Origin of the sequence: Streptomyces sp. NPDC004647 (assembly GCF_040609575.1) — a bacterium.
GTDB lineage: Bacteria > Actinomycetota > Actinomycetes > Streptomycetales > Streptomycetaceae > Streptomyces.
Genome location: NZ_JBEXKU010000011.1, coordinates 1 through 57,671 on the forward strand (window position 1 = coordinate 1; position 57,671 = coordinate 57,671).

43 protein-coding genes, 1 tRNA gene and 2 pseudogenes (1 of these 46 running past the window's edge) are annotated in these 57,671 nt (G+C 70.7%); 26 read left to right on the forward strand and 20 right to left on the reverse strand.

Annotated features, from left to right (window positions below; all coding sequences use genetic code 11):
• Positions 1–179: 179 nt before the first annotated feature.
• From ABZW18_RS07015 to ABZW18_RS07110, 20 genes and pseudogenes are all read left to right on the forward strand, one after another.
• On the forward strand, positions 180–329 hold the full coding sequence (locus ABZW18_RS07015) for a hypothetical protein (RefSeq protein ID WP_356183206.1): 150 nt from the start codon (positions 180–182) through the stop codon (positions 327–329).
• Positions 330–380: 51 nt separating this feature from the next.
• Entirely contained in the window at positions 381–1,667 is a 1,287-nt protein-coding gene (locus ABZW18_RS07020; RefSeq protein WP_356183208.1) for a Pvc16 family protein, read from the forward strand.
• Between the two features lie 32 nt (positions 1,668–1,699).
• A complete protein-coding gene (locus ABZW18_RS07025; RefSeq protein WP_356183441.1) occupies positions 1,700–3,964 on the forward strand; it encodes an ATP-binding protein in 2,265 nt (754 codons plus the stop codon).
• A 47-nt stretch (positions 3,965–4,011) separates the two neighbouring features.
• The gene (locus ABZW18_RS07030) at positions 4,012–4,329 is read left to right on the forward strand and encodes a hypothetical protein (protein WP_356183210.1); all 318 of its coding nucleotides are present in this window, start codon (positions 4,012–4,014) and stop codon (positions 4,327–4,329) included.
• Entirely contained in the window at positions 4,326–10,763 is a 6,438-nt protein-coding gene (locus ABZW18_RS07035; protein ID WP_356183212.1) for a DUF4157 domain-containing protein, read from the forward strand. The genes ABZW18_RS07030 and ABZW18_RS07035 overlap by 4 nt, the downstream gene beginning before the upstream one ends.
• Positions 10,760–11,848 (forward strand): hypothetical protein, encoded by a 1,089-nt coding sequence (locus tag ABZW18_RS07040; RefSeq protein WP_356183214.1) that lies wholly within the window; start codon positions 10,760–10,762, stop codon positions 11,846–11,848. Before ABZW18_RS07035 ends, ABZW18_RS07040 begins: the two co-directional genes overlap by 4 nt.
• Positions 11,849–11,907: 59 nt before the next feature.
• Positions 11,908–12,099 (forward strand): annotated as a pseudogene (locus ABZW18_RS07045) (hypothetical protein); the annotation flags it as partial.
• A 417-nt stretch (positions 12,100–12,516) separates the two neighbouring features.
• The gene (locus tag ABZW18_RS07050) at positions 12,517–13,290 is read left to right on the forward strand and encodes a hypothetical protein (protein ID WP_356183217.1); all 774 of its coding nucleotides are present in this window, start codon (positions 12,517–12,519) and stop codon (positions 13,288–13,290) included.
• Between the two features lie 76 nt (positions 13,291–13,366).
• Entirely contained in the window at positions 13,367–14,074 is a 708-nt protein-coding gene (locus ABZW18_RS07055; RefSeq protein ID WP_356183219.1) for a hypothetical protein, read from the forward strand.
• Positions 14,071–14,757, forward strand: a complete 687-nt coding sequence (locus ABZW18_RS07060; RefSeq protein WP_356183222.1) for a hypothetical protein — start codon at positions 14,071–14,073, stop codon at positions 14,755–14,757. Before ABZW18_RS07055 ends, ABZW18_RS07060 begins: the two co-directional genes overlap by 4 nt.
• A gap of 6 nt (positions 14,758–14,763) precedes the next feature.
• Positions 14,764–15,183, forward strand: coding sequence for a hypothetical protein (locus ABZW18_RS07065; protein WP_356183225.1), 420 nt, complete (start codon positions 14,764–14,766; stop codon positions 15,181–15,183).
• Positions 15,176–16,315: a hypothetical protein gene (locus ABZW18_RS07070; protein ID WP_356183228.1), complete on the forward strand. Its 1,140-nt coding sequence runs from the start codon at positions 15,176–15,178 to the stop codon at positions 16,313–16,315. Before ABZW18_RS07065 ends, ABZW18_RS07070 begins: the two co-directional genes overlap by 8 nt.
• A gap of 163 nt (positions 16,316–16,478) precedes the next feature.
• Positions 16,479–17,006, forward strand: coding sequence for a phage baseplate assembly protein V (locus ABZW18_RS07075; RefSeq protein ID WP_356183231.1), 528 nt, complete (start codon positions 16,479–16,481; stop codon positions 17,004–17,006).
• A 21-nt stretch (positions 17,007–17,027) separates the two neighbouring features.
• Complete coding sequence (locus ABZW18_RS07080) at positions 17,028–17,369, forward strand: hypothetical protein (protein WP_356183234.1); 342 nt, start codon at positions 17,028–17,030, stop codon at positions 17,367–17,369.
• Positions 17,370–17,386: 17 nt separating this feature from the next.
• Positions 17,387–17,770 (forward strand): GPW/gp25 family protein, encoded by a 384-nt coding sequence (locus ABZW18_RS07085; RefSeq protein ID WP_356183444.1) that lies wholly within the window; start codon positions 17,387–17,389, stop codon positions 17,768–17,770.
• Positions 17,767–20,994 carry a putative baseplate assembly protein gene (locus ABZW18_RS07090; RefSeq protein WP_356183236.1) on the forward strand — a complete coding sequence of 1,076 codons (3,228 nt, stop codon included), beginning with the start codon at positions 17,767–17,769 and terminating at the stop codon, positions 20,992–20,994. Before ABZW18_RS07085 ends, ABZW18_RS07090 begins: the two co-directional genes overlap by 4 nt.
• Complete coding sequence (locus tag ABZW18_RS07095) at positions 20,991–24,806, forward strand: putative baseplate assembly protein (RefSeq protein WP_356183239.1); 3,816 nt, start codon at positions 20,991–20,993, stop codon at positions 24,804–24,806. The genes ABZW18_RS07090 and ABZW18_RS07095 overlap by 4 nt, the downstream gene beginning before the upstream one ends.
• Positions 24,807–24,888: 82 nt before the next feature.
• Positions 24,889–27,048 (forward strand): hypothetical protein, encoded by a 2,160-nt coding sequence (locus ABZW18_RS07100; protein ID WP_356183241.1) that lies wholly within the window; start codon positions 24,889–24,891, stop codon positions 27,046–27,048.
• A 55-nt stretch (positions 27,049–27,103) separates the two neighbouring features.
• Positions 27,104–28,651, forward strand: a complete 1,548-nt coding sequence (locus ABZW18_RS07105; protein ID WP_356183243.1) for a DUF6519 domain-containing protein — start codon at positions 27,104–27,106, stop codon at positions 28,649–28,651.
• A gap of 39 nt (positions 28,652–28,690) precedes the next feature.
• Complete coding sequence (locus ABZW18_RS07110; RefSeq protein ID WP_356183246.1) at positions 28,691–29,578, forward strand: peptidoglycan-binding protein; 888 nt, start codon at positions 28,691–28,693, stop codon at positions 29,576–29,578.
• Positions 29,579–29,691: 113 nt separating this feature from the next.
• Here the strand turns inward: ABZW18_RS07110 and ABZW18_RS07115 are convergent, their stop codons facing one another.
• Entirely contained in the window at positions 29,692–31,431 is a 1,740-nt protein-coding gene (locus ABZW18_RS07115; protein ID WP_356183249.1) for a ricin-type beta-trefoil lectin domain protein, read from the reverse strand.
• A gap of 385 nt (positions 31,432–31,816) precedes the next feature.
• Here ABZW18_RS07115 and ABZW18_RS07120 point away from each other — a divergent pair, with 385 nt between their 5' ends.
• Positions 31,817–32,893 carry a DUF2332 domain-containing protein gene (locus ABZW18_RS07120; protein WP_356183252.1) on the forward strand — a complete coding sequence of 359 codons (1,077 nt, stop codon included), beginning with the start codon at positions 31,817–31,819 and terminating at the stop codon, positions 32,891–32,893.
• A 7-nt stretch (positions 32,894–32,900) separates the two neighbouring features.
• Here the strand turns inward: ABZW18_RS07120 and ABZW18_RS07125 are convergent, their stop codons facing one another.
• The 4 genes from ABZW18_RS07125 to ABZW18_RS07140 all read right to left on the reverse strand — a co-directional run bounded on the left by ABZW18_RS07125 (position 32,901) and on the right by ABZW18_RS07140 (position 34,390).
• Positions 32,901–33,473: a YceI family protein gene (locus tag ABZW18_RS07125; RefSeq protein WP_356183255.1), complete on the reverse strand. Its 573-nt coding sequence runs from the start codon at positions 33,471–33,473 to the stop codon at positions 32,901–32,903.
• Between the two features lie 66 nt (positions 33,474–33,539).
• A complete protein-coding gene (locus ABZW18_RS07130; protein WP_356183258.1) occupies positions 33,540–33,707 on the reverse strand; it encodes a hypothetical protein in 168 nt (55 codons plus the stop codon).
• A gap of 28 nt (positions 33,708–33,735) precedes the next feature.
• Entirely contained in the window at positions 33,736–34,092 is a 357-nt protein-coding gene (locus ABZW18_RS07135; RefSeq protein ID WP_356183261.1) for a PRC-barrel domain-containing protein, read from the reverse strand.
• A gap of 210 nt (positions 34,093–34,302) precedes the next feature.
• Positions 34,303–34,390 (reverse strand) — tRNA-Leu (locus ABZW18_RS07140).
• 180 nt (positions 34,391–34,570) lie between these two features.
• Between ABZW18_RS07140 and ABZW18_RS07145 the strand changes: the two genes are divergently transcribed.
• On the forward strand, positions 34,571–35,899 hold the full coding sequence (locus ABZW18_RS07145) for a DUF2254 domain-containing protein (protein WP_356183264.1): 1,329 nt from the start codon (positions 34,571–34,573) through the stop codon (positions 35,897–35,899).
• A gap of 69 nt (positions 35,900–35,968) precedes the next feature.
• Here ABZW18_RS07145 and ABZW18_RS07150 read toward each other — a convergent pair whose 3' ends face one another.
• The 4 genes from ABZW18_RS07150 to ABZW18_RS07165 all read right to left on the reverse strand — a co-directional run bounded on the left by ABZW18_RS07150 (position 35,969) and on the right by ABZW18_RS07165 (position 40,686).
• The gene (locus ABZW18_RS07150) at positions 35,969–37,513 is read right to left on the reverse strand and encodes an aldehyde dehydrogenase family protein (RefSeq protein ID WP_356183267.1); all 1,545 of its coding nucleotides are present in this window, start codon (positions 37,511–37,513) and stop codon (positions 35,969–35,971) included.
• A gap of 351 nt (positions 37,514–37,864) precedes the next feature.
• A complete protein-coding gene (locus tag ABZW18_RS07155) occupies positions 37,865–38,353 on the reverse strand; it encodes a hypothetical protein (protein WP_356183270.1) in 489 nt (162 codons plus the stop codon).
• Between the two features lie 214 nt (positions 38,354–38,567).
• Positions 38,568–39,200 (reverse strand): 2'-5' RNA ligase family protein, encoded by a 633-nt coding sequence (locus tag ABZW18_RS07160; protein WP_356183273.1) that lies wholly within the window; start codon positions 39,198–39,200, stop codon positions 38,568–38,570.
• Between the two features lie 13 nt (positions 39,201–39,213).
• The gene (locus tag ABZW18_RS07165) at positions 39,214–40,686 is read right to left on the reverse strand and encodes a helix-turn-helix transcriptional regulator (RefSeq protein ID WP_356183276.1); all 1,473 of its coding nucleotides are present in this window, start codon (positions 40,684–40,686) and stop codon (positions 39,214–39,216) included.
• A gap of 237 nt (positions 40,687–40,923) precedes the next feature.
• Between ABZW18_RS07165 and ABZW18_RS07170 the strand changes: the two genes are divergently transcribed.
• From ABZW18_RS07170 to ABZW18_RS07185, 4 genes are all read left to right on the forward strand, one after another.
• Entirely contained in the window at positions 40,924–41,421 is a 498-nt protein-coding gene (locus ABZW18_RS07170; protein WP_356183278.1) for a hypothetical protein, read from the forward strand.
• Positions 41,418–41,693, forward strand: coding sequence for a hypothetical protein (locus ABZW18_RS07175; RefSeq protein ID WP_356183281.1), 276 nt, complete (start codon positions 41,418–41,420; stop codon positions 41,691–41,693). Before ABZW18_RS07170 ends, ABZW18_RS07175 begins: the two co-directional genes overlap by 4 nt.
• Complete coding sequence (locus ABZW18_RS07180) at positions 41,690–41,893, forward strand: hypothetical protein (protein WP_356183284.1); 204 nt, start codon at positions 41,690–41,692, stop codon at positions 41,891–41,893. Before ABZW18_RS07175 ends, ABZW18_RS07180 begins: the two co-directional genes overlap by 4 nt.
• A gap of 135 nt (positions 41,894–42,028) precedes the next feature.
• A complete protein-coding gene (locus ABZW18_RS07185; RefSeq protein WP_356183287.1) occupies positions 42,029–42,238 on the forward strand; it encodes a DUF397 domain-containing protein in 210 nt (69 codons plus the stop codon).
• Positions 42,239–42,614: 376 nt separating this feature from the next.
• Here ABZW18_RS07185 and ABZW18_RS07190 read toward each other — a convergent pair whose 3' ends face one another.
• The 11 genes and pseudogenes from ABZW18_RS07190 to ABZW18_RS07240 form a co-directional block, all read right to left on the reverse strand.
• Positions 42,615–43,673 carry a sugar phosphate isomerase/epimerase gene (locus tag ABZW18_RS07190; RefSeq protein ID WP_356183289.1) on the reverse strand — a complete coding sequence of 353 codons (1,059 nt, stop codon included), beginning with the start codon at positions 43,671–43,673 and terminating at the stop codon, positions 42,615–42,617.
• Positions 43,674–43,913: 240 nt separating this feature from the next.
• Positions 43,914–45,293: a nucleotide pyrophosphatase/phosphodiesterase family protein gene (locus ABZW18_RS07195; protein ID WP_356183291.1), complete on the reverse strand. Its 1,380-nt coding sequence runs from the start codon at positions 45,291–45,293 to the stop codon at positions 43,914–43,916.
• A complete protein-coding gene (eboE, locus tag ABZW18_RS07200) occupies positions 45,290–46,468 on the reverse strand; it encodes a metabolite traffic protein EboE (protein ID WP_356183294.1) in 1,179 nt (392 codons plus the stop codon). The genes ABZW18_RS07195 and eboE overlap by 4 nt, the downstream gene beginning before the upstream one ends.
• 315 nt (positions 46,469–46,783) lie before the next feature.
• Positions 46,784–47,629: pseudogene (locus ABZW18_RS07205) on the reverse strand (TatD family hydrolase); the annotation flags it as partial.
• The gene (locus ABZW18_RS07210; protein WP_356183297.1) at positions 47,629–48,522 is read right to left on the reverse strand and encodes an EboA domain-containing protein; all 894 of its coding nucleotides are present in this window, start codon (positions 48,520–48,522) and stop codon (positions 47,629–47,631) included. The gene ABZW18_RS07210 and the pseudogene ABZW18_RS07205, both read right to left, overlap by 1 nt.
• Positions 48,516–49,523 (reverse strand): sugar phosphate isomerase/epimerase family protein, encoded by a 1,008-nt coding sequence (locus tag ABZW18_RS07215; RefSeq protein ID WP_356183300.1) that lies wholly within the window; start codon positions 49,521–49,523, stop codon positions 48,516–48,518. The genes ABZW18_RS07210 and ABZW18_RS07215 overlap by 7 nt, the downstream gene beginning before the upstream one ends.
• Positions 49,520–50,452, reverse strand: a complete 933-nt coding sequence (locus tag ABZW18_RS07220) for an SCO3242 family prenyltransferase (protein ID WP_356183446.1) — start codon at positions 50,450–50,452, stop codon at positions 49,520–49,522. Before ABZW18_RS07220 ends, ABZW18_RS07215 begins: the two co-directional genes overlap by 4 nt.
• Before the next feature lie 440 nt (positions 50,453–50,892).
• Complete coding sequence (locus ABZW18_RS07225; RefSeq protein ID WP_356183448.1) at positions 50,893–52,005, reverse strand: inositol-3-phosphate synthase; 1,113 nt, start codon at positions 52,003–52,005, stop codon at positions 50,893–50,895.
• A gap of 508 nt (positions 52,006–52,513) precedes the next feature.
• A complete protein-coding gene (locus ABZW18_RS07230) occupies positions 52,514–53,950 on the reverse strand; it encodes a ThuA domain-containing protein (protein ID WP_356183303.1) in 1,437 nt (478 codons plus the stop codon).
• A gap of 86 nt (positions 53,951–54,036) precedes the next feature.
• Positions 54,037–56,607: a PQQ-dependent sugar dehydrogenase gene (locus ABZW18_RS07235; RefSeq protein ID WP_356183306.1), complete on the reverse strand. Its 2,571-nt coding sequence runs from the start codon at positions 56,605–56,607 to the stop codon at positions 54,037–54,039.
• Positions 56,608–56,843: 236 nt separating this feature from the next.
• Positions 56,844–57,671 carry the 3' portion of a sugar phosphate isomerase/epimerase family protein gene (locus ABZW18_RS07240; RefSeq protein WP_356183309.1) on the reverse strand. The gene runs 180 nt beyond the window's last position, so 828 of the gene's 1,008 nt are visible here — the last part of the coding sequence; its start codon lies beyond the right edge, outside the window; it ends in the stop codon at positions 56,844–56,846.

Genomic DNA, 57,671 nt, shown 5'->3' on the forward strand with positions numbered 1-57,671 from the left:
CCACTCACTAACCAACCCGCCCTCTCTCCCAACCCCCCCCCCCCCCCCCCCGGGGGGGGGGCCCCCCCCCCCCGCCTGCCGCCGCGGCGGCACGGCCCCGAACCGCCGACGCGGCCACGGCCCGTGGCGCGGCCCGGGGCGCGGCGGGACGGCGCGGTTCCCGACCGGCGGAGCGCGTGGTGCACGTACAGATCGGGCGGCTCGAGGTCAGCGCGGCTCCGCCGCCCGGCTCGGGGCGCCCGGCCGCGGCCCGACCCGAGCACACGGGGCGGCGCGCGCCCGCGCTGAGCCTGGAGGACTACCTGACGCGCGGCGAGAAGAGGGGCTGACGCCATGAACGGAATGAGCGCTACCAACGGTACGTACGGGGGAGCGGATTCATGAGCAACGCACTCGCCATCGCGACGGTCACCCAGGCCCTGGCCCTGCTGATCGCCAACAATCTGCAGCCCGAGATCGACATCGCGGTCTCCGTCGAAACCCGCAAGCCTCCGGCCGAGCCGCCCACCGAGCCGACGATCACCGTCTTCCTCTACCAGGTCACACCGAACGCGTCCCAGCGCCACCACGACCTTCCGACGCGGGCCTCGGACGGCACGCTCCTCAAACGACCGGCCGCGGCGCTGGATCTGAACTTTGTGATCAGTGCGTACGGGGATGAGACCGAACTGGTCGGCCAGCGGCTGATCGGCTGCGTAGTGCGCACTCTGCACGAAATCCCCGTCCTACCACGGGAGTTGATCGAGGAGGCCGCGGAGCGTCCGTATCTGGCCGGGAGCGACTTGGCCGATGCGGTGCAGAAGGTGCGCTTCACCCCGGCACAGATGGACATCGACGAGACCTCGAAGCTCTGGGGGATGCTGCACCAGACGCCGTACGCGCTGTCGGTCGCCTACCAGGCGTCGCTGGTTCTGATCGAGGGCCGCGACAAGCCGGTGCCGGCGAAGCCGGTTGAGCGGCGCACGGTCCGGGCCATCCCGTTCGGCGCTCCGGGCGCGCCGCAGCCGCCGACGACTGGGGCCGGGGCGGGGGCCGGGGGCGAAGCCGGGGCCGGAGGCGAGGCCGGGGCGGGGGGCGAGACCGGGGCGGGGGGCGAGACCGGGGCAGTGCCTGCGGAATCCGCGGCGCGGTCGGGCCGCTCCGCGCCGACACACGATCGCGCCGCGGATTCCGGCGGCGCGGTCACAAGTGATTCCTCGGGACGAGCCACCGCCCGTGCCGGCAGCGGTGGACGAGGCGCATCGGCCCGTACGGGCGCGGGCCCGGCAACCGCCAAGGATGCGGGCGCCGGCGCGGGCGCGAAGGCCACCGGCGGCCGGTCCGGCAGCAGCTCCTCGGCGCGGCAGGCCGAGCCCACGACCGAGAGCGCGAAGCCGACGGCCTCCGGGGGCGGTCGTACCGCGGGGGCCGTCGGGGCCGAGATGAAGCTCGGGGACGTAGCGAAGGCCGGAGACGAAACGGAGGTCGGAGCCGAGGCCACCGTTGGTGCCACGGACCCCACGGACGCCACGGGGTCCGTGAAGAAGCGTTCGGGGTCGAAGTCCGCGGACGGCGAGCCGAAGGCCGCGCCCGCCCGTACGCGCAAGGCGCCCGGCACGGCAGCTCGCGGCACGTCCCGGCGGGGCGGCGGACGGTCCGGCACGTCCGCGGACGACAAGGAGAGCTGAGGCCGGTGCGGAACACGGGGGCGGGTGAGGGCATGGACACGTTCGACGGGATCGGACCGGGCGCGGCGGACGCCGGCTCGGACGGCCCGGCGCTGGCCACGGCCGTGAGGTCGGTACTCGCACGCGTCGACGCCCACGCGGGGCGCGTCCCGAACCGCATACGTTCCACGAGCGCGCGGTCCACCGACGCACGGCCGGGCGACCCGAAGTCCACGGACGCAGCGCACAGCGGTACCGGCTCCACCGGATCCGCGCCCCACGGCGCCGGTGCCGCCGAGCCCGCAGGCATGCTCGCCGCCTCCCCCGAGGGCAACGAACCGTCCACGCCCGACGCCGAGTTCGGCTCCACCGCCGACGGCGAGACGGGGGCCGCCGCGCTGACGAGCGCCCGTGCCGACGACGGCGGAGGGACCGCGTCCGGAACAGCACGTTCCGGGCACTCCCGCGAACGGCGGCGCGTCCACCCCGAACTCGCCTCGCCCCGCGGAGAGATAACCGGTCCGGCCACCCTCGACGCGCTCGTGGCCTGCTTCGACCTCACCCCCTTCGAGCGCCAGGTCGTTCTGCTCGCCGCCGCCGCGGAGTTGGATCCCACCGCCGCCAGCCGCTGCGCCGCGGCGAGCGGCGACCCGGACCGGGCACACCCCACCTTCTCGCTCGCCCTCGCCGCGCTGACCGATCCGCACTGGAGCGCGCTCACGCCCGTCGGCCCGCTGCGCCGCTGGCGGTTGATCGAGCTGGACGACGAGACCCGGCTGACGACCTCACGGCTGCGGATCGACGAGCGCATCCTGCACTTCCTCGTCGGCTCGCCGTATCTCGATGCCCGGCTGCACGGGCTGCTGCGCCGCGCGCGAGTCCCGGACACCCTCCCGGCGTCGTACGACGTCGCCGCAGGCCAAGTGGCCGCGGCCTGGGCGGACGCCGCTTCGGACACCGCGCTCCGCGTCGAGCTGGTCGGCGCCGACCTGCGCACCCGTACCGACATCGCCGCCGCGGCCGCCCGCCGCTCCGGGCTCGGCCTGTGCGCGATGGCCGCCACCGATGTGCCCACCGACCCCGCCGAGCGGGACCGGCTCGCCCGCCTCTGGCAGCGCGAGGCGATCCTCCTCCCTGCCGCGCTCCTTCTGGAGGTCGGTGACATGGACCGCGAACAGTCCGCCGCCACCGATGCGTTCATCGAGGGCACCGCCGTCCCTCTGGTCGTCTCCAGCCAGGACCCGCGGCAGTCGGCCGGGGCCCGCGGCGAGCGGATCACCGTGCCCGCCCTCGACACGGACGAGCAACTGGGCCTGTGGGCGGACGCCTTCGAGGGCGTACCGGAGATCTCGGAGGAGAACCTTCGGGACCTCGTGGCGCAGTTCTCGCTGCCGCCGCATGTCATCCGGTCCGCCGCCGCGGCGGTACGCCGGGACCTGCCCGGGGAGGACCGGCTGGACGCCACCGGGCTCGCCTGGCGGGCCGGTCTCTCCGAGGCCCGGATGGGCATGGACGAGCTGGGGCGGCGGATCGAACCCCGGGCGGGGTGGGGCGATCTGGTGCTGTCGGAGCGGCAGTTGCGGATCCTGCGCGAGATCGTCGCGCACGTACGGCAGCGGGGCACCGTCTACCAGGAGTGGGGCTTCGCGCAGACCCTGCGGAGCGGTCTCGGCGTCACCGCGCTCTTCGCGGGCGGCTCGGGCACCGGCAAGACCCTCGCCGCCGAGGTGATGGCGAGGGAACTGGGCCTGGACCTGTTCATCATCGATCTGTCGCAGGTGGTCAGCAAGTACATCGGTGAGACCGAGAAGAATCTGCGCAAGGTCTTCGACGCGGCCGAACGCGGCGGGGCGCTGCTCCTCTTCGACGAGGCGGACGCCCTCTTCGGCAAGCGCAGCGAGGTCAAGGACAGCCACGACCGGTACGCCAACCTCGAGGTCAGCTATCTGCTGATGCGGATGGAGGCCTACCGGGGGCTGGCCGTCCTCACCACCAATATGAAGAAGGCCCTGGACTCGGCCTTCATGCGCCGTATCCGCTTCGTCGTCGACTTCCCCTTCCCCGGGGAGAGCGAGCGCGCCGAGATCTGGCGCCGGGTGCTGCCCACGCAGGCGCCCACCAAGGGCATCGATCCGGAGCTGCTGGCCCAGCTGACGGTGGCGGGCGGCTCCATCCGCAATATCGCGCTGTCGGGCGCCTTCCTCGCCGCGGAGGAGGGCGACCGGCTCCAGATGCGGCACATGCTGGCGGCCGCGCGCACCGAATACCTGAAGCTGGAACGCTCCTTGACGCCCTCGGAGGTCCACGGATGGGTCTGAACGAGGAACGCACGCGGGCTCGTACCCAGGCAGGTACGCAGGCACGTATGCAGCCACAGGAGCACACGGTGCGGGTGGACATCGGCGAGCTGGTGCTGGACGGCTTCGAACGGGTCGACCCGGACCGGGTCTCGGCCGCCTTCCAGCGGGAACTGGCCCGGCTCGTACGGGAGCGGGGCGTACCGCTGGCAGCGGACGGCGAGGGCCGGGCCCTGGAGGCTCTGTCCGGGCTGCCCGCACTGCCCGCCACCACTTCGCCCGGTCGCATCGGCGAGGCGCTGGCGCGCGCGGTGCACGCCGGGCTGTCGGGGGGCGGCGAGGCCGACCGGCCATCGGCGGGACCGGGGCGAGGAGGGCCGCGATGAGCGCACATGCCACGTCGCAGGACACGCAGTCCGCCAACGACAAGCGGCGCAAGCGCAAGGAGCGCGCCAAGTCCCCGGTGCCGGAGCCGAAGAACATCGTCAGCGGCGCCGGTCAGCCGCTGGACCTGAGCGTGCGGCGCGAGCTGGAGGAGCAGCTCGGCCACGACTTCAGCCGGGTGCGGCTGCACACCGACCGGGACGCGGGGCAGCTCACGGAGATGCTGGGCGCGGACGCGGTCGCGGTCGGCCAGGACATCTTCTTCCGGGAGGGGACGTACCGGCCCGGCACGGCGGACGGGCAGCGGCTGCTGGCCCACGAGCTCCTGCACACGGTCCAGAACCCGGACGGGCTGGGCGCACTGCGGGTGGGGCGCGACGTGGGCGCGGTGAGCCTGCCGCAGCAGTCGATCGAGCGCGAGGCGGAGTCGGCGGCGCAGGAGTTGGTCTCGGGGGAGACGGCCGCCCGGGAACCGGCCACCGAGGTCCAGGAGGGCCGGGCCACGCCCGGCTGGCTGCGGTACACCACCGTGGACGCGGACCGTAACCGGATGGAGCAGATCGATCCGGCGACCCTCGTGGACCGGCTGGCGAACTCGGTCGTGCGCTCGCTGCGCGGCGACCCGGAGGACCGGTCGAAGCGCACCCGTAGGCAACTGGCGAGGCTGCCGGACGAGTTGCAGGACGCCGTCCTCGAACGCCTGGAGACCAGGCTCCTCAGCCCGGAGCACGAGCGGGTGCTCGACCTCGTCGACGACATCGAGGCCGACGACGACCTGGAGCGGAGCTCGCTCGAAGCCCCGGCCGTCGAGACGGATCCGGCCGAGGAGCTGCGGTTCGAGCGCGAGAGCGAGCGGCGGACGGCCGAAGAGCGGCGGGAAGAGCAGCAGAAGCCCGCAGTGGCGCCGGGACCGGAGAAGGACGAGGCCGGCGCGGGTGGTGCCGCCGGCAGTACCCCGCAGAACGGGGGCACCCCGGAGAGCGGGAGTACCCCGGAGGGCGGGAGCGCCCCGCAGGGCGGCACGCAGGAGCAGAAGCCGGGCGCCGACGCCGTGGGCAGCAGCGGGAGTTCGCCGTCCGGGGGGCAGCGGTCGGAGGCGCCGTCCGCCGCGCACCAGCAGCAGTCGTCCTCGGCTGCGCCCGCGGGAGGGCAGCCCTCGGGCCAGAGTGCGTCCGGGGGCGGGAAGTCCGGGGATGGGAAGTCCGGGGGCGAGCAGCAGGGCGGTGAGAAGACCGCGGGCGCCGAGAAGGGCACGGAGGATGAAGACCAGCAGGGCGCCCCGGCCGAGAGCAAGGAGGAGTCCGCGGCCAAGAACCGTCCGGGCGCGGTCGATCCGCTCGTGGCGGGACAGCAGCTGAAGCAGGAGGACAAGCGGGGGCAGGAGAAGCCCACGGGTTCACCGACGGCGTCCGCTAAGGACACCCAGCTGCCGGGCGCGTTCAGCACGCTCGACGGCGCACGGAACCAGGATCTCGACGGTCCGGAGGAGAAGGCCGACGAGGACCCGTTCGGTTCCGGCGGCGAGTCGGAGGTCAAGGTCGGGGGCGAGGAGAAGAGCGCCTGGGACGTCAAGCTCCAGCCGGAGGACTTCCTTCCCGAGCAGGACCCCGATGTGTCGGCCGTACCGACCGCGGACGAGCTGGACCCGTCCTCGTCCTCCGCTGTTTCGGCCCCGTCGTTCCCCGCTCCCCCGGTCACCAAGGCCGACCGGGTGCAGGCCGAGCGGGATGCGGAGGACGCCGAGGACGCGGAGGTGGAGGCCGAGTCCGAGGAGGACGGCGCCGCCTCCCCCGCCGATATGGAGCTGTCGGCCGAGGCGGACGAAGGTGGTCAGGCAGGCGGGCAGCTCAGCAGCCTCGCCCTGGAGCAGGCCGCCGAGGCGCGTACGGGACCGGGCGCCACGTCGAGGGACCCGAAGACCGGCACCGATCCGAAGGCCGGGCCCGTAGCCGCACAGACGACGGTCCAGGAACAGCCGGGCAAGTCCGAGGGCGGCAGCGACGCCAAGGAACAGGCGGCCAAGGAGGAGAAGGGCACTCCGGCCGCCGGAGGCGACAAGTCGGGGGCCGCGCCGGAGAAGGCCTCTCAGCAGGCGGTGGGCGGCCAGTCGGCGGCGCCGGAGCCCGCGGCCAAGGAGGAGCAGAAGAAGACGGACTCGGCTCCGGCGGGCAAGAGCGAACCGACGGCGGACTCGAAGGCCCCCTCGCCCGCACGGGACACCCATGTCTCGGGCGGGTCCAACGCGGATACGCCCGGCGGGGCGAGCAGCAACGCGGCCAGCGGCGCACAGAGCGATTCGTCGAACGGGAGTCCGGCGCAGAGCGAGCAGAGTTCCCCTACGGAGGCCCCAGCGGCGACTGCGCCCGCCGCTCCGCAACCCACGAAGGCCCCCGAGGCACCGGCCGCCGCGCCAGCCCCGAAGGCGGCACCGGCGCCCAAGGCCGCGGCGCCCAAGTCGGCTCCCGCAGCCAAGGGAACGCGCGGTGGGGGCGGCGGCGGAAGGGGTGGCGGCGGAGGGGGCGGCAGCAGGGCGGCCGGCCCGGCCAAGGGCAAGAAGGACTCCGGACCGGCGCCGAACCTCTCGAAGGTGTCCCCGGAAGCGGGCCTGTCCACCGCCTCAAGTCTCAAGCCCCACAAGGCACTTCAGGCCATGACCGGTGTGAGCGGCTCGGTGGACCGCACCGTCGGCGACGAGCACCAGGAGCTCGCCGCCGCGCCTCCCTCGATGCAGCGCCCGGCGGGCGCGCCGCAGACCCTCCAGGGCAAGCCGAAGGCCGACGCACCGGCCCAGTACTCACAGGATCCTGCGCAGAAGTCCGAGGCCCCCGAGCAGGAGAAGGCCGAGGTCAAGGGAGCCAAGGAGCCCGAGGGGCAGATCGAGGCGGAGAAGGCGGAAGAGCCGGGCGGCTGGGACACCTTCAAGATGGCCCTGGGCTTCGGCCTCGGCTGGATCGCGAACAAGCTCGGCTTCGAGGTGGACGCGCAGGAGCTGGCGGCCAAGTTCGCCGGGCTGCCGACCAAGGACGAGGCGCTCAAGCAGGCCCAGGCCGGCAACGCGCCGGGCGTGGAGATGCAGGGCGCCGCCGAGCAGACAGCCGGCGAACAGGGCTCCGCTGTCGACACCAAGGGCCAGGAGGCCGTCGCGACGGGCCAGGACGACGCCGCCCGCCCGATGGGCGAGAACCAGGTCTACCCCAATGCTCCCAAGGAGCAGATGACGGCGAAGGTTCCGGGCCAGCAGGGCGGCAAGGGCGGCGGTGCCCCCGGGGGCGGCGCGACGACGGGAGCCGTACCTCCCGAGGCCGCTTCGGAAGTGGCGGAGCACGAGCGCGGGCCGCAGTTCAAGGCCGCGTTCAGCGACGGCCAGAAGAGCATGTCCGAGGGTCGGCAGACCAAGGACAAGGACTTCCGCGACTCCCAGCAGAAGCACAAGCAGCAGGTCGACGCCGAGATCGCGACCAACACCAAGAGCCAGACGGGCGAACGCGAAAAAGCCCTGACCGAGGTCACCTCGCAGCGTTCCGACTGGCGCAAGGAGCAGGACGGGGAACTGAAGACTCTCGGTACCAAGAAGACCGAGAGGCACGACAAGGTCCGCAAGGACGTCAAGGACAAGGAAGAGAAGGCCGACAAGGACGTAACCAAGGAGAAGGACGACGGCGACAAGAAGATCCGGGACGAGAACACCAAGGCCGAGGACGACGCCAAGAAGAAGCGCGACGACAGTGTCAACGAGTCGGGCAACTGGATCAGCAAGGCCTTCGACTGGATCAAACAGAAGGTCATCGAGATCAAGAACGCGATCGTCAGCGTCATCAAGAAGGCGCGTGACGCGGTCGTCGGCTTCATCAAGAATTTCAAGGAAACGGTCGAGCGCTGGATCAACGAGGCCCGTAAGTTCATCGTCGACGCGATCAAGAATCTCATCAATGATCTGATCGAATTCGCCAAGAACATGGTGCGGGCCATCATCGAACTGGCCAACCGCATCCGGAAGTTCATCACTTCACTGATCGCGACCGCGATCGCCTTCGTCAACAAGCTCGCCACCCTGCTGAAGCAGATCATCACCGATCTGCTGAACGCCATCGGCAAGCTGCTCAGCAGCATCCTGGACCTCCTCAAGAAGATGCTTCAGGCCGCGGTCGAGGCCGTCGTGAGCGCGGTGAAGGCGGTCCTGGACTTCGCCTCCAAGCTTCTGAGCGCGCTCGGCGAGTGGATGCTCATCGCGGTCGACTTCCTCTCCGACCCGGGCGGCTGGCTGGGCGGCGCCAAGAACTCGGCGGTGGACGGGGCGAAGAACCACCTGTTCCGGGAGGTCTCCTCGGCCGTCAAGCAGTGGTTCAAGGACAAGATCCAGGAGATCATCGGCGTCCCGAAGGCCGTCCTGGACAAGCTGATCAACGGTGGCTACGCCCTGGACAAGATCATCAAAGAGGCGTGGGACGCCGTAGTCCCCCAACTCCCGCTGATCATCGGCGAACTGGTCATGACCAAGATCGTCGCCAAGCTGATCCCGGGTGCGGGATGGGTGATGGCGGTCATCGACGCCATCCGTACGGCCTGGGGCGCGCTGAGCGAGATCCTGCGCGCGCTGGGCATGGTCCTGGACTGGCTCAAGGCGGTCCGCAGCGGCGGCGCGGGCATCCTGTTCGCCAAGGCGGTCGCGGCGGGCGTCGTCGCGCTCCTCGAGCTTCTGTACGAGGCGCTGCTGAGCGGTATCGGCAAGTACGTCGCGAAGGTGGGCAGGCGCCTCAAGGGCGTCGCCGCCAGGCTCGGCGGGGGCAAGGGCAAGGACGACAAGGACGGCGGCGGTAAGGGGTCGGCCGGCGAGGGTTCGGACGGCAAGGGCGGCAACAAGAGGGCGGACGAGAAGGGCCCGAACCAGGAGAACGCCCCGAAGTCCCCGGGCGCACCGGGCTTCCGCCCGATGGCCACGAGGCCGAGGCCCGGCACGAAGCCCGACCTCACCAAGCCCACGGGCACGAGGCCGGGCCCGGGCAAGACAACCGCCGGACCCGGCAAGCCGAAGGACGGCCCGGGCGACGGCAAGAGGCCCGTGCCCACGGGCAAGGACAAGAACGGCAAGCCGAAGGACAAGGACGACGAGAAGCCGGACACCCGTCCGACGCCGGCCCCGAAGCCCAAACCGAAGCCGGAACCCAAACCGAAGCCCAAGCCCGAGCCGAAGCCCAAGCCTGAACCGGACACGAAGCCCAAGCCGAAGGACACCACGCCGGATAAGACGAAGGACGGCGACAAGGACCCCCAGAAGGACAAGGACGGGGACCCCAACAAGCCGAAGGACCAAGACCCGACCAAGCCCATGGCGGGCAAGGACGGCGACAAGGACGCGCCCGGCAAACCGAAGAAGGACAAGGAGGGTGACGGCAGGAAGACCAAACCCAAGGAGGACAAAGACGCTCCGCCCAAAGCGAAGCCGAAGCCGGACAAGAAGGGCCCCGTCGGGCCCAAGCCCCGGCCCGACAAGAGCGGCCCCGGCAGGCCCAAGTCCAAGCGGGACAAAGACAGGACGAAGAAGGAAGAGAACTCGCAGAAGTCGAAGGAAGACCGACTGGACAAGATCATCGCCCGCATCCGGCCGCGCATCAAGTCGAAAACAGAGCACGGGATGCCCGACCGGTCATTCCGGGCGATGCTCACCGAAATGCGCAACTGGTATCGCCTGAGCAAGCTCGACGGAACCGGTCTCCCCGACATAACGATCCGCGCAACTTTGAATCCCGGCCCCAAAGACGTCGAAACCGTCCATCAGCAACGCGACGCAGAGACAGAGGGCCGCGTCGACTATGACGAACCCCAGAAGGAGAAGGGGTACAAGAACGAATTCAAGGCCAAAAAAACAGCACCCGAATCCTTCACCGGCAATTTCAGCGATTTCCCGAATTGGAAATGGGTCAGTTACGCTCCACTACAGACCAACGTCTGGCATCCGGCTAACATCCACCTCAACCGTCCGACAAGAGTACCCCGCCCCAAAGGGAAATATCACGTAGAGCCCGGGAAGGGCACAGGCGGAGGAGTGCCGGCACACAAAGAAAGGTGGCAGAAATACATAGCGCAAGAGAAGGACAAAGAAAAGCGGGAGATCAAGAAGAACGGCAGGCCCACCGACCGGACCGTCCCAAGAAACAACAGGCACGATGAAAACTGGGCGAAGGCAGTTATTGAGAAAAGGTACTGGGGAATGGATTGGCGGGACCTCTACCTTCTCGGTAAGGGTGGCACGCCCAGAAGCGCGGTCGGCTGGCAAGAGCATCACATTAATCCCGTCAACTGGGGAGGTACCAATGACGTACAGAACATGATCTTCATCATCCACGAAGATCATCACCCCATCACCACATGGTTCGAGTCGACCAAGGACCAGATCCTCGGCCAACTGAAGAAGGAAGAAGAGAGCCGGAAATCGTGAGTGGCACTGAGGAACTCCTCCACCGGGCACGACCAGGCGGACAGAGCGCCGCCGCCGCCATCCGGCGCCTGCTCGGCCTGGGGTCCAATGCCCTCGGCCAGGTCGTTACAGCATTCGAGATGGACCCTTTTAACAGTCCGGGACTGGCCGAGGTGATCCGTCGGAACCGAAGCCCGGAAGCAGTCGCCGTCCACCTCAGAAATCTGGAATCCGACTCCATCGAACTCTCCAGATATTCCATGGAAGCAGTAGGCGCATCAGGCGATCCGGCGGCAATGCTACGCCTCGTCCAGATCCTCACGGACGAGGAAGAGTTCGAGACTCAGCGAGCAATGGCAGCCTCCGCGCTCGGAGCTCATGCCGACAGCAACGTGCTGGCTGCGCTCAGAGAGACTGTCGACCGTCAAGCTGCACGGATCGCTGACGATGAAGATCCTCAGTTCCTTTTGATCGAGGCAGTCGTAACACTGGCCAAACACGGTGACCATTCACGTGCACCCCTCTTGCTCGAAATTACGTCAAATCCCGACTCTGTAGCACAGGAGGAAGCCGTTCAGGCTCTTGAGGTGGCCATCGCCGACGGCATGATCGAGACGCTCGCCACCATCTCGCGCGACCCGTCTCCTATCCTTGCCGTGCTGGCCGCGAAACCCCTCTTCCTCCTGGGCGACCTGAAAAGCTGCGAAAAACTGCAGGCGATGGCCCAATCTGATGACTACGACGTGAGCCAGACCGCCATGTCTTATTTGTGGAGACTTCTGGGAACAGAGCCCAGAGATTCGCACGAACTGAATGTGGCGCGGCGCGAGTGGGCTGCCGTTGTGTCAGATATGGCCAGGGGAATCTGCTACAGGACCGGCCATCCTATCAACATCGGACAGTTGGTCGAGACATTGATGAGCAGCGAGGACATGTGGCTCCGAGAACAGCTTACTGATGAACTGCAGAACAGGACGGGATTCGATGTGCAGGGAGCGATCCTGTGGGAGGAGGAGCAGGAGTTTGCGCACCGGGTAAACGAAAGGCGATTTACAGAAGGGGCTCTTTACAGATGGGGGTATCGCCAGGACATCCCGTCCGCCTGAGCTGTGAGCGAATATCTTCGCAATTTCCGAACCATGCCGCGAACAAGGGGAGTTAACCTGTGACCCGCTACGCCGACATACCCAAGCCCATCCGTTCCGGGATCGTCATCGTCGATCCCGAGCGCGGAACCCCGCAGCGCATCATCGTGCTGCAGTTCAATCCCGACACCCTCGAGCTTTCGCTCTCGCTCCAAGCCGCCGGAGGCGGGGGTGACAGCGGTGGGGGTGGGAGTGGAGGGGATCGCAACGAGGGGCCTCGGCAGGCCAAGAAGCCGCTTCATGCAGGCAGTCATGGAAGAGAGAAATAAGGCTCTGCCTGGCACCAAGGCATTCGACGACATCGACGAAATGCGTGACAAGTTGACCAAATTCAGGTCGAAGGCCGGGAAGGGGCTCTATCTTTGAATTCCTGTATCGCATCGGCCGGTTCCGGAGCTTCAAGCGGACCGCGGGCGACAATGACGCAGCAGTGGCTGACTACAAAGAACTCCTCAGCGCCTACCTCGGATCGTTGGACTCTTTCGCCTTGAAGGAGTCGGATAACTGGTGGTTAATGGTTTTCGATCGGGTTCTCTGACCACAGGAGCAGACATCAGAATCAGAAGGAGCGTCCTCGCATGACCCGCTAGCCGACGCGAAGACCATCTGGCGAGGAAGGGAAATGATCGATGGCTTTTGACTCCTACCACTGGCAAGAGGCTCCGATTGATGATCCGGAATTCGTCGGCGCCCGCTTTAAGCTTGCCTCTGGCGAAGGAGACGAGAACGACTTCCTCACGCTACTCCGCAGCGACTGCACTGTTGCCGTCGGAGTGGCCATGGACCACTACCATCAAGCCGAATCAATGACTCGGTTCGGTGACGAAAATCCCTACGCTCCTCATGAGGATGAAGTCTTGGCGAAGGCCAGGTCGGTCCTCAACGGACCTGCCTGCCGAAAAAGCGAAACGGGAGCATACGAGGATGGGGCGAACCATTCCAGCGCCCTCTATGTGATGGGCGATCTGGCGGACCCCGAGGATCCCAAGGATCGCGAAGCCATCGCATCCGCAGTTCGAAAGGCATCGACACGCGCCTCGCTCGAGGCCGCAACAGGGACCGCGGGCATGCTGCTGACGGAGTCGGATCCTCTCGACGAGAATCTGCTGGATGCCTTGGCGGAGGTAATTCTCGATGAGTCCCGGGACATCTGGGATCGCGTGCGGGGCATCGTCGCTCTCGGAAATGTCACGGACCGGCGGGCCGGCGACGTACTCGCGCGTGCCGCCGACCAGAAGAGCGAAAAGATCCGTCAGGAAGTAGCAATCATCCTCTCGAACCGCCATATGTCCACCCATAGAGCCGTCGTCGAAGAAATCGCTGAGGATTGGCCCGACGACACGGAGTACCCGCAATCAATTGTCCTTGATGCACTGCGAGCTGCGAAGGGGGAAGAGACGTGACCTCAGTCAGGACCGTCCTCCCTGCCATTCATGGGAGAAGGGACGACTCATGACCCTTTTCCCGAGGAAGGTCATCATGGCGACTCTAACCGCGAACGAACAGCGGCACGCGGCATCACTAAAAGCCATCGAAGAGAGTCCCTTTCTCGATGCCAGGTGCGGAAGTTGCAAGGAACTCGGAGAGTCACTCGAAGAACTCCTGCCCCTTTACGAGCACAACGAAGACTGGGATGAGGTTCAGCTGGATGAGGACCTCATGACATGTTCTCTACGATTCACAAACCTCGGCGCCCAGTGGTCGGCCTCCAGCGGCCTGCCCGAGATGTATGGAGAGTATCGGGTTCTCCATTTCTACGATGTATTGGACCAACCCGAAGGCCCGCCAGCGATGTCAGGAGCAACTGAATTTCAGCGCCAGTTCCTGTCGGAAATTCGCCTTTTCGACAACACACCCCGCTCTGGAGCGGGAATGATGTCATTCATTCGCTTGCAGCCCAACGTCACGCCACTGGAGATCTGGTTCCAGGACATTGCGGACATCGGCGGCGACCCGTATCCGCCCGGCTATCTGAAGATGGACATCACCTATTGCCAGTATCTCGACGCCTTGCTTCTCACGAAAGGCACCTACGGCTGGCAGTACTTGTACACGGATATCTCGCTGCGTGGCGGTGATTTCCAGAGCAAGGTCAATTACCTTCGGGGAATGTTGGAAGCCTTTCCCGAAATATTCCCGGAGCACGACTACACACCGCTGCGTGAACGTCTGGAGGCCCGGCTGTGACCCGCTACGCGGATATACCGAAGCCCATCCGCTCCGGGATCGTCATCGTCGATCCCGAGCGCGGAACCCCGCAGCGCATCATCGTGCTGCAGTTCAATCCCGACACCCTCGAGCGCTCACTCTCACCTCAAGCCGCGGGAGGCGGTGGTGGTGACAGCGGTGGGGGTGGGAGTGGAGGGGATCGTAACGAGGCGTTGCGGCTCAAGGGGCCCGCGCAGGAGACGTGGAAGTTCACCGCCGAGATCGACGCGACCGATCAGTTCGAGGTCGCATCGCCCGACGGGATCCACCCCCAACTGGCGATGCTCGAAATGCTGGTGCAGCCCACCACCGCCCAGCTCCGCGAAGCCACGCGCCTCAGCAAGAAGGGCACGATCGAGATCAGCCCGATCGAGATGCCGCTGACCCTCTTCACCTGGGGAAGCAAGCGCGTCATGCCGGTCCGGCTCACCGAGCTCTCGATCAACGAGTCGGCCTTCGACGTGAACCTCAACCCGATCAGAGCGTCGCTCAGCGTCGGGATGAAGGTGCTGACGGTCAGCGATCTGCCCGTCGGCCACCGCGGGGCCGAGCTGTATCTCGCGCATCTCGCGCAGAAGGAGCGGCTGGCCGGGGCCGGGGCCGCCGGGCGGCTCGGGTCCCTGGGGCTCACAGGCGCCGACATCGGAATGGGGAGGGCGTAACAGACCATGATCGAGCCGTACGAGAACGCGCTGGACGCGATTCCCGGGTCGCATCCGTATCCGCGGACAAGCCGGTACCACGATGCCGAGATCGGGGTGCACCGGTCGGCCGACGGGACCGAAGTCCGTTACACCAAGCGGCGGTTGCTGCCGCCGCTCGGCGACGGCCTCACCGACGAGGACACCGCTCCGCACATCGTCAACAGCGGTGAGCGCCCCGACCACCTCGCCCAGCGCTATTTCGGCGATCCGACCCAGTGGTGGCAGATCGCCGACGCCAACCCCGTGCTGGATCCGCACGAGTTGACCGACGAGCCGGGGCAGGAGATCGAGATTCCGCTGCCCGGCGGCTTCCCCGGCTCCGGTTCCGGAGCCGGAACCGGAACCGGAACCGGAACCGGAACCGGAGCGGGTCGATATGCCTGATCAGCCGATCGGGAGCGGCCCCGTACACCTCACCCTGCACATGGGCCCCAAACTCACCCGCCCCGTGCCCGCCGAAGTCACCGAGGCGCTCCTCTCCGCGCAGATCACCAGCACCGCCGGAGAGCGCAGCGGTTTCCAGCTGGCGTTCGATCTCACCAAGAAGGGGGCGATCATCCAACGGCTGCTGCCCGAGGGCTTCTTCGATCCGAAGACCCGCGTGATCGTCACCGCGGCGGTCAAGGGCACCCCGTTCGTGCTGCTCGACGGGCTGATCGTGCGCCAGGAGGTCGGGGCCAGCAACCAGCCCGGCCAGTCGACGCTCACCGTCACCGGTGAGGACCTGACGCTCCTCATGGACCTGGAGGAGCGGACCGACCGCTACCCGAACCTCGCACCCTCCCAGCGCGTCGCCCGCATCCTGCAGAAGTACGCGGACTACGGCATCGACCCGCTGATCATCCGCGAGCAGATCCCGCAACCGCCCCGGGAGCAGCTGCGGGTCGAGTACCAGACGGGTTCCGATCTGAGTTACGTCAACGAGCTCGCGAAGGCCAACGGCTACACCTTCTATCTCGACCCGGGCCCGCGCCCCGGCCGGTCGACCGCGTTCTGGGGCCCCCAGCAGCGGCTCGGCCAACGCCAGCACGCCCTCAACGTCAACATGGACGCCAACTCCACCGTCGACCAGCTGACGTTCGCCTACGACGGCACCGCCCGCGAGGAGCCGCAGGCCCGGGTGCAGAATCCGCGCACCCGCGACTCGACCCTGCTCCCCCAGCCCGACATCGGGCCGCTGCGCCCACCGCTCGCCCGCCGGGCCACCCCCGCCCTCAAGCGCAGGACGCTGACCGGCACCGCGAAGAAGGACGCCGGGCAGGCCCAGGCGGAGGCTCTCGCCCACGCCGCGACCTCCGCGGACGCGATCTCCGGCTCCGGGCAGCTCGATGTGAACCGGCACGGCTACATCCTCCGGCCGCGCGAGCTGGTCGGCGTGCGGGGCGCCGGGGTGACGTACGACGGCGACTACTACGTCACCAGCGTCACCCACAACCTCCGGCCCGGCTCGTACCAGCAGAACTTCACCATCTCCCGCGAGGGCCTGATCGCCCGCAGCGACACCGTCCGCCCATAGACCCATAGACCCGCAGACCCGCAGACCCGCAGACCCGCAGACCCGCAGACCCGCAGACCCGCAGACCCGCAGACCCGCAGACCCGCAGACCCGCAGACAAGTGGACCCCAAGACCCCAGACCCGTAGCCCCCATGACCTCAGGAAGACCCAGGAGCACTCCGTATGGCCGCTGCACCCAACAACCGCTTCCTCGGCAAGTTCCGGGGCCGGGTGGTGGACAACAACGATCCGCTGGGGATCGGCCGGCTCACCGTCGCGGTCCCGGACGTGCTGGGCGACACCCCATCCACCTGGGCGATGCCCTGCTTCACCTTCACCGGGCCGCAGGCCGGCCAGTACGTCATCCCGTCCGTCGGCGCCGGCGTATGGGTGGAGTTCGAGCAGGGCGATCCGAGCTATCCGGTCTGGACCGGCTGCTGGTACGGCGACAGGTCGGAGCTGCCGGCGGACGCGCTGAAGGACCCAGCGCCGCACCACCCCGTCGTGATCGAGACCCCCAGGCATCACCAGTTCGTGATGTCCGACGTGCCGGGCGGCACAGGGATTCTGCTCAAGGCGCCGGGCGGCGCGTACGTACGCATCGACGAGACCGGAGTGCACATCAACAGCGGGCACGGGGCCTCGATCTCACTCGTCGGCGACCAGGTCGACATCAACGAGGGCCGGCTGACCGTGCCCAAGAAGCGATAGCGAAAGAACGGGGAGAGAGTCTTGTCCGGGAACTCGGGGAATCTCGTGGGCGGCAGTGCCGTGATCAGCTGTCCGCACGGCGGACGGGCCAGTGCCGCCTCCGCCCAGACCGGTGTACGTCTCGACGGGCTGCCGGTGCCCACCGGCGCCGATGCCTTCACGGTCAGCGGCTGCCCGCACACCGTCGACCGCGTGCCGCATCCATGCACCACCATCCGCTGGAGCCCGGGCCCGGACAGCGTGCTGGTCGACGGAGCGCCCGTGCTCCTGGACACCACCCACGCACTGTGCTTCACGGCCGCTCTGGTGCCACAGGGCCGGCCGCTCGTCTCCTCCGTACCGCAAGGGGTGCACTGCCGATGACGACGACGAGGACGACGATGAGGGCGAAGAAGGTACGTTCCGACATTGCCTTTCCGTTCCGGACCGACCGGCGGGGGCGCACCGCACATGCGTCGTACAGCGAGCATGTGCGGGATCTGATCGAGCAGTTGCTGTTCACCAGCCCCGGCGAGCGCGTGATGCGCCCCGACTTCGGATGCGGCCTGCTCGACCTGGTCTTCACACCGAACAGCCCGGAACTGGCCTCCGCACTGGAGCTGTCCGTGCACGCCTCGCTGCAGCGCTGGCTGGGCGAGTTGATCGAAGTGGAGGACCTGGACGTAGTGAGCGAGGAGAACGTCGTGCGGGTGCATCTGCGTTACGTGGTGCGCTCCACCGCCGACCGGCGCGACGACGTGTTCGAGGGGAGGGGCGCCGCATGAGCGGCCGGAACAACGACCTGGCCTGTCGTACGGACGGCAGGCGCGGCAAGGTGCGGGCGGCCCGGCTGGGCGGGGTGGACGCCGTCGAGGTGAGCGACGACGGGCTGACCCTGACCGTGACCTTCATCGGCAAGGCACCGCACGGCCTGTGCCCGGATAACGTCCGCATCGACGGCGGGCGCCGGATCACCGGCATCGAGGCCGTCGAAGTGGCGGTGGAGCGCGAGGAGGACCCCGAGCTCGACGACCGGCTGTACGTCACCGTCGACCGGTCCGGGGACTCTCCCCCAGCTACCGCTGGGGGTGCCCCCACCCGCTACCGTCTCTCCCTCGTCGACACCGACCCGTACGGGCGCCCCGGCACCGAGCCCTTCCCGGGCTTCGACCAGCGCTACTTCTGGGCGGACTTCTCCTTCCTGCCGGACTGCCCGACGCCCTTCGACTGCGCCGACGGGCAACCGGACCTCCCGGAGACCTTCCGGCCCGCCCCCGTCATCGACTACACGGCGCGGGACTACGACACCCTGCGCCGGCTCGTCCTGGACCGGATGGCCCTCACCACCCCGGACTGGGTCGAACGGCACGCCCCCGACCTGGGGGTGACGCTGGTCGAGATGCTCGCGTACACGGCGGACCGGATCAGCTATCAACAGGATGCGGTCGCGACGGAGGCGTATCTGGACACGGCGCGCCGCCGGGTGTCCGTGCGCCGACACGTCCGGCTCATCGACTATCCGATGCACGACGGCTGCAACGCCCGCGCGTTCGTCGTCCTCGAGACGGTCGAGCCGCTCACCCTGCTGCCCGGCACGTACCGCTTCGCCGCCGTCGACGTGCGGACGCTCGGTGTCCGTGACCGGCCCGACGTCGGCACCGTCATCGACGACCGGGACCTGGCCGTGCTGGACGAGCGCGGCTCGGTGGAGCTCTTCGAACCGGTTACCGGCGGGCCCCTGTGCCTGCGGCCCGCGCACAACGCCATCCACCTGTGGACCTGGGGCGACGAGGTGTGCTCGCTGCCCAGGGGCGCCACCTCCGCGACGCTGCGCGACGAGTGGGCCGACGAGGACTGCGCGGCGCGGACGCTGGATCTGCGGCCCGGCGATCTGCTGGTGTTCGAGGAGGTCCTGGGCCCGCGCTCCGGGGCGCCCGGCGACGCCGACCCCTCGCACCGGCAGGCGGTGCGCCTCACCTCCGTCACCCCGGCCGTGGACCGGCTGGCCGAGCAGCCGGTGCTGGAGATCACCTGGTCCCCGGAGGACGCGCTCACCTTCCCCGTATGCCTGTCCACCGTCGGTGGCAGGGACTGCGCGCCGGTCGAGGACGTGAGCGTGGCGCGCGGCAATGTCGCGCTGGTGGACCACGGCTGTTCGCTGACCTTCTGCGAGGGGACGCCCGAGTCCGTCACCGTGCCGCCCGTGCCCCCGGTCCTCGGGTCCTGCGCACCGGCCGACCTCGGCTGCCGGGACCGCGCCGAGGGGAACGAGCCGGCACAGCTCATCAACTCCCTTCTGGACCGGACACGTTGCGGGAACGCGCTGACGCCCGACGCCGTACGGGAGCTGTTCACGGTGGTGGGCGAGGACGCGACCGCGCGGGCCGGGATCGGCATCGAACTCGCCGGGCAGCGGCATGGGCGCCTCCCCGCCGAAGGCGGGCGAGGAGGGAGGGTCGTGCCCGGCACCGCCCACGCCCAGGCCGAGGCGCTCGAGACGCTGCTGGCCCAGGGCCTCTACCCGGGCATCGCCGCGCGCTTCCGGCCCGTGCTCCGGCACTCACCCGTCGTCCAGGCCGTGCCCTTCCCGGAACCGGGCCATGTCGCGGCCGCTCAGGCGGCGCGGCTGGCCGGCATTCCGGCCCGGGTGCGGCAGCGGCTGGTGGAGCTGTGGCGCACGGCCCGCGACTGCGACGGCCTCTCGGAGGACGAAATCGCCGAGCTGACCGTGCTGTTCGGGCTGCGCCTGCTGGAGCGTCTCGAACTGCGCAGGCACCCGGTCCGCGCGCTGCGCGAACTGCTGCACCGCAGCGACAGGCTGCTCGGCACGAAGCTGCGGCGCCTGGAGGTTCTGACGGCCCGTGCCCGCGCGGGCGCGGTGCTCGACGGCCGTATCGCCTGGGAGATCGCGCACAGTTGGGGTCCGGGGTACGCGGCCGGGCTGCACCCGGAGGAACCGGTGCTGTACGGGCCGGCCGCCGCGCTCGTACAGGATCCGCGGGCCGCGCTGCCTGCCGTACGTCTGACGGACGGCGAGGACCCGGAGAGCGTCTGGGAGCCGCGGCGGGACCTGCTGGACAGCGGGCCCCGGGACCGGCACTTCGTCGGCGAGCTGGAGGACGACGGTCGGCTGGCGCTGCGCTTCGGCGACGGCCGGCACGGCGCGAAGCCGCCGCCCGGCGCGAGGCTGGAGATCCACTACCGGACCGGCGGAGGCAAGGCCGGGAACGTCGGGGCCGAGGCCATCAACCATCTGGTGCTGTGCCGCGACCCGGACGAGACCGATGCGGCGGAGCCGCTGCCGGTGGCCGGGGTGCGCAATCCACTGCCCGCCGTCGGCGGCACCGAGCCCGAGCCCCTCGAGCAGGTCCGCCAGCTCGCCCCGCTCGGTCTCAAGCGCACCCGGCTGCGGGCCGTCACCGCCGCGGACTACGCGGAGCTGGCATCGGGGCTCCCCGGTGTGCAGCGCGCGGCGGCCGAGATCCGCTGGACCGGCAGCGTACAGGAGGCGCACGTCGCCATCGACGCGTACGGGACCGTTGATCCGTCGGCAGAGCTGCTCGACGCGGTCGCGCACGCGCTCGAGCGTTACCGCCGCATCGGCCACGATGTGGTGGTCGGGCCCGCGCGGCCCGTACCGCTCGACATCGAGCTCGAGGTGTGCGCCGCGCCCGGGCATCAGCACGGGCAGATCCTGGCCGAGCTGTACCGGGTGCTGGGCAGCCGTGCGCTGCCCGGCGGGCGGCTCGGCTTCTTCCACCCCGACGCGCTGAGTTTCGGGGAACCGGTGCGGCTGAGCCGCCTGGTGGCGGTGGCGGCCGCGGTGCCCGGGGTGCAGAGCGCGCGGGTCACCCGGCTGCGCCGGCAGTTCCACGAGGGTTCCCTGGACAACACGGCACTGGAGGCAGGTGTGCTGCGGCTCGGCCCGCTGGAGATCGCTGTTTGCGACAACGACCCGGAGCGGCCGGAGAACGGTCTGCTCTCACTGGAGCTCGGGGGTGGACGATGAGCGGCACCTGCGGATGCGGCTGCGGCGGGCATGACGAGCGCCACGGCCCGGACGCCCTCTACAACCCGCCGGGACGTACGGCACTGGACTACCGCGTCGGCGAGTACGGCTCCTTCCTGGCCGCCATGCTCGACCGGCTCGCCTCGCCCGCCTACCCGGCGCTGCGCGGGCTGACCGTACGCACCCCGGACGACCCGGCCATCGGGCTGCTGGACGCCTGGTCGGTCCTCGGCGATCTGCTGACGTTCCACTCCGAGCGGATCGCCGACGAGGGCTATCTGCGCACCGCGAACGAGCACCGCTCCCTGGCCCTGCTGGGGCGGCTGGTCGGACACCGGCCACGCCCCGGTGTCTCCGCCGACACCCTCCTCGCGTACACCCTGGACCGCGACCCGCGCTCCGCCGAGAACACCCCGGTGCGGATCCCGCGCGGCTCGCGCAGCCACAGCGTGCCGGCCGCGTCCGAGGAGGACTCGCAGACCTTCGAGACCAGCGAGGATCTCACCGCGCGCTGGGACTGGAACGAGCTGAAGGTGCGGCGCCGCCGGCCGATGCTGCTCACCCCGGACGATCTGCGGACGCGGTCCGAGCTGTACGTGGCCGGGACCGCCAACTCCCTGCACACCGGGGACCAGTTGCTCTTCGTCTTCAGCGGGGAGCGGGAGGCGGCGACCGGACAGCGGCTGCTGCTGCCCGTGTCGCGGGTCCGGATCGACCGGGACGACGATGTGACGGCCATCGGGCTGCCGCAGTCCGCGCCGGCCTCTCTCAAGGAGCTGGTGGACGAGCTCCGCCAGTGGATCACGGAGCCGGACGGCGACCCCGACGAGCAGCCGGACGAGGAGAGGCCCACCCCGGAGAGCCCGAATCCCCGTCCCGTCAGCAAGCTCATCGACGCCTTCGACGACCAGGTGCTCGCGCCGCTGCGGGCGGACCTGCCCGGCATCAAGACGTCGGCGCAGTTCGCGCGGCGGCTGGAGGAGCCGCACGACCGGCTCGCCGAGGCACAGGTGATCGCCGCTCCGTACGAGGAAGTCGCGGCCTGGTTCGAGCAGTTGGAGGCCGTGGTCCGGGAGCTGGCGGAGCGGGCGGCCGAACTGGAGCCGGTACGGCCCGAGCCGCTCGAGCCCACCGGGGCGCGAGCCGCGTCCGAAGGTTCGCCCGCCGTACGGGCGCTGGGCGCCGTGCTCCCCGCACTGCGTACCCGCGTGCTGCGGCCCCCGTCCGGGGCCCGCGGCAGGCCGAACGCCCCGGAGCGCCTCTTCGCGCCGGACTCCGACCTCGGCGCCCAGCTGCTGTCCGCGCTCGACCCGAGGCTGGCCGGCGGGCTGTACGAGGCGTGGCGGCAGGCCGGTCCGACCTCGCCGTCCGCCCTGCACGAGGTGCTGGCGATGCGGGTGACGGCCGCGCCCTTCGGATCGACCGCACCGCTCAAGCCGGTGCAGGACGAACGCGGCCGCGTCATCCGTCAGTCCGACTGGCCGCTCACCGGTGCCACGCTGACCAGCATGCGGGTCGTCTACGACACGGCGGGCAAGGTGCCCGTCAAGGCGGAGTTCCTGCACACGGAGGTCGGCAACTCGGTGCAGCGCACCGAGAATCTGCCCTCGGACGAGCTCTTCGACTTCGGCCCCGGCCGGATCCAGCTGTCCACCCGCGACGGCCAGGAGCACGAGCTGAGCTGGCTGGGCAGGCGGGCCGCCGGAGCGCCGGAAGCCGGCGTCACCGCACGGCTGCTGCCGGGGCTGCCGGAGCGGAGCCTGTTCGTGTCCCGGCCCGCCGAGGACGGCCGGGTCCATGTCGCCGTCCACAACGGCGAGACCCTGGAGTGGCAGCTCTCCCCCGGTGAGCAGCGGCAAGCCACCCACGGCGATTACGAAGTGACGGTCCGCTACGCGTCCGCCGGCGAACCGGCCTCCGTGGAGGTCGGTATCGCCACCCCGCCGGAGCCCGCGCACCGCAACGTCCTTCCGCTCGACACGGTGTACGACGGGATCACCGTCGGCAGCTGGGTCGCCGTCGAGCGCCCCCGCAAGGGGGCCCCGGAGGGGATCCCGGGCGACAGGAAACTCGCCCTGGTCACCACTCGGGTCACCGCCGTGCGCACCGCTTCGTACACCAATTACGGCATCACCGGCCGGGGCACCGTGCTGACCCTGGCCGACCCCTGGCTGGACGAGCACGACGTGCTCCTCTCCCACATCCGGGACACCACGGTCCACGCGCGCGGCGAGGCGCTGCGCCTGGCCGACGAGCCGCTGGGCGAGGACGTCCACGGCAACGAGGTCGAACTCGCCGAGCTCTACGACGGGTTGCGGCCCGGTCGGCTGCTCATTGTGTCCGGGGAGCGCACCGACGTCCCCGGCACGGCCGGGGTGCGCGGCACCGAGCCCGCGGTGATCGCCGCCGTCGAGCAGACCCTCGATCCGGATCTGCCCGGCGACCACATCCACACCAGGCTCACGCTCACCGCCGATCTCGCCTACCGCTACCGGCGCGAGACCGTCCGGATCCAGTGCAATGTCGTGCCCGCCACGCACGGCGAGAGCCGCGACGAGCCGATCGGCAGCGGCGACGCCGACCGGACCCACCAGACCTTCGTGCTCTGGCAGTCCCCGCTCACCTGGCTCCCCGCCGACAATCCGCTGGGCGCCACCCCCACCCTCCAGGTGCGGGTCGACGGACTGCACTGGCACCGGGTCGACAGCCTCGCCGGGCGCGGACCGCGGGAGCGGGTCTACGTCCTGGGGTCGGCCGGTGACGGGCGGACGACGGTGACCTTCGGCGACGGGGTCCACGGCGCACGGCTGCCCACCGGGCACGAGAACGTACGGGCCCGCTACCGGTTCGGCACCGGCAGCGCGGCCAATGTCCGGGCCCATCGGATCACCCAGGCCATCACCCGGCCGCTGGGCGTCACCGCGGTCACCAACCCGCAGCCCGCGACCGGCGGCGCCGACCCCGAGGGACCGGGCCTGATCCGCCATGAGGGGTCCGGGGGGCTCTCCCCGGAGAGGCGCCGGATCCCCCTCGCGGTCTCCGCGCTCGACCGCCTCGTATCCGTCCCGGACTACGAGGACTTCACCCGCTCGCGGGCGGGCATCGGCCGGGCTTCCGCCCGCGAACTCTTCGACGGGCGGAGGCAGAAGCTGCATCTGACGGTCGCCGGAGTGGACGACATCCCGGTCGACCGGGACTCCGGGATGCTGGATGCCCTGCGCTCCTCGCTCGCCGAGTACGGGGACGCGCGGCTGCCGGTCCAGGTGGACGTACGGGAGCTGGTGCTGCTCCTGCTGGTGGCGAAGGTGAAGGTGGCGCCCGACCACTCCTGGGAACTCGTCGAGCCCCGGGTCCGGCAGGCGCTGCTGCGCGAACTCGGCTATCCGGGGCGGGAGCTGGGACAGCCTGCCCTGCTCTCCGAGGTGCTGGCCACCGCGCACTCCGTGCCCGGCGTGGACCATGTGGACGTGGACGCCTTCACCGGTGTCCCCGCCTCCGTCACCCCGGACGGGCTGACGCGGCTGGCCGGGCAGCTCACCGAGCCGCGGACCGTGGTGCCCGCCCGGCTCGCCGAGTACGCCGAGGAGATCCACCGGGTCACCGCCGAGGGCGGCGAAACGCTCACCGGCATCGCCGCGCGGCACAGCATCTCGCCGGCCGAACTGCTGCGCCTCAACCCCGACATCACCGATACGCGGCGGCTGCGCAAGGGCCGTTCGGTGTTCGTCTTCCGGGGCGTCAGGCCGGCCCAGCTCGCGCTGTTCTCGCCGCACGTCGCCGACACGATGATTCTGACGGAGGTCGCCCCATGAGCGACGCACCCGCGGCCGCCGGGCCGCAGCCGACCACGACGGCCGCACCTCCGCGCGGCGGGACGACGGAAAGGGACGCAGCATGAGCAGGGAGCCGGACGGGCTCACGGAGCTCCTCCCGCAGTGGCACCGGCTTCGGGACGCCGAGAACGGTGAGCCCCTGCGTGCGCTGCTCGCGGTCATCGCCGAGCAAGTGGATCTCGTACGCAGCGGTGTCGAACAGCAATACGACGACTGGTTCGTGGAGACCGCCGCCGAATGGGTACTGCCCTACCTCGGCGACCTGGTGGGCCACCGCCCGCTGCCGGGCTACGAACGGGTCCTGGCCACCGGGCTCAAAGACGGCGGGCGGCCTGACACCTCACGGCGGCGGCTCGCCGAGGCGCTGGCGCCGCGCCGGGACGTCGCCGCCACCGTCGCCAACCGGCAGCGCAAGGGCACCCTCGCGCTGCTGGAGGAGCTGTCGGAGTCGGTCGCCGGATGGCCCGCGCGGGCCGTGGAGCTCTCCCGGCTCCTCTCCCACCAACAGCCGGTCAAGCTGTACGGAGCGGGGAGCGGGGCAGCCACCGCGCGGCGCCTGGAGCGCGGCCGGCTCGCGGATGTCAGGGACGGCGCCGCGCTCGATCTGGCCGGCGGTCCCTTCGGGACGGTGGCCCGGTCGGTGAACGTGCGTCGGGCGAACTCCCCGCGCACACCGGGCGGTTACACGCCCGCCGGGGTCGGCCTGTTCGTCTGGCGGCTGAAGCCGTACCCGGTGACCCGCGCGCCCGCGTACTGCATCGACCGGGCCCGCAACCTCTACACCTTCTCGATCCTCGGCAACGACACCCCGCTGGTGACCAAGCCGGAGCCGGAGCCGTCCGCGGCGCACATCGCCACCCTCGACAACGTCCCGGCGTACATCCGCCGCCGACAGCTCGCCGACCGGCTCGCCGACTACTACGGGCCGGGCAAGAGCTTCACGATCTGGCGGGACGGCCAGGACGAGCCGGTTCCGCCGTCGGACCTCGTCGTGGCGGATCTGACGGACTGGCGGTACCGCCCCAAACGGGGACAGGTGGCCGTCGACCCGGCACTCGGCCGGATCGCCTTCGGCTCGAGGTCCGCGCCGCGCCAGGGCGTATGGGTCGACTACCACTACGCGTTCAGCGACGACACCGGTGGCGGCGAGTACCAGCGGGAGCGCGACACCCCTCCGGCCGCGGAGATCTACCGGGTGGGGCCGGGCGAGACGTTCCAGCGGATCATGGACGCGTACGCGGCCTGGCAGAACGACCGGCGGGCCGGCCGCCGCGGCCCCGACGGCATCATCGAGATCACGCACAGCGGCGCCTACCAGGAGCAGCTGGACTTCGACCTGGACCCCGGCGACCGGCTGGAGCTGCGCGCGAGCGAGGGCACGCGGCCGGTGATCCGGCTGCTCGACTGGTACAGCAACCGCCCGGACGCGCTCAACATCCGCGCGCAGCACGAGGAGGGTGAGGATCCTCGTATCGTGCTGGACGGGCTGCTGATCGCCGGGCGCGGGCTCAATGTCACCGGTCCTGTCGGCTCCGTCGTGCTGCGCCACTGCACGCTCGTACCGGGCTGGTCCCTCGAGTCGCACTGCGATCCGCACTCGCCCGAGGAGCCGAGCCTCGTCCTGGACCGCACCACCGCGTGCGTGCAGATCGAGCGGAGCATCCTCGGCACCATCGAGGTGATCGGCGACGAGGTGCACACCGACCCGCTGCACCTGTACATCTCCGACAGCATCCTGGACGCCACCGGGCACGACCGCGAGGCGCTGTCCGCCCCGGACTGCCGCCATGCGCACGCCGTGCTGCACGCCCACCGCACCACAGTGATCGGCGAAGTCCACACCCATGCGGTGGAGATCGCCGAGAACAGTGTCTTCACGGGGCGGCTGCACGTGGCCCGGCGCGGTGTCGGGTGCGTGCGGTTCAGCTATGTGGCGCCCGGCTCCCGGACACCGCGGCGGCACCGCTGCCAACCCGACCTGGTGGGCCCGGACGACGCACAGCGCGTCCGGCCGGTGTTCGCGAGTGTGCGGTACGGGACGCCCGCCTACGGGCAGTTGGCCGCGGGCTGCGCGCCGGAGACCGGGCGGGCCGCGGAGGACGGCGCCGAGCCGGGCGCCTTCCACGACCTGTACCAGCCGCAGCGCGAGGACAGCCTGCGGGCCCGGCTCGCCGAGTACGCACCGGCCGGCACGGACGCCGGAATCGTCCTCGTCACCTGATGCGCTCCTGACCCGCTTTGCCGATTGACGAACCTTTCGAGGGGGACCCCTTCCCATGCACGCAGATCTCTCCCGCAGCACCTTCCGCCCGGACCGGCACTATTCGGCGGTGCTCGCGCAGCAGGGCCGCGTACAGCTCGACGCCGACGCCAACGAGCAGACGGCGATCCAGCTCCACCAGGCCCGTACGATCGCCGCCGATCTGATCGGCCGGCACGGCGGCCCGGCCGGCGCCACCGGCTTCAAAATCACCTACCTGGGCGGCAACCGCGAGCTGGACGACCTGTCCATCGGCGGCGGCCGCTACTACGTCGACGGCATCCTGTGCGACGCGACCCGTCCGGTGCCAGGCACCCCGGTCGACGACGGCCACGCCGCCGGCGAGGACGGCGAGGGGGCCGGCGAGCGGCCCGCTCCGCCCACCGCCTGGAGCTACTGGGACCAGCCCGACGCCTTCCGGGACCCGGAGCGGCAGGCGGACCGGCTGCCCACCCAATTCCCGTACCTGGCCTATCTGAAGGTGTGGGAGCGGACGGTCACCGCGGCCGAGGACCCGGCGCTGCGCGAGGTGGCGCTCGGCTCGGCGATGCCGGACACGGCGGCCCGTACGAAGGTGGTCTGGCAGGTGCTGCCGCTGGAGGGCTCGGAGCTGGATCTGGAGGAGGGGAGCGGCAAGGACGCGGTCCGTGCGGCGTTCGCCGAGTGGGCGGAGAAGGCCGGGGCACCGACGTCCCGGCTGGCGGCGCGCAGCGAGCGGCCGGAGCACGCGGACGAGGACCCGTGCCTGGTCAAGCCGGATGCCCGCTACCGGGGGCCGGAGAACCAGCTGTACCGGGTGGAGATCCACGAGGGCGGCGCGGCCAAGGCCGCGACGTTCAAGTGGTCACGGGAGAACGGCTCCGTCACCTTCCCGGTCGACGCAACGGACGGCACCTGGGTGGAGTTGGCCTCGCTCGGCAGTGACGACAAGCTCGATCTGAACGTCGGCGACCGGGTCGAGTTCGTGGACACCGCGTACACCAGCCGCGGCGAGCCGCTACCGCTGCTGCGGGTGGAGGAGGTCGACCTGCCGGGGCGCCGGGTGCGGCTGTCCGGCGAGCCGGAGCCGGGTGTTGGCCGGCGGCCGGAGCTCCGTCCGTTCCTGCGGCGCTGGGACCAGCCGGAGGGGGCTCGGCAGGCGAAGCACGGTGCCGCGCGGCTCAAGCACGGCGCGGTCCCGGTCGAGGAGGGCCGCTGGCTGCCGCTGGAGGACGGCGTCGAGGTGTACTTCGAGGCCGGCGGCACGTACCGGTCCGGCGACCACTGGCTCATTCCGGCCCGTACGGCCACGGGCGGCGTCGAATGGCCGGCGGACCCGGCGCGCAGGCCGCTGCTCCAGGCCCCGGCCGGCATTCAGGTGCACTACGCGCCGCTGGCGTGGGTGCTCGGCGAGGGATCGGAATCGGATCTGCGTCTCGCCTTCGCGCCCGCGGCCACCGCGATCCCGGCGGCGGACGAGGAAGCGCTGAGGGCGGAGGCGGCAGCGGAGGCCGAGACGGAGGCCGAGGCCGCTGCCTGGACCGAGGCCGGGGCGGAGAACGGGGACCGGCAAGAGGAGAGCTGACGGGCGGACGACGAAACTTCCAGTAAGGAGCACATCACCATGGCTGCACCGTTGAGCGCTTCGCGCCTTGTGAAGGCGCTGCGCGACGAAGGCGTGGTTGTCCACGAGTACCGCAACTGGCGGTCGCACAACCGCAATCACAAGGGCCCGTGGGGCCCGGTGAACGGTGTGATGATCCATCACACCGTGACCAAGGGGACCAGCAGCTCCGTGGAGCTCTGCTACGAGGGCCACGCGAGCCTGCCCGGCCCGCTCTGCCACGGCGTCATAGACAAGAAGGGCGAGGTCCACCTGGTCGGCAACGGCAGGGCCAACCACGCCGGTCTCGGTGACGGCGACGTGCTGAGCGCGGTCATCGACGAGCGCGCTCTGCCGCATGACAACGAGGCCGACACAGACGGGAACCGGCACTTCTACGGCTTCGAGTGCATCAACCTCGGCGACGGAAAGGACCCGTGGCCGGAGGCCCAGAAGGAGGCGGTCGAGAAGGTCTCGGCCGCCATCTGCCGGGCACACGGCTGGGGACACCGGTCGGTGATCGGGCACAAGGAGTGGCAGCCCGGCAAGGTGGACCCCCGAGGCTTCACGATGGACGCCATGCGCGACCGCATCAAGAAGCGGCTGGCCGGCAAGGCACCGGACAGTGACGGACCGAGCCACCCCGACCCGCCGAAGCCCTCGTACGAGAAGTTCCCCGGCGTCGGCTTCTTCCAGGCGGGGCGCCGCAGCCCGATCATCACGGCCATGGGCAAGCGCCTGGTGGCCGAGGGCTGCGGGCGCTACGAGGAGGGCCCGGGGCCGGAGTGGACGGACGCGGACCGTGCGTCGTACGCGGCCTGGCAGCGCAAGCTCGGCTTCTCGGGCCAGGACGCCGACGGTGCCCCGGGGAAGGTCAGCTGGGACAAGCTGCGGGTGCCCAACTCCTGACGCGCGGCCTCGCGATGCACGGCCTCGCGATGCACAGCCGCGTCACGCACGGCCGGGCGGCCCTCACCTCACGAAGGGCCGCCCGGCGGTCACGGCCTCCGCACCCCTAGGATCTAGGGGGCCGAGCCCGCGGTCCAGTGCTGGTCGTTGTTGCCGTCGACCGGGCGCAGATCGAGCGAGCTGCCCGGATCGTCGTCGCTCGGCGTCATGGCGAAGTCCAGCTCAATCGCCGGCCGTATCGCGCCGGCCTGGTCGATGACGAAGCGCAGATTCTGGCCGTTTTCGCCGTCGGCCGAGGAAATGACCCAGATCCCGACCCCGCGATCGGTGTCCCCCCGGGAATCGAGACAGAAGTCCGAGTCGGCGTAGCTGCGCAGGAGATTGTCGGAATCCAGCCGCCAATACTGCGTCGAGGACCCGTTGCACTCCGCCATGACGACATCCGTGCGCTTCTCCAGCACCCCGTCCTCGATGTCGAGGCACAGCCCCGAATCGGTGTTGATCACCTGGGTGTAGGTGTCACCCGGGATCGCGGCGGGAGGGACCTGGATGCCCTTCGACGGGGCGGGGGTGGGCGCTGGGACGGGATCCGCGGTCGGTGCGGTGGGCGTCGGAGAGGGACGGGGACGCTTCGACGGCTCGGTGGCGGTGGGCGGGGCGGCCGGAGCCGATCCGGAGACGGTGGCGGTGACCGTGGCGGCGGGTGGCGGGGGCGGCTCGGCGCTGTTGCCTGCCGGGTCGGGGTCGCCGGACGTGAACGCCAGCAGGGCTGTGACGGCCGCGACGAGCGCCACCGCCGTCACCGCGACCAGCGCGGTGGGCGGCGAGGAACGCACACCCCGTCGGTGCCGCGGCGGATCATCGGGCGGCGGACCGGCCGGAGAGCCGGTCACGGCGCCCGGCGGGGCGGTGGACTCGAGCGGGTCCACGGCTGCCGGCCGTTCCGCAGAGACCGGCCGTTCCGCGGACGCCGGCATCAGGGAGGGGAGGACGCGGGCCGGCCCGGCGGTGACGTAGGCGGCCCCACCCCATCCGAGCAGGCCGTCGGCCAGTACGGTCCGGGGGTTGACCTCCATCGCGGTCAGCTCCGCGAGCACCGAGGCGCAGCGCGGGCACTCGGCCAGGTGCTGGTCCAGGTCGCCGCTGCGCCGCATGTCCCCCGGACGCACCGCGGCCTCCATGATGCGGCGGAATCCCTGGCACTTCTTGTCGCCGGTGCTCTGCAGATACGTCCGCAGACAGCCTTCCCGCAGCGCGTTCTGCGCCTTGGCCTTCAGATCGGACAGCTCGGCCACGGCACACGGCTCCAGGCCCAGGAAGGTGGCCACCTCGGCGTCCGGCTCCTGGTCCACCACGGCGTACCAGAGGATGCCCTGCCAGCGCTCCGGCAGCCGGTAGAAGCCGCCGAGCATGACGGAGCGCTCCTCCAGCCGCCGGCGCCGCGGTTCGGGCCGTTGGTCCTCCGCGCTGTGATCGAAGTCGTCGAGCCAGGTGGCGAATTCGGGTTCCAGGCGGCCGCGCAGGCTGCCCGCGGCCCGGGTTTCGGCGGCCTGCTGAACAAGCATCAGCAGATGATGCCGCCAGGTTCCCCGTGGGTCGATGCCGCGGCGTACGTCCGGCCAGGCCAGGGCGAAGGCCTGCGCGGCGAGTTGGTTCCCGGCGGTCTGGTGGCTGCTGCACAGGCGGGCGTAGGACAGGACGGCGGGCAGATGGCGCCGGCGGATCTCCTGCATCGCCGGATCGGCGGACGGGGGGCCGGCGCAGATCCGCTCGGTCAGTTGCGCGTCGGTCAGTTCGGCGTACTTCGATGGCTCGGGCGCAGGGTTCTGATCGTTCTGATGGAGCTCAGACACCCTCGCGACTCCTCGTTCATACCGTCCAGTCGGACTGCCGCCCCCGGGTAACTGCCGGGAACACGGGGCCCATAGTGATGGAGAAGTACCAGTAGGAAAAGGGGTTTCCCACGGTAAGCACGGGATGAACCGTACTGATGATCAGTCGGGGCCGACCCTGATAAATCCCCACAGGAGCCGCCTGGTTCGGCCCGTTTCGGACCGCAATTGTTCACTCCCGCGAGCTGTGAATCGAATGGCGAAGCACCGCGCCTGCGCGTCGGGATCGGGGGCGGTGGCCAAGTCCCGCCGCGGCTCCTGCGCGTGATCCGTCTCGCAGAGGTGTTGTTCCGCTGTCCACGACCCGCGGATGAGTGATCATCTATAAGCGAGCGAGGAGGCCGCGATGTCCCGTGAACGTATGGCCGTCATGATCGAGCTTCAGGCGGCAGCCTGCGCGGACCTCGGTTCGCCTCTCTGCGCGGCCCTGCTGGAGCGGGTCGCGCAGGATATCCGCGCCTCGGGCCCCTGCGCGGAGGCGCTCGCCGGGTACGAGGACGCCCCCGAGTCCGACGCCATCGCCCTGCGGCTGCTGGGCGGAGTGCACGCCCTCGCACTGACCGGCCGGGCCCCCGACCTGGCCGCCCACTACCCCAGCACGGGCGGCACCTTCGATCCGGACCGGCCGGATGCCGGCTGGCCCGCCTTCCGGGCCGCTGTCGCCCACGAGACGGCATGGGTACGCGACTGGATGACCCGGCCGCCGCAGACCAACGAGGTGGGCCGGGCCAACCTCCTGATCGCCGGGCTGCTGAGGGCCGTGCAGCACGTCCCGCTGCCCGTCAGGCTCTTCGAACTGGGCGCCAGCGCTGGGCTCAATCTGCGGGCCGACCGGTTCCGCTGCACCTCGGAGGGGTTCGCCTGGGGCACCACGGACTCGGAGGTAGTCCTGTCGGAGGCCTGGCGCGGCGCCCCGCCCGGGTGGCTGGCGCAATCCGCCGCCGAACACCCCACCTTGACGATCACTGAGCGGCGGGGCTGCGACCCGGCCCCCATCGACCCGCTCTCGCCCGGAGGCGCGCTGGCCCTGCGGGCGTACATCTGGCCGGACCAGCCGGACCGCGCGGCACGGCTCGACGGCGCTCTGCGCTTGGCGGCACGGGTTCCGGCCGAGGTCGACGCCGTCGGCGCCGCCGACTTCCTCGAGGGCATCCGGCTGGAGCCCGGCACGCTCACCGTGGTCTGGCACTCGATCATGCGGCAGTACGTCCCGGACGCCGAATGGGCCCGGGTCGAGCGGGAGTTGGATCGGCTCGCCGCGGCGAGCAGCGCCGAGGCGGGCTTCGCCCATATCTCGTTCGAACCGCACAGAGTCGGCCGGGAACACCGCTTCCAGCTGACCGTCCGGCTCGGTACGGCGGCCGGAACGGTCCTCGCCGAAGCGCTACCGCACGGCCTCCCAGCCCACCCGGTCGCCCCGTGACATCGGGTCAGGGGGCCGTTTCACCGGCCTCGAGGACAGCCTCGACGTCGACCGCGACGTCGACCATGTCGCTGACGACCACTCCGCCCCGGTCGACCACGTCGTTCCAACTCACTCCGAAGTCATGGCGATTGATGCGCGTCACAGCGGCGAAACCGGCGCGTCGCCTGGGACCGATGTCCCGACCGTCCTCCCACCAGGGGGTATCCCACTGGCCCAAATAGGTGACGTCGAAGGTCACGGAACGCGTTACGCCACGCACGGTGAGATCTCCGGTGATCTCGAACTCGGTCGCGCTCACCTGATGAATGCCCGACCCGTCGAACGTCCACGTCGGGTGGTGCTCCACGTCGAAGAAATCGGCACTGCGCAGATGGGCGTCGCGCTCAGGCTGACCCGTGTACACCTGCGTCGCGTCGACCGTCGCCCTCACGCGGGCCTTCTCCGGCTCGTCGGGATCGACCTCCAGCAAGCCGTGCACGTTCTTGAACTGCCCGCGAACGTAGGCGACCATCATGTGCCTGGCGCGGAACTCCGCGCCGGTATGGCCGGGCTCGAAGAACCATTTGGTCCTAGCCATGACAGCTCCCCTGGCACCATTGCCCCTTCAGCCAGGGTAGGACCACGGCGGGCCCCGCGGTCGCCCTCACCGGCCGGCCGTCCTGCCGCCCCTGCGGAGCCGGGCACCCATGAAAAGCATGGCGACGAGGAAGACGATCACACCGATGACCAGCAGGTAGAGCAGGCCCTTCGCGAGCGCACCGATGAGCCCGAGTACGACAGCCGCGACGACCAGCAGCAGGAACAGGAACATGTCACCCTCCTAGGGCATCTCCGAATCCTCAGGGGCGGGCCAGTCGCCGCTCACCTCCGGCGCCCGGCTCGTAGCTCAGGTCGTAGTGCGCGAAGACGGCCGCTTCGTCCCCGGCCGGCAGCACGTCGTCGGTGCCGATCGACGGCGCGTCCCTCACCTGGTGCTTCGGATAAACGATCTTCAAGTATCCCGGGCCCACGGTGGCGCCGGTGAGGGGGACGAAGACCAGACGGCGCCGGGTCGGCAGGCCCACCGTGACGGTCGCGAAGGCGGGCTGGTCGGTGGCGGTGTCCACATAGATCGCCTCGAGCGCGCCGATCCTGTGGCCACCGACGTCGACCACGTCGTGGTTGCGCCACTCCCGGATGTCGCCGGCCTCGAACACCGCTGTCCTCCAGCTGTCTGCTCTCCCCATCGTCCACCGGCACTCGCGAGGCAGCCAGTCCACTCCGCGCGGTCAGGGCCGCACGCCGAATGCGTTCGGGGCCGGGTCGCGCGTATGCCGTGCGTGCTGAAGGGCGGAGCCCCGCGCCTGGTCACGGGCCGGGCGGACGGCCGGAAAACAGAAAAACCCCAGCTCAACTGGGGTTTTTACTGGTGTCCGAGGGGGGACTTGAACCCCCACGCCCGATAAAGGGCACTAGCACCTCAAGCTAGCGCGTCTGCCATTCCGCCACCCGGACGAGGTGAGCCGCGGTCTCCCGCGGCGACAGGAACAACGATACCAGGGGTTTGAACCGTCGCTCACGTGCATATCCCGAGGTCCGGGCGCACCTCAGGGGCGGCCCTCCGGAGCGGCGTTCGACGGGGATCGCCGAAGCGAGGGCCGATGAGGCCGCAGAGCGGCACATAAGGTGCGGAGGGTGACACAGACTGTGAGCAGGGGCCGGACGCGACGGCGTCCGCGGCCCGTTTCGCCGCTGCGCGAGCGGCTGCGCGACTCGTTCTGGTTCGCTCCGGTGCTGGGACTGCTCGGCGCCATCGTCTTCTCGGGGCTGACGACGGCCGCCGACAAGATGCTGGTGGAGCTGCTGCGGGACGCGGGCGAGTCGGACGCGATCGACAATCTCCTCAAGATCTCCGACGACGCCAAGCGCCTGCTGAACACGGTCGGTTCCTCGATGCTGACCTTCATCGGCGTCGTCTTCAGCATCTCGCTGGTCGCGCTGCAGATGGCGGCCAGCCAGTTCACCCCTCGGGTGCTGCGGCTCTACGTACGCAGCCGGATCACCAAGGCGACCTTCGCGGTCTTCCTGGCGACCTTCACCTTCGCGCTGCTGGCGCAGCTGGGCTACGAGACCGACACCGACCCGGCAACCGTGACCTCGGTGCCGGTCGTCTCGGGCGCGGTGGGCATCGTGCTGGTGATGATCAGCCTGCTGCTGTTCATCGCGTATGTGCACTCCACCCTGCGGCTCATGCGGGTGACCCAGGTGATCGACCGGGTGGCCCGCGAGTCCCTCGCCGTCCTCGGCGGGCACGCGCTGCTCGCGGTGTCGGAGGAGCGGGCCGTACTGCCGCCGGTCACCGGGGAGATCGTCTACTCGGGCCCGGCCGGGGTGCTGCGCGGCATCAACGTCGGCCGGCTCACCCGGCTCGCCCGCCGGTACGACGCGGTGCTGCGCCTGGAGCCGCGGATCGGGGACTTCATCGTGACCGGCACCCCGGTGTGCACCGTGCACGGCGGAACGTTCCCGGCGGACCGCCGGCGGCTGCGGTCCGCCTTCCAGGTGGGGGTGGAGCGCACCTTCCACCAGGACCTCGGCTTCGGGCTGCGGCAGCTCTCGGACATCGCGCTGCGTGCCCTCTCCCCCGCCCTCAACGACCCGACGACCGCGGTGCAGGCGCTGGACCGTATCCACCAGCTGCTGGCCGCGCTGGTGGCCCGGCCGCTGGGCGAGGTGCACCACCGGGACCGGAGCGGGACGCTGCGGCTCGTACAGCAGCTGCCCCGCTGGCCGGATCTGCTGGATCTGGCGCTGGTGGAGATCCGGGGCTGCGGGTCGGCGGCGCCCCAGGTGACGCGGCGGATGTTCGCGTTGCTGGACGATCTGCTGCTGTCCGCGCCGGAGGAGCGCCGGGCGTCGCTGCTGCGGCACCGGGCGCTCCTCGTGCAGAGCGTGGCGCGTGCTCAGCCGGACCCCGCCGACCGGGAGTTCTCGGTCCACCCCGACCGGCAGGGCATCGGCTGAGGCCTGCCGCGAGGATCTGCCGGGCAGTTCCTGGCCAGCCGGTCTGGTCCCGTCCCGTCCTGTCCGGTGCTATCCGGGCATGAGGTGGTAGTCGGGGAAGTTGCCGGGCGGCCGCTCGCCCGCCGGGCCCTGGGTGACGGCGCGTACGAGCAGCTCGCCGCCGACGAAGGCACCGCGCCAGGACGCGCCGAATCCGCCGAAGAGCTCGTCCCGGTCACCACGGGAGCGCGGCTTGCCCAGGCCGACCTTGAAGGCCCGGATCTCGGGGGCGAGACGCTGCGCGGTCTCCTCGTTGTCGCAGGAGAGCGTCGCGACGAGCGCGCCGTTGCTGGCGTTCATGGCGGCCAGCAGCTCGGCCTCGGTGTCGACCAGGACGATGGTGTCGACCGGGCCGAACGGCTCGGCGTGGTGCAGCGGCGAGCTGGGCGGCGGGTTCAGGAGCGTGACCGGCGGAAGGTACGCGGAGGTGTCCTGGCCGGGCAGGAAAAGGCCCTCGGCCAGACTGCCCCGGTGCAGGGGTACGGCGCCGCGACTGATCGCCTCGGCGACCTGGTCGCCCAGCTCCTTGGCCTTGGCATGGTTGATCAGCGGTCCGAAGTCCAGTTCGGGCAGCGGGTCGTCGGGCGAGGCGACCACGAGCGGGTGCCCCACGCGTACGGACCGTGCGGCCGGGAGGTACGCCGCCAGGAACTCGTCGAAGAGCGAGCGCTGCACGACGAACCGCGGATAGGCGGTACAGCGCTGCTTGCCGTAGTCGAAGAGCTTGGGGATACGGGCGGACAGGGTGTCCCAGTCGCTGTACTCCCACACGCCCCAGCAGTTGAGGCCTTCCTGCTCCAGGATGTGGCGCTTGCCGAGGTCGGCGACATCGCTGGCGACCCGGCCGCCGGTGTCCCGGCCGCCGACGAAGGACACACAGCCGATCTCCGGGGAGCGCACCAGGGCTTCGGACAGCTCGCTGCCGCTGCCGCTGACCAGCGTGACGGGGACGCCCTCGCGGTGGATGAGCGCGCAAGCGAGGGTGAGGCAGGCGACGCCGCCGTCGGTGGGAGTCTTGGCGATGACCGCGTCCCCGGCGAGTGCCTGGACCAGCATGGCGTGGACGAGCACGCTCATCGGGTAGTTCCAGCTGGCGATGTTGCTGACCGGGCCGTCGAGCGGTGTGCGGCCCTCGAGCATGGGCTCGATGCCGTCGACGTACCAGCGGACCCCGTCGATGGCGCGGTCCACATCGGCCTGGGCGAGCCGCCAGGGCTTGCCGATCTCCCAGACGAGGAGCAGGGCGAGCAGTTCGCGGTGCTCGGTGAGGGCGTCCAGGGCGGCGGCGACACGGGCGCGGCGCTCGGGGAGGGGTACGTGCCGCCAGGCCCGGTGCTGGTCGAGGGCGGCGCGTACGGCCCGCTGGGCGGTGTCCGCGTCGAGCCTGGGAGGTCCGGCGATCGGGCTTCCGTCGACGGGAGTGATCGCGGGCAGCGGGTGGCCGTCGGACCGCCAGGCGCCGTCCCACAGGTTGAGCACGCGGTCTTCCCGGAACGCTTCGGGTGCGACGGCGAGGCAGCGCTGCCAGGCATCGGACCAGGTGGTTCCGGGCTTGAGGGCGAGGGTGGATGCCATCTTGTCTTCTCCGCTCTCGTTGCACAGACGGGAGGGGTGGCGCTCGTTTGAGTCTAGTAGACGTTAGTGATCGGGAATCGATCGCGGTACGTAGCTCGAGTCAACTATGAGTGACGTCACGTCGGGTGGCTATCCGGTCCAGGACGGAGTGCGGCCGTTTCGGCCGGTGTCGCGCCGACGCCGATACGGCCGCCTCGAGGGCGGTCGTAGGTACGCTCGCTGCGACACGGAGGTCGAGCAGGCCTCGGCGTATCCCTTCCGGCGCGGCGTCGTCGCATACCCGTACACCACCGGGAAGCTTCGCCCACCGCGCCGGTTCTCCCCTCGAAGGGGGTGGGTGTCTTCCGTGGTTCAGGCCCGGCGCTGCGCGCCTGCAGGCCACACCACATCAACAGGGAGGCCTGCGTCCCGGGCGGCCAGGACGACGTCAGCGGTGCCGCCACCCTTGCCGCTCGGGGGCTCCCCGTTCCATACCGCGACGACCCGGTCAGCGCGCCCGATCAGCTGCTGGTTGGCGGCCTCGTACGCCTCACGGTTCGCGGTCTCGTACGGCATGACGAGGACTTCGTCCGCAGCCTCCACCAGCCGGTCGAACGTCGGGGCGTGGTCCGGCTTCACCCTCGCCCGCCGGTAGTCGCGTGACGGCAACACCACTACCAGGCGGCCGCCGGCCTCCAGCAGCGCCTCGGCAAAGAGCGAGTCGGAGCCCCGGGCGATGCACGACAGGCCGACCAACTCGCTATCCCCGTGCTCGATGAGAACGTCGCGCAACGCGGCCCGGACAAGCTGCACACTATCGTCGGTCAGATCCATGTGCCCGGTCGCCGCAATCGTCGTCACGCTGCCCTCCCTATCAACTGGCCAACACGTCGCGGATCCTATCGCGGGCCTCCCGGACCACCCGGGATGCACCGTTGCCGGTCGTGGACCGGGATGCCCTCGGTGATGACCACGGCGAGGCCGATCCCGGCATCGGCGGCCTCGGTGACGGCGGATTCGGCGCACCCCCTGCCTGGCCCTTGCGGTCCGGGCAGGGAGCCTTTGTCGTGTCCGGTCAGACCATGGGTCGGCCGAGCGGCACCTGCGCGTACGGCTGCCACTCGTACATGAGGTTGTCTCGGTGTAGCACGATCAGTTCGGCCGATGTGATCCGCGCGGTGGCCGGCGGGATGTCCACGCGCGCAAGGGCTACAGCGACGGGGTCGGTTGGCCCGTCGCCGGAGCTGTACGCCACGGATACGTGCGGGGTGAAGCCCTCGGCGCGCTCCGGTACTTCCGTGAGCACTTCGCCGATGGCCGCGCGGATCGCGTCGCGTACGGCTCGGACAGGATCGTCGGGACGGACACGCAGGAGGATTGCCTCAGGGTCGACGACCGCCGGCCCGATCTCGATGTCGAAGGCTGGCAGCACGGCGAGCCGGGCCGTAGCCGCGTCCACGATGGCCTGGACAGTCTTGTCATCGACGTCGTCGACGAAGTTGATGCCCTGCATCGTCAGATGCAGCCATTGGTCGGGGATGAGCGTCAGGCCCGGGACGTCCTGGAGCCCGTCCCGGTAGGCGCCTGCCAGGCGGTGGACGTCGGGCTGCTCTTCGAAGGTGATGTGCCATGTGTAGAAGCGGCGGCCGACGCTCCAACCGGGCCGCCACCACCAGTGGTTCCGCATGGTCTCGTGGTGAAGGGTCATGGCCAAAAGCCAATCAGCCCGGGCCCTCTCCTGACGAGAGCACGAAGTTGTTCCGCGGGGCCGAGTCCGTGCACCACGCTTCGATCTCGCCCTGCAAGGCGACGGCCGGCGCACCGTCAGCGGTCCTTGAACGAGCCATCGCAGCAGCGAGTTCCTGCATGCGCCGTGTCACCGTATCGAGGCGGTGGTCGGGCGCGAGCGCGAGGACGGGGCGGAGGGCCTCGGCAGCGCCATCGGGGGAACGGAGCTCCATGTGGGCGCATGCCTGAGCGATGTGCATCTGGGCGGTCGTGCCGTAGGAGTGGAACGGTTGCGTCGTAATTGCCTCTTCGGCTTCGCGGATGGCGCTGGCTGGGTCGCCGACGCGGAGCTGGACGGCCGTGGCGTAGTTGGCACGTCGGTACTCCGGGCAGGAGAACAGGGCGCCGATGTCGTCCGTGCCTGCAAGATTGTCGCGTGCTTCGCTGGCGCGGATGAGTGCGGTGCGAGCCTCGTTCGCGGCGCCAAGCTGCGACCAGGCGTCGGCCTCCTGGCAGGCCAGGAGGATCCCGACGGTGCCGGTCGGGTGGTACATGGCGCCGCGGCGGGCGTGGTTGATGGCGTCGCGGAGTCGGCCGTCCCAGAACGCCACTTTGGAGCGGGTGGAGAGGACCCAGGCACGGAGCTCGACGTGCCCGGCGAGTTCCGCGCAGAGCCATGCTGTGCGGCCTTGGGTGTCGGCATCGCGCAACTGGCCGAGGTCGCTGGACATCCAGGCGAGGAGGCCGCAGAGGTAGCCGGCTGCGACGTAGAGGTCCGCGGACTGGCGCGGGTGCTGCCGGCCTTCGAGGAGGGCGAAGGTGCGGTCGCGCAGTTTGCGCGTGCGAACGAAGAGCGGCGCTGGATCGTCGGTGAGGTAGTCCACGGCCAAGGCTCGAGCCTCGGCCATCAGCTGCTCGAGGGCGATGTCTCCGACGTTGGACGCCTCGGCCCACGCTGCCCATGCGGCGGATTCGTCGGCGGCGACGCGGATGAGGTCAGCCCCGACCGGTTCGGTCTGGGTGGGAGCGGCGGCCGGTTGGGACTGGTAGGCCGCCGGGGCGGGTGCGGTGTGCCGGAGGAGCCTGCGATCCGAGTCAGGGAGAGCCCTGCGATCCTCGAGGTCCAGGAGCTGCTCGATGGGGCAGCCGTAGGTCTCGGCAAGCACACCCAGGACGGCGAGCGTCGGACGGCGACCAGACGGGCCGGGCCACTTCTCCCACTTGCCGACGAGGGAGGCGTCGGCTGCGACGGCCTCCCCCGGGTGGTGCGCCGTCACGCCGTCCATCCGGTCGGCCGCCTCTTGGAGGGTCCAGCCGTAGGCGTGCCGCCATGCCTCCCGGGGGCGCATGCGGAAGCGTGCGCGCATCTCGGTGGCGATCTCGGCGGTGGTGCAGTCGGCAGCCAGCATCTCGGCGCGCAGCTGGTCTCGTTCGGCCTTGGATCCAGTCTTCAGGCGTGGAGTCATGGCGTTCCCCGTCACGCGTCGTCGTGGACTCACGGTAGCTGCGGGGGCACCCCACGGACGGGGATACCGCCAGAAACAGCGGTGACACCCTGTCCAACGATGTGACCAAGTTTCCGTATCGCCACAGGTCAGGCGGCTTAGCCATGTCCGGTCTTCCTGGACATCCCTGCCCGTGACGGGTGCTCGGAGAGTTGGAACCGTAGTGGGCATCAACAACACCACGACCGGGGGCACCTGATGGCCACCAGCACTGCGAACCTCAGCATCTCTGCGGCGGCCAGACGTTTGGCCGGCAGCGAGGACCAAGCGAGGCAGGTTGAGGCGGAGTGGTGGGAGCGCGGGATCGCGCTCCTTCCGGTCGGCCCTGCATGGGACGCCGTGAAGCTGCCGGACTCCCTCGTACGCCGAGTCGCGGCGGGCGACCATCCGGAGCCGGTGCGCGCGGTGCTGGCCGAGTTCGGTGTCACCGGGCCGGTGTTCCTCGAACGCGACACGTACTACGTTCTCGTGCCGCCCGGAACCGCGGCACGGTGGGACGCCGGTGCGGAGTGCATCACGACGACCGAGAGCAAGTCCCACTACATGGGCATCCCCTCGCCCGCTCAGGATGACGCAACGTGGTCGCACTGGGTGATCCGCCCAGATGCTGATGCGCTGTGCTCCCCCGCGGCGGTACGAGCCCTCATCCAGGCCCATGCCGAGCTGGGCACTGTCGAGGAGGCGGCGGACCAGTGACGGTTCGATCGATCATCAAGGCGGCGGAGTGGGCCCTCGCGCCGGAGACCGCCGAGGGCGCGCCGGCCGTCCCGCTGTACGAGGCCGAATGCACCACGTGCGGGGACCAGTCCCGCGTCGCTGAAGGCGACCAACTGGCCCCGGAACTGTGGGCCATGAAACACACCGGCCTGAACACGACGCACCGCACGTACCGGGCCGTGATCACGTCGTTCTGGCGAGTATCCCCGGCGCCCGGAAACCCGCTCCACCGCGGGGAGACAGGACGATGAACGACCCGCGCTGGTGCCGCTGGCACAAAGGAATCGGACCCGACACCGCCCTCGTCGGCGTCATCGAGACGGGCAGCGGACCGGGCGGCATGCTCTACGCCTGCTCCCGATGCCGGAAGCGGCACGGCCTCACGCCGTTGGTCGACCATCCGGCGGACAGTGACGGTTCCCCCTCCGACTATCCCCGCGTCCGAACCTGAGACCGGGCCGCCGGCGGCCCCCCATGGATGCCCGCCCCGGTCGCACGGTCCCACCAGATCGGCCGGGGCGGGTCAGCAAGAGCACGACGGCGCGGGGACGGTCCCCGTGCCGGCACGTGGCGAAGGGAAACACCGATGGACCAGCGTCCGGAGTTCGAGTTCCACATGTCCAGCTCGTGCAAGTACGACAACAACAACAAGTTGTGTGTCGAGGTGGCCACCAACGTCCCGGGGACGGTAGCGGTCCGCAACTCCACAACGGGGGCGGCCGTCGAGTTCACGTCCGAAGAGTGGAACGACTTCCTCAGCGGCGCCAAGCTGGGAGAGTTCGACCTCTCGGCGTAGGAGACCAGCATGCAGAAGTGCCCCCGCTGCGGCAGACAGGCGGAACAGGATCCAGAGCATGCCCGGGTGATGAGGTGCCTGTCCTGCTGGCATGCGTGGGCACTCCCGCAGGAGCGCCCCTGTGACGGCGTCATGGGTCGGTACGCGCCAGGCCTGCGCCAGCTGGATGAGTACCGGCATCTGAACCGCTGATCACGCGCACAGGCGGCCCCGGTTGTCCGCTCCCCCCGTGGCGGATGGCCGGGGCTTTGCACCGAGAGTGTCACACGGCCCACCCCGCAGCCGGTCAGCCGCGAGGCGATCTGAGCGGCTGAAAGCCGGTGCCGGCCCGCAGATACGGGCCCGGCACCGGCGTTTTCGCGGTTCCGCCCGGCGGTCAGCAGCCGCCCTGGTTTCGCAGTGACAGCAGATACTCGGCGGAGCGGCGGGCGAAGCGGAAGGAGTCGCCCGGGTTGTCGTGCTCGGCGATCCAGTGGTGGTTGTGGCGGCTCGACAGCCTCTCCACACCGCCGATGAAGCTCTGGTAGTCGATGTCGCCGTCCCCGACATCGGTCATGCGGTAGCCATCGGTGCTCGACGGGTCGTGCTCGCCGTCCTTCACATGGAACAGCGGGTAGCGGTGCGGGGCCATGAGGACGTAGTCGATCGGGTCGAACGGTGCGGGGGTGCCGTCGGGCCGCTTGCTGAAGCGGAACTGCGCGCAGAACGCCCAGTAGATGTCCATCTCCAGATACACCAGGTCGGGGTCGGTCTCGGCCAGCAGCACGTCGTACAGCCGCACATCGGGCCGGTCGGTCGCGAAGGAGAACTCCTCCGCGTGGTTGTGCTGGTAGAACTTCATGCCGCGGGTGCGGGCGGCGGCGCCATAGGTGTTGAACTCCTCGGCCGCCCGTTTCCAGGCGTCCACGGTGCTGCCGTAGCGGAAGGGTCCGCTGGCGGTGCCGATGTGTTTCAGGCCGAGCGTCTGGGCGTCGTCGAGTACCCGTTCGAGGTTGGTCGCGAAGGTGTACGCCCCGGGGTCGTCGGAGTAGTAGCCGACGTGGCTGCCGACCGCCTTCAGACCGTTGTCGCGCACCAGGCGCTTCAGCTGGGGCAGGGTGATGGCGCCCGCCGAGCCCTGGGTGTATCCGGCGAACTCCACCTCGGAGTAGCCGGCGCGGCGCAGCTCTTCGAAGACGGGGGCGAATCCGATGGTGCCCACCTTGTCGCGCAGGCTGTAGAGCTGGATGCCGAGGCTTCCCGGGGGCAGCAGCGGGCCTCCGCGACGGGCAGCCGGGCGCGCGGTGGTCGCCGATTCCGCCGTACGGGCTGTACCGGCCGCGGCGGCGGAGGAGGCGGTGGCCGCACCGAGCAGGGCGGCGGCGGTGGTGCCCGTGGCGACGCCGAGGAATCTGCGGCGGCGCAGTGTTCGGGCGAGTTCGTCGTTGGAGGTCACGGTTACGGCTCCTGTCGTGGGGACGGGCGGGGCGAGGGGCGGGGGCTGTGGCTCCGGTGGCTGTGCTGGCAGTGGCAGTTGCCGGGCTGTGGCTGCGGTGGCGGTGGCAGTTGCCGGGCTGTGGCTGCGGTGGCGGTGGCAGTTGCCGGGCTGCGGTGGCGGTGGCAGTGGCAGTTGCCGGGCTATTGCTGTGGTGGCAGTGGCAGTTCCGGGCTGTGGCTGTCGCGGGCGGTCCAGCCGTCAGTGCAGTCCCGCGAGACCGAGGAGGAGCGCCTTCACGTCGGTGGCCGCCACGGGGCCGTCGACGGCGTCCCGCCGTGAGCAGATGACGAGCGGGCCGTCCTCCTTGCAGCCCGGGAGGCGGCCGTGGCTGCCGCGCACCGGGGTGGGGTCGAGCGGGACGACCGCCATGCGGTAGCGCATACCGAGCTTCTTGCGGACGAGCGCGGTGGCGGCCCGTACCCGGACGTAGGGGTCGCCGGGGTCGAGGAACAGCTCGGCGGGGTCGTAGCCGGGCTTGCGGTGGATCTCGACGAGCTGCGCGAAGTCGGGAGCCCGGGCGTCGTCGAGCCAGTAGTAGTACGTGAACCAGGCGTCAGGCTCGGCGACTGCCACCAGTTCGCCGGACCGGGGGTGGTCGAGACCGTGGGCCTTCTTCCCCTCGTCGTCCAGCAGTTCGGCGACACCGGGGACCTCCTGGAGGGCCGCGCGGGCGGCGTCGAGGTCCTCGGGACGCCGTACGTAGACATGGGCCAGCTGGTGGTCTGCGACGGCGAAGGCCCGGGAGGCGCCCGGGTCGAGGTACTCCATGCCGGCCTGGGCGTGGACCTCCAGGAGGCCGGCGCGGCGCAGCGCCCGGTTGATGTCGACGGGCCGGGTGACGCGGCTGACGCCGTACTCGGAGAGCGCGACGACCGTGATCCCGGCGGCGCGGGCGTCGTCGAGGAGGGGGGCGAGGACGGTGTCGAGTGCGGTGGCGGCAGCGTACGAGCGCGGGTCGTCCGGGCCGTGGCGCTGAAGGTCGTAGTCCAGGTGGGGGAGATAGCAGAGGGTGAGGTCGGTGGGGCGGGTGCGGAGGATGTGGCGGGTCGCGTCGGCGATCCACTGCGAGGAGACGAGATCGGCGCCGGGTCCCCAGAAGTGGAAGAGGGGGAAGGTGCCGAAGGTCTCCGTGAGTTCGTCGTGAAGGTCGGCCGGGCGGGTGTAGCAGTCGGGCTCCTTGCGGCCGTCGGCGTAGTAGACGGGGCGCGGGGTCACGGTGATGTCGGTGTCGGCGCCCATCGCGTACCACCAACAGATGTTGGCGACGGTGTAGCCGGGGTGGGCACGGCGGGCGGCGTCCCACAGCTTGTCGCCGCCGACCAGGCCGTTGTGCTGCCGCCAGAGGAACACCTCACCCTGCTCGCGGAAGTACCAGCCGTTGCCGACGATGCCGTGCTCGGCGGGGGTGGTTCCGGTGAGGAAGGTGGCCTGGGCGGTGCAGGTGACGGCGGGCAGTACGGTCTCGAGCGGTGCGCAGGAGCCGGCGTCGGCCAGGTCGCTCAGGTTCGGCATGTGGTCGAGGAGGCGCTGGGTGAGCCCGACCACGTCGAGGACGAGCAGTCGACGGGGTGCGGTCATGGCAGCTCCTTGAGGCCGAGGTCGGTCAGCAGGTCGCGGGCGAGGCCGAGTTCGGCGGCGATGCCCTCGGCGAGCCGGCCTCGGTTGCGGGGGCGCAGCGCGGGCGGCAGGGCCTGCCAGGTGTAGGTCTCGACTTCGAGGTGGTGGGTGAGGGGGGCCGGCCCTCCGACGAGGCGGGCGAGGGTGTCGCGGAGTACGGGGAGGGTGGAGGTGAGCGGCGGGGCGAGGGGTGCGTGCAGCGGTACGTGCAGATGGACTCGCCAGGGCGCGGCGGTGGGCAGGTCGCCGCCTGCCAGGGCCTCGTCGAGGTCGTCGGTGCCGCGGATTCCCTCGGGGGTGCGGGTTCGGGTCTGGTGCAGGAAGCGGGGTTCGACGAAGGCGGCGAGTGCCTCCCGTACGGCCGGGTCCCGCAGGTTCTCGGCGTGCAGGGCCGCGGAGAGCTGGGCCTTGACGACGGGTACGCCGGCGGCGGTGAGGCCGTCGATCGCGGTGTGCGGGTCCTCGAACTGCGTGGCGAGATGGCAGGTGTCGAGGCAGACGCCGACGCGCTCGGGAGGCGGTGCTCCGGTGGCGGTGAGGGTCCGCACGGCGTCGGAGGTGGTCTCGACTGTGCAGCCGGGTTCGGGTTCGAGGCCGACGCGGATGGAGCGCCCGGTGAGTTCCTCGAGGGCGTCGAGCCGCTGGGCCAGGGTGCTGAGGGCGCGGCGGGCGGCCTGGGCCCCGGAGGCGTTGAAGGGGACGCGCCAGGCGATGGGGAGGGTGGAGATGGTGCCTTCGGTGACGTCGTCGGGGAGGAGCGCGGCCAGCAGGCGGGCGAGGTCGGTGGTGTGGTTCAGGCGGTCGGGCTCGGTCCAGTCGGGCCGGTAGACGCGGTACTTGACCTCCGCAGCGCCGAATCCTTCGTAGGGGAAGCCGTTGAGGGTGACGACTTCGAGGCCCCGGTCGTCGAGTTCGGCGCGCAGACCTCGCAGGGCGGCGGGGTCGGCGGTGAGGGCGCGGGCGGCGTCGCGGGCGAGCCAGAGGCCGATACCGAGCCGGTCGCGGCCGAGGCGGCGGCGGACCGGCTCGGCGTGGTCACGGAGCTGGCGGCGTACGCCGTCGAGGTCCTCGGCGGGGTGGACGTTGGTGCAGTAGGCGAGGTGGACGGTGGAGCCGTCGGGGTGGCGGAAGCGCACGGGTCACCGCCCCGCGGGTTCGGTCGCCGGGGACTCGGTGGTTGCGGAGTCGGTCGCAGGGGATCCGGTCGCAGCGGATCCGGTTGACGTCGACGGGGCTGCGGGGGCTGGGTGCTCGGCGAACGCCGGGGCGGACGCGGGGGCGGTCCCGGAGGCGGACGCAGAGGCGGACGCAGGGGCGGCCGCAGGGGCGGTCCCGGAGACGGTCCCGGAGGCGGACGCAGGGGCGGCCGCAGGGGCGGTCCCGGAGACGGTCCCGGAGGCGATCGCAGGGGCGGTAGCCGGGTGCGTCGCGGGCTGCGTCGCGGGGGCCGCCGGTGTCCCGCGGAGGATGGAGTTGCCCTCGTGCGTCGCCTCGTGCGCTTCGACATGCAGGTCCAGGCGTCCGCTGAGCCCGTAGAAGGCAACCGGGTTGCGCCACAGGACCTGGTCGACGTCGTCGTCGGTGAACCCCGCGGCGAGCATCGCCTCACCGACCCTGCGGGTCTTGAGGGGATCACTGCGCCCCCAGTCCGCGGCCGAGTTGACCAGCACCCGGTCCGTCCCGTGCTTGCGCAGGACGGCGACCATGCGATCCTCGTCCATCTTGGTGTCGGGGTAGATGGAGAAGCCGAGCCAGGCGCCGCTGTCGGAGGCTTCGTCCACGGTCGTCTCATTGAGGTGGTCGAGAAGGACCCGGTCCGGGGGAAGGCCGGATTCTCGTACGACGTCGATGGTGCGTCGCAGCCCCTCGGCCTTGTCGCGGTGCGGGGTGTGGACGAGCGCGGGCAGACCGTGGGCGGCGGCGAGTTGGAGCTGCGCGGCGAAGGCGGTGTCCTCGGCAGGGGTCATGGAGTCGTAGCCGATCTCGCCGACGGCCACGACGGAGTCCTTGACGAGGTAGCGGGGCAGCTCGTCGAGGACGGGGGCGCAGCGGGGGTCGTTGGCCTCCTTGGGGTTGAGGGCGAGCGTGCAGTGGTGGGCGATGCCGTGCTGGGCAGCACGGAAGGGTTCCCATCCGAGGAGTGCGTCGAAGTAGTCGAAGAAGCTGGCAGGCGAGGTGCGGGGCTGTCCGAGCCAGAAGGACGGCTCGACGACGGCCCGGACCCCGGCGGCGTACATGGCCTCGTAGTCGTCGGTGGTGCGGGAGGTCATATGGATATGGGGATCGAAGATGCGCATCAGGACTCCTCGGAGCCGGAGGGTGTGGTGAGGGCCAGGACGCGATGGAGATCGTCGGGTACGGGCCGGCCTGCGGCCGTGCGCTCGCGGGCGTAGTCGGTGAGCATCCGGGCGAGTTCGGCATCGTCGCGGGCCCGTCGGCCGAGCCCGCCGACTGCGGCGACCGGCACGCCGGTGAACAGGCACTTGAGGACGGCGTGCCGCCAGGCATGGGCGGGCAGGTACTGCGCCGCGTACGGGCCGACGGCAGCGGCGACGAGCCGGGTGTCATTGGCCCGCAGCGCGTCCTCGACGAGCGGCACGGCGTCCGCGCCGAGGCCCAGATACGGCAACGCGAGGAGCACGGCGCGCCGCTCGGCGGCGGTGCCGTGCGTGTAGAGACGGGTGACTGTCCCGGCGTCGGGGCGGGCGGCGTGCAGAAGGAGGACGCGGGCGGCGTCGACGGGGTCGCTGCCGCTGGTTCCTCCGGGTTCGGCCCCGGGTGCCCCGCCGACGGCTCCGCCGGACCCGGACACGGGTACCCCGCCGACGGCTCCGCCGGACCCGGTCACGGGTGCCCCGCCGACGGTTCCACCGGACCGGGCGGCTGGAGCCCCGACTCCGGTTTCCCCGGCCCCCGCCCGGCTTCGGCTTCCGGGGGTGGCCTCGGGTGCCTGTGCCGAGGCGTCGGCGTGGGCGTTCGGAAGGCGGCGGCAGTGGCGGCCTGCGGAGGCGAAGCGCAGTTCCCAGGCCGGCAACGGGAGTTGTCGGTCGTCCGGTACGGGATCCGAACCCGCTGCCGAAGGACGAGCGGCCTCGGCGAGAGCCTCATCCAGCCAGGCGAGGGCGTCCTCGTCGAGCTGAGACCGGATGTCGGAGTGCAGATCCGCCATGTGCTCGTCACCGGTCAGCATGAGCCGCCTCCAGCGGGTCCTGTGCCACCGCCGGGCGTGCCTGCGAGGGTCGTTGCCCTCATGCGCGGCGCGGAAGGGGGAGGCGGGGGTGCGGGGGTGGCCGTTGGGACGGCCGCATCGGAGACTTCGGCAACGGCCTTCTCCGCGTCGTGCAGGAACTGCAGGGATGTACGGGCGAGTTCGGGACCCGCATGCGAGTCGCGGGGCAGCTCCACCCCGACCAGCCCCTCGTACCCCGCCGCCCGCAGGGCAGCCAGCACCGGAGGAAAGTCGATCTCGCCCTCCCCGAAGCGGAGATGCTCGTGTGCGCCCCGCCGCATGTCCTCGATCTGCACATGCCGCAGCCAGGGCGCCGCGGCGCGTACGCAGTCCGCCGGCGACGCCGGTTCGAGGCACTGGCAGTGGCCGATGTCCAGGGTGAGGCCGAGGCCGTCCGGGTCGCCCAGGATCCTGCGCAGCCGGTGGAAACCTGCCAGGTCACCCAGCAGATGTCCGGGCTCCGGTTCGACGGCCAGCGGCACATCCGCCGCGCGGGCCGCATCCAGTACGGGCGTCAGTGCATCGGCGAGCCGTCGCCACGCGTCGTCCTCACACGCACCGGGCGGCGTGACGCCGCTGAAGCAGTGCACGGCGTACGCCCCGAGCTCGGCGGCGACCCGTACGGCCGTGAGCAGCAGCCGGGCACGGGCCGCTCTCGCGTCCGGGTCGGGGTCCAGGAGGGTGGGGTGGTGCTTGCGGCGCGGGTCGAGGACGTAGCGGGCACCGGTCTCGACGGCGACGCCCAGGCCGAGCCGGTCGAGACGTTGGGCGACATGCCGGGTACGGGCCGCGAGGTCCGGGGCCCTCGGGTCGAGGTGCATGTGGTCGAGCGTCAGTCCGACGCCGCCGTAGCCGAGGTCGGCGAGCAGGTCGAGGGCGTCGTCGAGCCGGAGGTCGGCGAGTCCGTTGGTGCCGTAACCGAAGCGCAGGTTCCGCACTGCCGGGTCCTGTTGCGTGGTCATGTCGGGCTGACCCTTCTGGACAGGCGCCGGGCGACGGGCAGCACTGCGAGCAGGGGCAGCGCGGTGTGCACGGCTCCCGCGCGGGCGGCAAGGGCGGCTTGCAGCGGGATCATGGCGCGGATTCCGCCGCCGACGGCCCGTTGCAGCAGCTGCGGCGAGGGGTTGAGGGCAGCGTGCGCGAAGGGCCGTGCGGCGGTGGCTCCATAGGACGCGGCGATCACCGTGACCGCGATCCGGGCCGCTCTCTGGGCCGGGCCGCTCGCGGGCGCAGGAGGGATGCCCGTCCCGTCGCGTGCGGCCGACCACGCGATCCCGGCCGTGGCCGCCAACGCCGCCAGCGGAGGTGCGGACGAGCCGCCTTGCACCTCGTGGCGGGAGACGACGGTGACCGCGAGCGTATGTGCTCCGAGCAGCAGGGCGGAGGGCAGCGCGGCCCGTACGGCGTCCTGCCCGCCCGCCGGTCGGGCCTCTGCGGCCATGGATATCGACCGGCCCGGTGACGGGGCCGTGGCCGTGGCCGTGGCGCCGAGGAGCAGGTCGAGGGCCCGGGCCGCTGCCATGACGGCCGGGCCCGCCGCGGTGTTCTTCAGGCGCAGGTCGTAGGCCCAGACCGACCCCGCGAGGGCGGTTGCCGTGGCGAGCGCCGGACGGCCCGCCGCCGCGGCCAAGGCCAGCCCGGCGGCCGTCAGCCCGCCTGCCGCCGCGAGGGCCGCGCCCGGCTTGATGCGCCCCGACGGCAGTGGCCGATGCGGGCGTTCGACGGTGTCGATGTCGCGGTCGGCCCAGTCGTTGAGCGCCATTCCCGCCTCGTACAGGCACAGCGAGGTGCCGGCGGCCAGCAGCGTTCCGCGGTGCGGGCGGCGTCCGGTGGCGGCGGCGCCCGCGAGCGCGTCACCCGGCACGGTGAACACCGCCGAGATTCGCAGCAGTTCGGCCCAGGCCGCGGCTTGCCCGGACCGCCGGTCCGCAGTGTCCCGCGGGCCCGGGGACCCGGCGCCGGTTTCCGGCCGGTCCGTTGGGCTCGCCGTTCCGTGCAACCCGGTGCCCGGGCCGTTTTCCACGACGCCGTTTTCCACGACGCCGTTTCCCGTGCCGGCCGACGGGGTTTCGACGGTGCTGCGGCGGACAGCTGCGGGCCGCGCCGCGCCCGTGAAGCGACGACTACCGGTGCCGTCGGCCCGCCCCAGCAGGCCGGCGAGCAGGGCCCGTACGCGGTGCAGACCAGTGGTTCCGTATCCGCGCTCCCGAGGGCCGTGCGCGCCCACGCGCTTCGCAGAACCGAGTGCGTCGCCGATGCTCAGGCCGGGCGTGTGAGCAGCGTTGACCGGGCGGCTGCCATTGACCCGGGCCCTGCCGGGCTCCGCGCCGGTCACGCGCGCTCCCGCAGCGCGTCGGCGAAGCCGAGGAGTGCGCGCCACTGGTCCGGCAGGGAGGACGACGAGCCGGGGTCCGGGTCCTTGAAGAAGAACCCGAGGTCGGGCAGCGGGCCCGCCCGTCCTGCCGTGTGGGCGGCGGCGGTGAGACGGGCGAGGTCGAGGACCAGGGGGGCGGCAAGTGCGGAGTCGCAGCCCTGCCAGATCGTCTGGAGGACCATGCGGGAGCCGAGGAAGCCGTCGAAGGCCACGTGGTCCCAGGCGGTCTTCCAGTCGCCGAGAGCCGGCACATTGTCGATGTGGAGGCCGCCGTCCGGGACTTCGCCGAGGGTGTCGGCGAGAACCCGCGCCTTCCCCTCGTTCTTGGCGGCCGCGGCTCCCGGGTCGGCGAGCGAGGCGCCGTCGCCGCCGCCGAGGAGATTGGTGCCGGACCAGGCCCGTACGTCCAGGGCCCGCTGGAGGAACATCGGCGCGAGCACCGAGCGCAGCAGGGTCTGACCGGTCTTGCCGTCGCGGCCCGCGTACGGCAGGCCGGAGACCGAGGCGGCTTCGCGCAGCCGCGGGTGGTGCAGTCCGGTCGACGGGGTGAAGTTGATGTACGGACAGCCCGCGCGCAGGGCCGCGGCCGCATAACGGGAACTGGGCGGCAGCCGGTCGTCATCCGGCTCGGGCGCGGCTTCCGTCGAGGCGACGTTGACCACGATGGCGCGGGCGAGGCCGTGTTCGCGTACGAAGTCGGTGAGGTCGGCGGTGTAGGCGGCGATCAGCTCTTCGTCGCTGCGGCCGTCCCCGGGGAGCGGGCCGCCGGGTCGTATCGCGGCGTCGGCCGCGGCCAGTTCGGCGTGTACGGCGCCCGGCAGCCGGGGCGGGAGCACCCCACCGGCGGCCAGGGCCTCGGCCCGCTTGGGCAACGGGCAGCTCGCGGTGTCGTGGCCACCGAAGACGAGGGAGGCGAGCGGAGGGAGCCCGCAGTCGGCGAAGGGCGGCATCTCGGTGACCATGCCGGTGGGGGCGCGCAGCCCGGCGGCAAGGGCAGCACACCCGGCGACGGCGGTGGTGGCCACGGAGCCGCGGGCACCGACGAGCCAGACCCCGGTACGGGGCCGGATCCCGGCGCGTTCGGTGACGGCCTCCCCGGCCGGACTTCCAGCGTGCGGAGGCGCGGCGGCACCGCTGGTGGGTACGGGGCGCTGATTCGGGCTGTCGGGACGGGTGGTCACAGGCTGCCTCCCGGTGGCTGAGTGGCGCGACGATGCGTGGTGCGGGTCGTACGGGACGGTGCGGCGGCTGCTGCGCGGTGCGGAGCACTGGCTGCTGCGCAGTGCGGTGCGGTACGGCGGCTGCTGCGCGGTGCGGCGCGGCTGCTGCTGCGCGGTGCGGTGCGGTGCGGTCGTGCCGTGCCGTGCCGTCGGCCGCTGCCGCCGGTCGTCGTCGCGCCGACGACCGACCGCACCGGCCCCCGGCCATACCTGAGACGCGCCGCGCAGCGGGACCTGCAGCGCGGCCGGCGGCGGGGAGGAGTCGGCGGTCTCCCCGCCCGCCGCCGGAGCCGTCGGCGGATCCCTTCGGACCCGCCGACGGCCGATCGGTGCGGCTGTCGGCTGCTGCCACATCGGTTCAGGACCGCTGCCCGCCGCCCTTGACCGGCAGTTCACCCACCAGCCATTCCTTGACCGGCGGCTCACCCACCAGCCGTTCCTTGACCGGCGGTTCACCCACCAGCCGTTCCTTGACCGGAAGTTCCTTGACCCGGATGTTGCGGAAAGACACTTCGTCGCCGTCACCGTGGTTCTGGATGCCGATGTGTCCCTGCCGCAGGCTGCGCGCCGGGTCGTGGTTGGTGAAGTCGTTGATCTTCACGCCGTTGAGCAGGACCCGCAGCCGCTCGCCCTCGACCCGGATCTCGTAGGTGTTCCACTCCCCCGGCGGGTTGAGCGCCCGGTCCCGCGCCGTGAGATCGGCGGACTGAAAGCCGTACACCGACCCCGTCGTCCTCTCGGGGACGTCCGTGGCGTCGATCTGGATCTCGTAGCCGTTGTTCACGGCCGACCACGGGTCGTCCGAGGCGGGGAAGCCCACGAAGACACCGGAGTTGTCGTCCCCGGCCATCCTCCAGTCCAGCTTCAGGGAGTACGACTTCATCTCCTGGGCCTCGTACCAGAGCATGCCGAGCCCGCCGGCCGAGGTCAGGGTGGCGTCGGCGAGGGTGAAGGAGCCGGGGCCCGCCTGCTTCCAGCCGTCCGTGCCGGTGCCGTCGAAGAGCGCGGTGTAGCCCTGTTCGGGACGGCAGTCGGCCTGCGCGGCGCCCGTCGCGTACCGGATCCCGCCCAGCAGATGGGCCCGGAAGGCGGGTTCGGCGTAGGACTCCCTGGTGTGGCCGCCACCGGTGTAGAAGGCACGGCCGCCCCGGTAGTTCTGGCACCACGAGATGGGGTGGTCCTCGCCCATGGAGCCGCCGGTGTACGAGGACTCGTCGAGCGTGGCGAGGATGTGCGCCCGCTCCCGCGGGTTGGAGCGGTAGTTGTACCACTCGTCCGTACGCTCCCAGCCGGTGCCGAGGTGCGCGGTTGCCGGATGTGCGCGGTCCTCGACCTCGACCGTGGCGGGCTGGATGTGCGGGTGGGACTGGAAGTACGCCCCGGCCAGGCCCCCGTAGAAGGGCCAGTCGTACTCGGTGTCGGCCGCCGCGTGCACTCCGACGTAGCCGCCGCCCCGCTCGATGTAGCCCTCGAAGGCGGTCTGCTGCGGGGCGTCGAGAACGTCCCCGGTGGTGGAGAGGAAGACGACCGCGTCGTAACGGGCGAGGTTCTTCGCCGTGAAGGCGCCCGCGTCCTCGGTCGCGTCGACGGTGAAGCCGCCCTGCGCTCCGAGGTCCTTGACGGCGGCTATGCCGTCGGGGATGGAGTCGTGGCGGAAGCCGGCGGTCTTGGAGAAGACCAGAATCCGACTCTCCTTCACGTCGTCGTGCGGGGCTGCGCTGCCCGGCAGGGCCATGGTGCCGAGCAGCAGGACTGCCGAGGCCGTGGCGGTGGCGATGCGTGCTGAGGCGTGCATGAAGGTGCTCCTTCCTCCGGTCGGGGCGGGCGGCGGTCCCCGAAGAGTCGGGACGCCGCCGCCCGCCCTGGTCGGGCCGATACCGGTCAGCCAGTAGTGCCAGTGGTCCCAGTGGACCCAGCCGTGCGAGCGGTCCCAGTGGACCCAGCCGTGCGAGCGGTCCCAGTCGTGCCGGCGGTCCCAGTGCCGAAGGTGAAGTCGTCCACGTCGTAGAGCGCTCCGGTGCCCGTGCCCTTGAACACCAGATAGAACGTGGTGGTCCCGGTCGGCGGCTTCTTCAGCGCCGCGGTGACGTCGGTGTACGTCTCCCAGCCGCCGGTGGCCGCCACCTTCGCCGAGCCGAGCAGCCTGCCGCCCTCCGAACCGGTACGGATCTCCAGCGTCCCGCCCGCCCCGGCGGAGGCGACCCGCGCGGTGAGCGAGGTGGCGTTGCCCAGCCGGTAGGGCTTGAAGGAGATCCAGTCGCCGTTGTGGATGTCGCCGACCGTCTTGCCGCCGTGCGCCGGAGTGTGGTTGGTGACCTCGATGCCCTGGGAGTCGCCGAAGTGCTCGGCCTGCCGGTGCTTGGGCTGCACGACGTTCTGGTCGTGCGTGGTCAGCGCGGGCTGGCCGTTCGCACCCCGGTCCGTGTACTCCGCGTCGAAGACACCGAAGATGTTCGCGTTGGGGTCGTGCTCACCGTCGGCGCTGGTCTTGAGAGTGCCCGAGCAGCCGTTGGCCGAGGTGACGGGGTGGCCATGGCTGTCGTGACCGAGGATGTGGGTGACCTTGACCTTGGCGCAGTCGATGGCCCCGTCCTCGGGATCGGTGACCTTCACCGTGAAGGGGATCTCGTCGCCGAAGGTGAACAGCTGCCCGTCACCGGGCAGTTGGAGAGTCACCTTCGGGGCGGTGTTGCCGACGGTGAGGTGGACACTCGCCGAACCGGTACGGCCCGAGGCGTCCTTGGCGGTCACCGTCGCCGTATAGGTGCCGTTCTCCTTGTACGTGTACGTGGGGTTCGCCTCGGTGGACTTTCCGCCGTCGCCGAAGTCCCAGGCGTAGCTCAGCGCGTCGCCGTCGGCGTCCGAGCTGCCGGCCGAGGAGAACGCCGCCTTGAGCGGAGCCTGTCCGGAGGTGCGGTCGGCCGTGGCCTTGGCCACCGGCGAGTGCCCGTCGGAGGCGTTCTCGATGCGGTAGAGGGCGGAGTTCTCGTCGCCGCCGAACCAGGCGGTGCCGTAGTCGAGGACGTACAGTGCCCCGTCCGGACCGAACTCCATGTCCATGACCTGGGTGCCGGTCCAGGGGAAGGCGTTGATGGACTGGACGCTGCCGTCGCTGCCGTGCTCGATCCGCTTGATCCAGCGGCGCCCGAACTCACCGGCGAAGAAGTCGCCGTCGTAGGCTTGCGGGAACTTCACCGGGGAGTCGACGGAGGCGTCGTAGCGGTAGACGGGGCCGCCCATCGGCGACTCGGATCCGGTGCCGAACTCGGGGACGGATCCGCCGTCGTAGGGGATCCACGCCTCCTGCGCCGGGGGAAGGTCGGTCAGGCCGGTGTTGTGCGGCGAGGTGTTCCGGGGCGCCCCGCAGTCGAAGGCCGAGCCGGAGGTCTGGGTGCCGAAGTCGTAGTCGACGTAGGCGTCGTTCTTGCCGGCGCAGTACGGCCAGCCGAAGTTGCCCGCCTTGGTGACGCGGGCGAACTCGACCTGGCCCGCGGGTCCGCGCCCCGGGTCGGCGGCGCCGGCGTCCGGCCCGTAGTCGCCGACGTAGACGGTGCCGGTCGGCTTGTCGACGCTCATCCGGAAGGGGTTGCGGAAGCCCATGGCGTAGATCTCGGGCCGGGTCTTCTCGGTGCCGGGGGCGAAGAGGTTGCCGTCGGGGACGGTGTACGAGCCATCGGCCGCGACCTTGATGCGGAGGATCTTGCCGCGCAGGTCGTTGGTGTTGCCCGCGGAACGCCGGGCGTCGTAGGCCGGGTTGCGGTTCGCCCGCTCGTCGATGGGGGTGAAGCCGTCGGAGGCGAAGGGGTTGGAGTCGTCGCCGGTCGACAGATGGAGATTGCCCTGGGCGTCGAAGTCGATGTCGCCGCCGACGTGGCAGCAGATACCGCGCGAGGCGGGCACGTCCAGGACCTTCTTCTCGCTCGCGTTGTCGAGCGTGCCGTCGGGCTTCAGCACGAAGCGGGACAGCCGGTTGACCCCGTCGTACGGGGCGAATTCGCTCGGTGAGCCGTCGTTCGGGGCGTCACCCGACGGGGTGTCGAGCGGTGGTGCGTAATAGAGGTAGACGGCCCGGTTCTCGGCGAACCCGGGGTCGATGCCGACGCCCTGCAGGCCTTCCTCGTCGTGCGAGTAGACCGGGATCCTGCCGGAGATCCGGGTGTTGCCCGCCGCGTCCGTGATGCGGAGCGTGCCGTCGCGCGAGGTGTGCAGGACGGAGCGGTCGGGGAGTACGGCGAGGGTCATGGGCTCGCCGGTCTCCTCCGCCCCCTTGGCAAGGGCGACCTGCTGGAAGTCCTCGGCCGCGGGCACCGCCGAGGGAGCCTCGGCTGAAGGCGCCTCGGCTGAAGGGGCCGCGGTGGTCCGTGGCGCGTTGAGCGCGAGCGTCGCGCCGGCGAGAAGGGTACTCGTGAAGACCGCGAGGGTCTTGCGGAGTCTGAGCCGTTTCCTGTGCACGGGTGTCCTCCGGAGGATGACGGTGTGTGACAGGCGCGCGCCGTCGCGCCGGGACCGGGCCGGATGAGGATCCATGACCGGTACATCTCAAGGACCGTAGCCGGGTTCGTCCGACTCGGAAACCCCTTTGAAATCAGAACAGTTGACTTCGTCCACGGTCTGGACAAAGAAGAGCCGGGCAGGGCGGAGCCGCCCGGCGGCACGACGCACCACCGGGCTGGTCGCAGGCTCCTGGGTCAGCCGTCGCCGCCGCCGAAAGCGGCATCGAAGGAGGCGGACGGCGGGTCGAAGTCGTAGGCCTTGAGCTGTCTCAGGGCCTCGGGCGCGCCCTGCAGCCGGTCCATACCGGCGTCCTCCCACTCCACCGAGATCGGCCCCTCGTACGCGATGGACCGCAGCATCCGGAATACGTCCTCCCACGGCACGTCGCCGTGCCCGGCGGAGACGAAGTCCCAGCCGCGCCGCGGGTCGCCCCACGGCAGATGGGAGCCGAGCCGCCCGTTGCGCCCGTTGAGCCGTTTACGGGCCTCCTTGCAGTCGACGTGGTAGATCCGGTCCCGGAAGTCCCACAGGAAGCCGACGGGGTCCAGGTCCTGCCAGACGAAGTGGCTCGGGTCGAAGTTCAGCCCGAAGGCCGGGCGGTGGTTCACCGCATCCAGCGCCCGCTGGGTGGTCCAGTAGTCGTAGGCGATCTCGCTGGGGTGCACCTCATGGGCGAACCGCACGCCCTCCTCGTCGAAGACGTCGAGGACCGGGTTCCAGCGCTCGGCGAAGTCCACGTAGCCGCGGTCGACCATCGCGGGCGGCACCGGCGGGAACATCGCGACCAGATGCCAGATCGACGATCCGGTGAAGCCGATGACCGTACGCACCCCGAAGGCGGCGGCGGCCCGCGCGGTGTCGGCCATCTCGGCGGCGGCCCGCTGCCGCACGCCCTCGGGCTCCCCGTCGCCCCAGATCCGTTCCGGCAGGATCGCCTGGTGGCGCTCGTCGATGGGGGCGTCGCAGACGGCCTGGCCGACGAGGTGGTTGGAGATGGCCCAGCACTCCAGACCGTACTTCTC

Excerpts from the sequence above, each read along its gene's own strand:
- ABZW18_RS07020 (WP_356183208.1), top strand. The coding sequence starts at position 381 with ATGAGCAACGCACTCGCCATCGCGACGGTCACCCAGGCCCTGGCCCTG.
- ABZW18_RS07025 (WP_356183441.1), top strand. The coding sequence starts at position 1,700 with ATGGACACGTTCGACGGGATCGGACCGGGCGCGGCGGACGCCGGCTCG.
- ABZW18_RS07030 (WP_356183210.1), top strand. The coding sequence starts at position 4,012 with ATGCAGCCACAGGAGCACACGGTGCGGGTGGACATCGGCGAGCTGGTG.
- ABZW18_RS07035 (WP_356183212.1), top strand. The coding sequence starts at position 4,326 with ATGAGCGCACATGCCACGTCGCAGGACACGCAGTCCGCCAACGACAAG.
- ABZW18_RS07050 (WP_356183217.1), top strand. The coding sequence starts at position 12,517 with ATGGCTTTTGACTCCTACCACTGGCAAGAGGCTCCGATTGATGATCCG.
- ABZW18_RS07055 (WP_356183219.1), top strand. The coding sequence starts at position 13,367 with ATGGCGACTCTAACCGCGAACGAACAGCGGCACGCGGCATCACTAAAA.
- ABZW18_RS07065 (WP_356183225.1), top strand. The coding sequence starts at position 14,764 with ATGATCGAGCCGTACGAGAACGCGCTGGACGCGATTCCCGGGTCGCAT.
- ABZW18_RS07070 (WP_356183228.1), top strand. The coding sequence starts at position 15,176 with ATGCCTGATCAGCCGATCGGGAGCGGCCCCGTACACCTCACCCTGCAC.
- ABZW18_RS07075 (WP_356183231.1), top strand. The coding sequence starts at position 16,479 with ATGGCCGCTGCACCCAACAACCGCTTCCTCGGCAAGTTCCGGGGCCGG.
- ABZW18_RS07085 (WP_356183444.1), top strand. The coding sequence starts at position 17,387 with ATGAGGGCGAAGAAGGTACGTTCCGACATTGCCTTTCCGTTCCGGACC.
- ABZW18_RS07090 (WP_356183236.1), top strand. The coding sequence starts at position 17,767 with ATGAGCGGCCGGAACAACGACCTGGCCTGTCGTACGGACGGCAGGCGC.
- ABZW18_RS07095 (WP_356183239.1), top strand. The coding sequence starts at position 20,991 with ATGAGCGGCACCTGCGGATGCGGCTGCGGCGGGCATGACGAGCGCCAC.
- ABZW18_RS07100 (WP_356183241.1), top strand. The coding sequence starts at position 24,889 with ATGAGCAGGGAGCCGGACGGGCTCACGGAGCTCCTCCCGCAGTGGCAC.
- ABZW18_RS07105 (WP_356183243.1), top strand. The coding sequence starts at position 27,104 with ATGCACGCAGATCTCTCCCGCAGCACCTTCCGCCCGGACCGGCACTAT.
- ABZW18_RS07110 (WP_356183246.1), top strand. The coding sequence starts at position 28,691 with ATGGCTGCACCGTTGAGCGCTTCGCGCCTTGTGAAGGCGCTGCGCGAC.
- ABZW18_RS07120 (WP_356183252.1), top strand. The coding sequence starts at position 31,817 with ATGTCCCGTGAACGTATGGCCGTCATGATCGAGCTTCAGGCGGCAGCC.
- ABZW18_RS07125 (WP_356183255.1), bottom strand. The coding sequence starts at position 33,473 with ATGGCTAGGACCAAATGGTTCTTCGAGCCCGGCCATACCGGCGCGGAG.
- ABZW18_RS07130 (WP_356183258.1), bottom strand. The coding sequence starts at position 33,707 with ATGTTCCTGTTCCTGCTGCTGGTCGTCGCGGCTGTCGTACTCGGGCTC.
- ABZW18_RS07150 (WP_356183267.1), bottom strand. The coding sequence starts at position 37,513 with ATGGCATCCACCCTCGCCCTCAAGCCCGGAACCACCTGGTCCGATGCC.
- ABZW18_RS07160 (WP_356183273.1), bottom strand. The coding sequence starts at position 39,200 with ATGACCCTTCACCACGAGACCATGCGGAACCACTGGTGGTGGCGGCCC.
- ABZW18_RS07165 (WP_356183276.1), bottom strand. The coding sequence starts at position 40,686 with ATGACTCCACGCCTGAAGACTGGATCCAAGGCCGAACGAGACCAGCTG.
- ABZW18_RS07170 (WP_356183278.1), top strand. The coding sequence starts at position 40,924 with ATGGCCACCAGCACTGCGAACCTCAGCATCTCTGCGGCGGCCAGACGT.
- ABZW18_RS07180 (WP_356183284.1), top strand. The coding sequence starts at position 41,690 with ATGAACGACCCGCGCTGGTGCCGCTGGCACAAAGGAATCGGACCCGAC.
- ABZW18_RS07185 (WP_356183287.1), top strand. The coding sequence starts at position 42,029 with ATGGACCAGCGTCCGGAGTTCGAGTTCCACATGTCCAGCTCGTGCAAG.
- ABZW18_RS07195 (WP_356183291.1), bottom strand. The coding sequence starts at position 45,293 with ATGACCGCACCCCGTCGACTGCTCGTCCTCGACGTGGTCGGGCTCACC.
- ABZW18_RS07210 (WP_356183297.1), bottom strand. The coding sequence starts at position 48,522 with ATGCTGACCGGTGACGAGCACATGGCGGATCTGCACTCCGACATCCGG.
- ABZW18_RS07215 (WP_356183300.1), bottom strand. The coding sequence starts at position 49,523 with ATGACCACGCAACAGGACCCGGCAGTGCGGAACCTGCGCTTCGGTTAC.
- ABZW18_RS07230 (WP_356183303.1), bottom strand. The coding sequence starts at position 53,950 with ATGCACGCCTCAGCACGCATCGCCACCGCCACGGCCTCGGCAGTCCTG.